Source organism: Pseudoxanthomonas sp., assembly GCF_027498035.1.
Taxonomy (GTDB): Bacteria; Pseudomonadota; Gammaproteobacteria; order Xanthomonadales; family Xanthomonadaceae; genus Pseudoxanthomonas_A.
The window spans coordinates 1,551,955-1,609,625 of sequence record NZ_CP114978.1; the positions used below are offsets into that span (position 1 = coordinate 1,551,955).

General features: G+C 66.4%; 46 protein-coding genes (1 of these 46 running past the window's edge). 18 read left to right on the forward strand and 28 right to left on the reverse strand.

The window, feature by feature from the left end; genetic code table 11:
• Window positions 1–83: 83 nt before the first annotated feature.
• A complete protein-coding gene (locus tag O8I58_RS06820; protein ID WP_298321672.1) occupies window positions 84–1,559 on the forward strand; it encodes a serine hydrolase domain-containing protein in 1,476 nt (491 codons plus the stop codon).
• Window positions 1,560–1,775: 216 nt separating this feature from the next.
• On the opposite strand, the gene O8I58_RS06825 is transcribed toward O8I58_RS06820, so the two are convergent.
• The 9 genes from O8I58_RS06825 to O8I58_RS06865 all read right to left on the reverse strand — a co-directional run bounded on the left by O8I58_RS06825 (window position 1,776) and on the right by O8I58_RS06865 (window position 8,825).
• Window positions 1,776–2,207: a hypothetical protein gene (locus O8I58_RS06825; RefSeq protein ID WP_298321673.1), complete on the reverse strand. Its 432-nt coding sequence runs from the start codon at window positions 2,205–2,207 to the stop codon at window positions 1,776–1,778.
• Window positions 2,208–3,075: 868 nt separating this feature from the next.
• On the reverse strand, window positions 3,076–3,471 hold the full coding sequence (gene gcvH, locus O8I58_RS06830; RefSeq protein ID WP_298321675.1) for a glycine cleavage system protein GcvH: 396 nt from the start codon (window positions 3,469–3,471) through the stop codon (window positions 3,076–3,078).
• 67 nt (window positions 3,472–3,538) lie between these two features.
• Window positions 3,539–3,829 (reverse strand): DsbA family protein, encoded by a 291-nt coding sequence (locus O8I58_RS06835; protein WP_298321676.1) that lies wholly within the window; start codon window positions 3,827–3,829, stop codon window positions 3,539–3,541.
• A gap of 353 nt (window positions 3,830–4,182) precedes the next feature.
• Complete coding sequence (gene gcvT / locus O8I58_RS06840; RefSeq protein WP_298321679.1) at window positions 4,183–5,289, reverse strand: glycine cleavage system aminomethyltransferase GcvT; 1,107 nt, start codon at window positions 5,287–5,289, stop codon at window positions 4,183–4,185.
• 81 nt (window positions 5,290–5,370) lie between these two features.
• A complete protein-coding gene (locus O8I58_RS06845) occupies window positions 5,371–5,802 on the reverse strand; it encodes an NfeD family protein (RefSeq protein ID WP_298321681.1) in 432 nt (143 codons plus the stop codon).
• A 3-nt stretch (window positions 5,803–5,805) separates the two neighbouring features.
• Window positions 5,806–6,771: an SPFH domain-containing protein gene (locus O8I58_RS06850; RefSeq protein ID WP_298321683.1), complete on the reverse strand. Its 966-nt coding sequence runs from the start codon at window positions 6,769–6,771 to the stop codon at window positions 5,806–5,808.
• Window positions 6,772–6,863: 92 nt separating this feature from the next.
• Window positions 6,864–7,814: a DUF6607 family protein gene (locus O8I58_RS06855; protein WP_298321685.1), complete on the reverse strand. Its 951-nt coding sequence runs from the start codon at window positions 7,812–7,814 to the stop codon at window positions 6,864–6,866.
• Window positions 7,811–8,440, reverse strand: a complete 630-nt coding sequence (locus tag O8I58_RS06860; RefSeq protein ID WP_298321687.1) for a Hemin transport protein — start codon at window positions 8,438–8,440, stop codon at window positions 7,811–7,813. Before O8I58_RS06860 ends, O8I58_RS06855 begins: the two co-directional genes overlap by 4 nt.
• A 190-nt stretch (window positions 8,441–8,630) precedes the next feature.
• Window positions 8,631–8,825, reverse strand: a complete 195-nt coding sequence (locus O8I58_RS06865) for a hemin uptake protein HemP (protein WP_298321689.1) — start codon at window positions 8,823–8,825, stop codon at window positions 8,631–8,633.
• Between the two features lie 174 nt (window positions 8,826–8,999).
• Between O8I58_RS06865 and O8I58_RS06870 the strand changes: the two genes are divergently transcribed.
• The 4 genes from O8I58_RS06870 (at window position 9,000) to dusB (ending at window position 13,531) form a co-directional block, all read left to right on the forward strand.
• Window positions 9,000–9,947: a hypothetical protein gene (locus O8I58_RS06870; RefSeq protein ID WP_298321691.1), complete on the forward strand. Its 948-nt coding sequence runs from the start codon at window positions 9,000–9,002 to the stop codon at window positions 9,945–9,947.
• Window positions 9,948–10,111: 164 nt separating this feature from the next.
• Window positions 10,112–11,410: a NupC/NupG family nucleoside CNT transporter gene (locus O8I58_RS06875; RefSeq protein WP_298321693.1), complete on the forward strand. Its 1,299-nt coding sequence runs from the start codon at window positions 10,112–10,114 to the stop codon at window positions 11,408–11,410.
• A 151-nt stretch (window positions 11,411–11,561) separates the two neighbouring features.
• Window positions 11,562–12,512 (forward strand): ribokinase, encoded by a 951-nt coding sequence (locus tag O8I58_RS06880; RefSeq protein ID WP_298321694.1) that lies wholly within the window; start codon window positions 11,562–11,564, stop codon window positions 12,510–12,512.
• 20 nt (window positions 12,513–12,532) lie between these two features.
• Window positions 12,533–13,531 (forward strand): tRNA dihydrouridine synthase DusB, encoded by a 999-nt coding sequence (gene dusB, locus O8I58_RS06885; RefSeq protein ID WP_298321695.1) that lies wholly within the window; start codon window positions 12,533–12,535, stop codon window positions 13,529–13,531.
• On the opposite strand, the gene O8I58_RS06890 is transcribed toward dusB, so the two are convergent.
• The 3 genes from O8I58_RS06890 to O8I58_RS06900 form a co-directional block, all read right to left on the reverse strand.
• On the reverse strand, window positions 13,477–14,592 hold the full coding sequence (locus tag O8I58_RS06890; RefSeq protein WP_298321696.1) for a metal-dependent hydrolase: 1,116 nt from the start codon (window positions 14,590–14,592) through the stop codon (window positions 13,477–13,479). The genes dusB and O8I58_RS06890 overlap by 55 nt on opposite strands.
• A gap of 123 nt (window positions 14,593–14,715) precedes the next feature.
• Window positions 14,716–15,510 (reverse strand): UDP-2,3-diacylglucosamine diphosphatase, encoded by a 795-nt coding sequence (locus tag O8I58_RS06895; RefSeq protein WP_298321698.1) that lies wholly within the window; start codon window positions 15,508–15,510, stop codon window positions 14,716–14,718.
• Complete coding sequence (locus O8I58_RS06900) at window positions 15,507–17,213, reverse strand: bifunctional ornithine lipid synthase OlsF (RefSeq protein WP_298321700.1); 1,707 nt, start codon at window positions 17,211–17,213, stop codon at window positions 15,507–15,509. Before O8I58_RS06900 ends, O8I58_RS06895 begins: the two co-directional genes overlap by 4 nt.
• Window positions 17,214–17,451: 238 nt before the next feature.
• On the opposite strand from O8I58_RS06900, the gene metK reads away from it, so the two are divergent.
• Window positions 17,452–18,663, forward strand: a complete 1,212-nt coding sequence (gene metK / locus O8I58_RS06905) for a methionine adenosyltransferase (protein ID WP_298321702.1) — start codon at window positions 17,452–17,454, stop codon at window positions 18,661–18,663.
• Between the two features lie 292 nt (window positions 18,664–18,955).
• Here the strand turns inward: metK and O8I58_RS06910 are convergent, their stop codons facing one another.
• Window positions 18,956–20,818, reverse strand: coding sequence for an ABC-F family ATP-binding cassette domain-containing protein (locus O8I58_RS06910; RefSeq protein WP_298321704.1), 1,863 nt, complete (start codon window positions 20,816–20,818; stop codon window positions 18,956–18,958).
• Between the two features lie 444 nt (window positions 20,819–21,262).
• Between O8I58_RS06910 and O8I58_RS06915 the strand changes: the two genes are divergently transcribed.
• Complete coding sequence (locus O8I58_RS06915; RefSeq protein ID WP_298321706.1) at window positions 21,263–23,650, forward strand: TonB-dependent receptor plug domain-containing protein; 2,388 nt, start codon at window positions 21,263–21,265, stop codon at window positions 23,648–23,650.
• Between the two features lie 238 nt (window positions 23,651–23,888).
• On the opposite strand, the gene O8I58_RS06920 is transcribed toward O8I58_RS06915, so the two are convergent.
• Entirely contained in the window at window positions 23,889–24,068 is a 180-nt protein-coding gene (locus O8I58_RS06920; protein ID WP_298321708.1) for a hypothetical protein, read from the reverse strand.
• Between O8I58_RS06920 and ybaL the strand changes: the two genes are divergently transcribed.
• From ybaL to O8I58_RS06940, 4 genes are all read left to right on the forward strand, one after another.
• The gene (gene ybaL, locus O8I58_RS06925; protein ID WP_298321711.1) at window positions 24,067–25,806 is read left to right on the forward strand and encodes a YbaL family putative K(+) efflux transporter; all 1,740 of its coding nucleotides are present in this window, start codon (window positions 24,067–24,069) and stop codon (window positions 25,804–25,806) included. The genes O8I58_RS06920 and ybaL overlap by 2 nt on opposite strands.
• Window positions 25,807–25,909: 103 nt before the next feature.
• Complete coding sequence (locus tag O8I58_RS06930; RefSeq protein ID WP_298321713.1) at window positions 25,910–27,028, forward strand: HDOD domain-containing protein; 1,119 nt, start codon at window positions 25,910–25,912, stop codon at window positions 27,026–27,028.
• Window positions 27,029–27,344: 316 nt separating this feature from the next.
• Window positions 27,345–27,572, forward strand: coding sequence for a hypothetical protein (locus O8I58_RS06935; protein ID WP_298321715.1), 228 nt, complete (start codon window positions 27,345–27,347; stop codon window positions 27,570–27,572).
• A gap of 115 nt (window positions 27,573–27,687) precedes the next feature.
• Window positions 27,688–30,714 carry a TonB-dependent receptor gene (locus tag O8I58_RS06940; protein WP_298321717.1) on the forward strand — a complete coding sequence of 1,009 codons (3,027 nt, stop codon included), beginning with the start codon at window positions 27,688–27,690 and terminating at the stop codon, window positions 30,712–30,714.
• A gap of 90 nt (window positions 30,715–30,804) precedes the next feature.
• Here O8I58_RS06940 and clpB read toward each other — a convergent pair whose 3' ends face one another.
• A complete protein-coding gene (gene clpB / locus O8I58_RS06945; RefSeq protein ID WP_298321719.1) occupies window positions 30,805–33,390 on the reverse strand; it encodes an ATP-dependent chaperone ClpB in 2,586 nt (861 codons plus the stop codon).
• A gap of 367 nt (window positions 33,391–33,757) precedes the next feature.
• Between clpB and mqo the strand changes: the two genes are divergently transcribed.
• The 3 genes from mqo to O8I58_RS06960 all read left to right on the forward strand — a co-directional run bounded on the left by mqo (window position 33,758) and on the right by O8I58_RS06960 (window position 36,745).
• The gene (gene mqo / locus O8I58_RS06950; protein WP_298321720.1) at window positions 33,758–35,467 is read left to right on the forward strand and encodes a malate dehydrogenase (quinone); all 1,710 of its coding nucleotides are present in this window, start codon (window positions 33,758–33,760) and stop codon (window positions 35,465–35,467) included.
• 207 nt (window positions 35,468–35,674) lie between these two features.
• Window positions 35,675–35,962 (forward strand): GIY-YIG nuclease family protein, encoded by a 288-nt coding sequence (locus O8I58_RS06955; RefSeq protein ID WP_298322815.1) that lies wholly within the window; start codon window positions 35,675–35,677, stop codon window positions 35,960–35,962.
• 75 nt (window positions 35,963–36,037) lie between these two features.
• Complete coding sequence (locus tag O8I58_RS06960) at window positions 36,038–36,745, forward strand: glutathione S-transferase (RefSeq protein WP_298321722.1); 708 nt, start codon at window positions 36,038–36,040, stop codon at window positions 36,743–36,745.
• A gap of 31 nt (window positions 36,746–36,776) precedes the next feature.
• On the opposite strand, the gene O8I58_RS06965 is transcribed toward O8I58_RS06960, so the two are convergent.
• The 3 genes from O8I58_RS06965 to O8I58_RS06975 form a co-directional block, all read right to left on the reverse strand.
• Window positions 36,777–37,610 (reverse strand): DUF3014 domain-containing protein, encoded by an 834-nt coding sequence (locus tag O8I58_RS06965; protein ID WP_298321724.1) that lies wholly within the window; start codon window positions 37,608–37,610, stop codon window positions 36,777–36,779.
• Between the two features lie 156 nt (window positions 37,611–37,766).
• Window positions 37,767–39,359, reverse strand: coding sequence for a SulP family inorganic anion transporter (locus O8I58_RS06970; protein WP_298321726.1), 1,593 nt, complete (start codon window positions 39,357–39,359; stop codon window positions 37,767–37,769).
• Window positions 39,360–39,427: 68 nt separating this feature from the next.
• Entirely contained in the window at window positions 39,428–40,345 is a 918-nt protein-coding gene (locus O8I58_RS06975; protein WP_298321728.1) for a LysR family transcriptional regulator, read from the reverse strand.
• A 108-nt stretch (window positions 40,346–40,453) separates the two neighbouring features.
• Between O8I58_RS06975 and O8I58_RS06980 the strand changes: the two genes are divergently transcribed.
• Window positions 40,454–41,371: a DMT family transporter gene (locus tag O8I58_RS06980; protein ID WP_298321730.1), complete on the forward strand. Its 918-nt coding sequence runs from the start codon at window positions 40,454–40,456 to the stop codon at window positions 41,369–41,371.
• A gap of 12 nt (window positions 41,372–41,383) precedes the next feature.
• On the opposite strand, the gene O8I58_RS06985 is transcribed toward O8I58_RS06980, so the two are convergent.
• Both O8I58_RS06985 and O8I58_RS06990 read right to left on the reverse strand, forming a co-directional pair.
• Entirely contained in the window at window positions 41,384–41,896 is a 513-nt protein-coding gene (locus O8I58_RS06985) for a GNAT family N-acetyltransferase (RefSeq protein ID WP_298321732.1), read from the reverse strand.
• Between the two features lie 38 nt (window positions 41,897–41,934).
• Complete coding sequence (locus O8I58_RS06990; protein ID WP_298321734.1) at window positions 41,935–42,408, reverse strand: DUF3574 domain-containing protein; 474 nt, start codon at window positions 42,406–42,408, stop codon at window positions 41,935–41,937.
• A 199-nt stretch (window positions 42,409–42,607) separates the two neighbouring features.
• On the opposite strand from O8I58_RS06990, the gene O8I58_RS06995 reads away from it, so the two are divergent.
• Both O8I58_RS06995 and O8I58_RS07000 read left to right on the forward strand, forming a co-directional pair.
• Complete coding sequence (locus O8I58_RS06995; protein WP_298321736.1) at window positions 42,608–45,031, forward strand: TonB-dependent receptor plug domain-containing protein; 2,424 nt, start codon at window positions 42,608–42,610, stop codon at window positions 45,029–45,031.
• A gap of 175 nt (window positions 45,032–45,206) precedes the next feature.
• Window positions 45,207–46,766 carry a sodium:solute symporter family transporter gene (locus O8I58_RS07000; protein WP_298321738.1) on the forward strand — a complete coding sequence of 520 codons (1,560 nt, stop codon included), beginning with the start codon at window positions 45,207–45,209 and terminating at the stop codon, window positions 46,764–46,766.
• 12 nt (window positions 46,767–46,778) lie between these two features.
• Here the strand turns inward: O8I58_RS07000 and O8I58_RS07005 are convergent, their stop codons facing one another.
• The 4 genes from O8I58_RS07005 to rluD are packed head-to-tail and all read right to left on the reverse strand — an operon-like array spanning window position 46,779 to window position 49,581.
• Window positions 46,779–47,204 (reverse strand): thiol-disulfide oxidoreductase DCC family protein, encoded by a 426-nt coding sequence (locus O8I58_RS07005; protein WP_298321740.1) that lies wholly within the window; start codon window positions 47,202–47,204, stop codon window positions 46,779–46,781.
• Window positions 47,197–47,775: a DUF4166 domain-containing protein gene (locus O8I58_RS07010; protein ID WP_298321742.1), complete on the reverse strand. Its 579-nt coding sequence runs from the start codon at window positions 47,773–47,775 to the stop codon at window positions 47,197–47,199. Before O8I58_RS07010 ends, O8I58_RS07005 begins: the two co-directional genes overlap by 8 nt.
• Before the next feature lie 23 nt (window positions 47,776–47,798).
• Window positions 47,799–48,602: a peptidoglycan editing factor PgeF gene (gene pgeF, locus O8I58_RS07015; protein ID WP_298321746.1), complete on the reverse strand. Its 804-nt coding sequence runs from the start codon at window positions 48,600–48,602 to the stop codon at window positions 47,799–47,801.
• Window positions 48,577–49,581, reverse strand: coding sequence for a 23S rRNA pseudouridine(1911/1915/1917) synthase RluD (gene rluD / locus O8I58_RS07020; protein ID WP_298321748.1), 1,005 nt, complete (start codon window positions 49,579–49,581; stop codon window positions 48,577–48,579). The genes pgeF and rluD overlap by 26 nt, the downstream gene beginning before the upstream one ends.
• A 106-nt stretch (window positions 49,582–49,687) precedes the next feature.
• On the opposite strand from rluD, the gene O8I58_RS07025 reads away from it, so the two are divergent.
• The gene (locus O8I58_RS07025; RefSeq protein WP_298321749.1) at window positions 49,688–50,566 is read left to right on the forward strand and encodes an outer membrane protein assembly factor BamD; all 879 of its coding nucleotides are present in this window, start codon (window positions 49,688–49,690) and stop codon (window positions 50,564–50,566) included.
• Between the two features lie 322 nt (window positions 50,567–50,888).
• Here the strand turns inward: O8I58_RS07025 and O8I58_RS07030 are convergent, their stop codons facing one another.
• From O8I58_RS07030 to mrcB, 4 genes are all read right to left on the reverse strand, one after another.
• The gene (locus O8I58_RS07030) at window positions 50,889–52,529 is read right to left on the reverse strand and encodes an NAD+ synthase (RefSeq protein WP_298321751.1); all 1,641 of its coding nucleotides are present in this window, start codon (window positions 52,527–52,529) and stop codon (window positions 50,889–50,891) included.
• Window positions 52,530–52,735: 206 nt separating this feature from the next.
• Complete coding sequence (locus O8I58_RS07035; RefSeq protein ID WP_298321753.1) at window positions 52,736–54,745, reverse strand: DNA repair helicase YoaA; 2,010 nt, start codon at window positions 54,743–54,745, stop codon at window positions 52,736–52,738.
• Window positions 54,746–54,812: 67 nt separating this feature from the next.
• Complete coding sequence (locus O8I58_RS07040; protein ID WP_298321755.1) at window positions 54,813–55,337, reverse strand: hypothetical protein; 525 nt, start codon at window positions 55,335–55,337, stop codon at window positions 54,813–54,815.
• On the reverse strand, window positions 55,334–57,671 hold the 3' portion of the coding sequence (gene mrcB, locus O8I58_RS07045) for a penicillin-binding protein 1B (RefSeq protein ID WP_298321757.1). It continues 95 nt past the right edge of the window; the window shows 2,338 of its 2,433 coding nt (coding positions 96–2,433); the start codon falls outside the window, past its right edge — the gene reads right to left on this strand; its stop codon occupies window positions 55,334–55,336. Before mrcB ends, O8I58_RS07040 begins: the two co-directional genes overlap by 4 nt.

The window sequence follows — 57,671 nt, forward strand, 5'->3', positions numbered from 1 at the left end:
CGTGGCTACCTCTTCCCGTTTGTGGATTACCGGAAAGCGGCGTTATGATCCCGTCAGGTCGAGATCAGGCGGGCGTTGGACACATGAAAGAACACAGTGGGCGGCGCCGTGGACGATCATTGCGATTGAGCTCCCTGGCGATGCTCCTGCCGCTTGCACTCTCGTCGACCGCCCAGACGCCGACGCTGACCGCCCCGCTGCCGACCGTGGTCGGTTCACTGGCCCAGTCCTCCAGTGCTGCCGCCGATGCCTGGCGCGCCGCGCCTGCACCGTATGAATCGCCGACCAAGCCGTTGCCCTATCGCACTGCGCTGAATCCCGCGCAGATCCGGCCGGTCGCGGCCGGGTTCGATGTCGCCGCATTTGAGGCGCTGGCCAATGACCTGACTGTCGGTGAGCGCATTCCCGGCCTGGCGATGGCCATCGTCCAGGACGGCCGTGTCATCAGCGCCCGCGGTTACGGCGTCACCGACGTTCGCCACCCGCAGCCGATCAATGCCCACACCGTGTTCCGCCTGGCATCGCTGTCCAAGGCGTTCGCCGGCACCATGACCGGCCTGCTGGTCAATGACGGCCTGCTGCGCTGGGACAGCAAGGTCTCTGACTATGTGCCACGCTTCCAGCTGATCGATCCGGTCGCCACCCGCCAGGTCACGGTGGCCGACGTGCTGAGCCACCGTACTGGCCTGCGTTGGCACAACGCCTTCGACCGCGACATCGAATCCAACGCCGACTACTACACCGTGTCGCAGAAGCTGGCGACCGCACCGCTGGGCTGCAAGCCGGGCGAATGCTACGAGTACCAGAACGTCGCCTTCAGCCTGATCGGCGACGTGGTCTTCGCCGCGACCGGCAGCTTCTACGACCAGGTCGTGGACCGGCGCATCTTCAAGCCACTGGGCATGAACGACGCCAGCATCGGCCTGGCCGGCATCGAGAACAGCGCCAGCTGGGCCCGCCCGCATGTGCGCGCGCGCAGCGGCTGGACCTCGATCGATCCCAAGCCCACCTATTACCGCCTGGCCCCCGCGGCAGGCGTCAATGCCAGTGCCAGCGACATGGCGCAATGGCTGCTGGCCCACCTGGGCCATCGCCCCGACGTCCTGCCCGCGCCGCTGCTGGCCACGCTGCACGCGCCGTTGATCAACACCCCCGGCGAAATGCGCGCCGGCTGGCGCGGCGCCCGCGTCGACTCGGCCAGCTACGCACTGGCCTGGCGCGTGCTGGACTATTCCGGCCAGCAGGTCGTATTCCATGCCGGCGCGGTCGAAGGCTATCGCGGCCTGGTCGCCATGGTTCCGGGGCGCGACTTCGGCGTGGCGATCCTGTGGAACAGCACCAGCCCATTGCCTTCAGGCCTGCTGCCGACGGTGTTGGACACCGCCCTGGGTCTGCCACCGCAGCAGTGGCTGAACACCGAGCTGGGCAAGCAACTGCTGCTAGCCCAGACCAACGGCCACCCATTGCCGCAGGCTTTGCACATGGCCGCCGGCGACGACGCCATTGATGACGACGAAGCCGGTGCATCGTCGGGCAAGGCCGTCGCCGCACCGCGCTGAGGGCTCGCACCCAGGCAGCGATGAAAAACGCCGGGCATGTCCCGGCGTTTTCTTTTGGCGCGACCCCGGGCGGAACCTCCATTCAGTGGACCGCTTCTCCCCTGCCATTGATCCAGCCGACCTCCGGAACACGGGCGAAAAAAAACCTCCTTCCCGCTGGGCACCGGGAAGGAGGTTTCATTGAGGTCTTGCGTGTCGCAGTTGCCGCGATCTTTTTTAGATCAGCGGAGCCGGCGTCGCGGGAAGCGCGACCGGGGCCGACTTCTTCTTGGCAACCTTCTTCTTGGCTACTTTCTTGGCAGGCGCTTTCTTGGCCGGCGCCTTCTTGGCAGCCTTCTTGACGACCTTCTTCGCTACTTTCTTGGCCGGCTTCTTGGCGACCTTCTTGGCAGCCTTCTTCACGACCTTCTTGGCGGCAGCTTTCTTGGCAACCTTCTTGGTGGCCTTCTTCGCTACTTTCTTGGCCGGCTTCTTGGCGACCTTCTTGGCAGCCTTCTTCACGACCTTCTTCACTGCCTTCTTGGCCTTGGCGACCTTCTTGGCAGCCTTCTTCACGACCTTTTTCACGGCCTTCTTGACGGCCGCTTTCTTGGCGACCTTCTTGGTGGCCTTCTTGGCCGTTTTCTTTACAGCTTTCTTCGTTGCCATGTGATGGCTCCTCGTCAGTGATTACTTTGGATGAAACATCCGGTACCAAGCCCAGTACTCAAAACGCCGCGGGAGTCGGACCCGCATGCAGCCGCCGACGCGCCATGCGCGCTGGGGCGGATCTTGTTCGACGCAGACCACAGCCCGCGTCGCACACCTGACCATGCAAAGACACCTGCGGCCGGGGTGGCGCAGGTGTCCTGGATCAGGTGCTGAATTTCTTCGGGGGAAGCGAAGCCTTCGACCATCCTCTTCGGGGTGCGGGCGGATGACCTTGTCGTTGTGCGTTTCGTCGCGATGACCGGCTCGCTTGCGTTGATGGTGCGTGAGATGCGTTGGGGCGAAACCTAATCACGGTTTTTATAGGTGTCAACTACTTTTCATAAAAACTTCCAAGCTTTTTTTCAGGCGTCGCCCCTTCCATCCGGGCATCCCCGCGATGCACACACTGCCAATGCACGCGATGAAAGCCGCGGGCAGCGACGCCATTTTTATCAGAGTGCTTTTTTTATGATGTTTCATGCATGCATGCCTGATGCATTTCGCGTGCAGGTGATCGCACCTCACCCGCAACGTCCACGCGAACCGGGCGCGTCGCGCAGTTGAATCGCGGCTGATCCCGCCTGTTTTTTCTTTCGGCTTTTCGCGCCGCACAAGCAACGTTGCGCGCGAACTGCGCAAACTTTTCGACGCGCGCCGACGTGGTGCAAGGCCGCTCCGCCACCTTTGCGCCGGTAGCGCACATCACCTTTCGTCATCATTCGATACCGACAGGTGATCGGAACGGGCAAACAAAAACGCCGCGTCCTTCGACGCGGCGTTGTTCGGTTCAAGCTGGCCGGCATGCCGGCCATCGGCAAGCGAAGACTCAGTCTTCCTCTTCGTCCATCTGCTCGGCGTACTCGTCCGGGTCCAGCAGGTCGCCGAGCTCGTCGGCGTTGCTGATCTCGACCACGTACAGCCAGCCCTCGCCGTAGGCGTCTTCGTTGATGGTTTCCGGCTTGTCGGCCAGCGCGTCGTTGACCTCCACCACCGTGCCCGACACCGGGCTATACACATCCGAGGCGGCCTTGACCGACTCGACCACGGCGCTGGCCGTCCCGACGGCGACGGTGTCGCCGACGCCCGGCAGTTCGACGTAGACCAGATCACCCAGCAGGCCCTGGGCGTGATCGGAAATGCCGACAGTGACGCGACCGTTTCCTTCGACGCGTGCCCACTCGTGGGACTTGAGAAATTTCAGATCGCCAGGGATCTCGCTCATGGGGTTGCTCCGGCCGAAGGCAGTGGTGGGAATGGAACCAAGTTTAGCGAAAGGCGCAGGCGACTTGTCAGCCGGCGCGGTACGGCGCCCTGCCGCTGGTCAGCGCAGCGTCAAGCAGGTCGATGCGGTCCTGGCCCCAGAACGGCTCGCCATCGCGCACGTAACCTGGCAGCCCCGGCAGGCCAGCGTCGATCGCCGCCTGGGTGTTGTCGCGGTAGATCGCTTCGACCCGTTCGTCGCACGCCAGGGCCAGCACCGCCTCAGCATCGAAGCCCTGCACCTGCAGCAGGCCAGCCAGCACATTGGCGTCGGCCAGGTCCTGGTCATGCACCCACAGCGCTTCGTATGCGGCAGACATATATATATATGTGGCGCGTGGCCCTGCTCGATCAGCGCGATGGCGATGCGATCGGCCAGCGCGATGTCGCAGGGATAGAACTTCGGCTTGAGGTTGAGCGGCAGGCCGCGCTGCTCACGCACGCGCTGCAGTTCGATCAGCCGGTACGACTGTCGCGCCGGCGGCCGCTGCGCCAACGGCAGCGCACCCACTTCGGCGAACAGGTCGAAGATCCGCACCGGCCGTACCCGCACCTGCGCACCGTGGCGCGCGGCCATGTCCAGGAACGCCTGGTGTCCCAGATAGGACCAGGGCGAATGCAGGGTGACGAAGTAGTCGAGGGTCGCGGCCATGATCGCTTGCGCGCTCGTCAGTCAGGCGAGCACACCAGGCTGGGCCTGGCCATCGCGCACGAACGGGAACTTGACCACGCGCACCGGCACTTCGCGACCGCGGATGTCCACGCGCACGTCGCCCGGTTCACCCGAGGGCACGCGCGCGAAGGCGATGGCCTTGCCCAGCGTCGGCGAGAAGGTGCCCGACAGGATCTCGCCGTCACCCTGGGCGGTAATGACCTTCTGGCCATGGCGCAGCACGCCCTTCTCATCCATCACCAGACCGATCAGCTGGCGCGGCGCGCCCTGCAGGTGTTGTGCCTCCAGCACGGGACGGCCTACGAACTCGCGACCGTCATCCAGGGTCACGGTCCAGCCCATCGCCGCCTCGTAGGGCGACACGGTTTCGTCCATGTCCTGGCCATAGAGGTTCATGCCCGCTTCCAGGCGCAGGGTGTCGCGCGCGCCCAGGCCAGCCGGCTTGACGCCCGCTTCCAGCAGCGCATCCCAGAAGGCCACCGCCGCATCGGTCGGCAGCACGATCTCGAAACCGTCTTCGCCGGTGTAGCCGGTGCGCGCGAGGAACAGCTCGGCACCCTGTGCGCTCCGCGCTTCCAAAGCGGCGAAGCGCAGCAGCTTGTCGGCCGCTTCGCGGTCGCCCTCACGCAGCAGGCCGATCACCTTGGCGCGGGCGTTGGGGCCCTGCACGGCGATCATCGACAGCTCCGGGCGCTCGCTCACCTGCACGCCGTAGGCGGCGGCCTGCTTGTTGATCCACGCCAGGTCCTTGTCGCGGGTGGCGGCGTTGACGACCAGGCGGAAGTAGGCGTCTTCCATGAAGTAGACGATCAGGTCGTCGATCACGCCGCCCTTTTCGTCCAGCATCGCGGTGTACAGCGCCTTGCCCGGCTTCTTGAGCTTGTCGACCGAATTGGCCACCAGGTAACGCAGGAATTCGCGCGTGCGCGGACCGCGCAGGTCGACCACGGTCATGTGGCTGACGTCGAACATGCCCGCGTCGGCGCGCACGGCGTGGTGTTCCTCGATCTGCGAGCCGTAGCTGATCGGCATGTCCCAGCCGCCGAAGTCCACCATCTTGGCGCCGAGCGCGCGGTGGCTGTCGTTGAGGATCGTCTTCTGGGTCATGGGCCTGGTCCTTCCAAAGAGGCCGGCATTATTCCAGATGGGCCGGCCCGCGGTAGCGTGACCGGCGCCACATGCACCGACTCAGGCGGCTTCCACCTGCAAGGTCATGCCATCGGTGGCGACGATCCGCACCGCCGCGCCGGCGGGCAGATCGGGGCCTTCCACGGTCCAGTAGGTGTCGGCCAGTTGGATACGGCCGCGGCCGCGCACGATGGCCTGGTCCAGCAGCGCGGTCTGGCCGACCAGCTGGTCGGCGCGACGATTGAGCAACGGCTTGTCGCTACGCTGCCCACGGGCACGGAACCAGCGCCGGTAGACCAGCACCGAGGCGATGGCGAAGACCGCGAACAATGCAGCCTGCGGCAGGATGCCCAACCCGGGCGCGACCAGCATCACCCCCATCATCGCCACGGCCGCCAGGCCCAGCCACATCAGCGAAGCGCCGGGCACCAGCGCTTCGGCTGCGAACAGCACCAGCGCCAGCACTGCCCAGAAGGCCAACCGCGTGGCCACGGCTCAGACGCCGCTGCGTGGCGCGCGCGGCGGGATCGCCGGCGGTCGGGGCGTGTCTTCGCCCAGCGCCTGCTTGGCCAGCTGGGCGATGCCGCCGAGCGAGCCGATCATGCCGCTGGCTTCCATCGGCATCAGCACGAATTTCTGGTTGGGCGCGCTGGCCAGTTCCTTGAACGCCTCGACGTATTTCTGTGCGACGAAATAATTGATCGCCTGCACGTTGCCATCGGAGATCGCCTGGGACACCAGCGTGGTGGCTTTTGCTTCGGCCTCGGCCAGGCGCTCGCGCGCCTCGGCTTCGCGATAGGCCGCTTCGCGCTTGCCTTCGGCGGCCAGGATCGCGCCCTGCTTCTCGCCTTCGGCGCGCAGGATTTCCGACTGACGCGCGCCCTCGGCTTCCAGGATCGAGGCACGCTTGTCGCGTTCGGCCTTCATCTGCCGGGCCATCGAATCGACCAGGTCGCGCGGCGGCTGGATGTCCTTGATCTCGATTCGGTTGACCTTGACGCCCCACGGGCTGGTGGCGTGGTCGACCACGCCCAGCAGGCGCGCATTGATCGCCTCGCGGTTGCTGAGCGACTCGTCCAGGTCCATCGAGCCGATCACGGTGCGGATGTTGGTCTGGATCAGCGCGACCATCGCCTGGTCCAGGTTGGACACTTCATAGGCGGCCTTGGCCGCATCGAGCACCTGGAAGAACACCACGCCGTCGACCTTCACCACGGCGTTGTCCTTGGTGATCACGTCCTGCGAAGGCACTTCGAACACCTGCTCCATCATGTTGACCTTGCGGCCAACACCCTGCATGTACGGAATCAGGATGTGCAGCCCTGGCGAGAGCGTGTTGGTGTACTTGCCGAACTGCTCGACCGTGTATTCGAAGCCTTGCGGCACCACGCGCACGCCCTTGAACAGCGTGACCACGACGAAGACCACGATCACCGCGGCCAGGATCATTCCAGTACCCATTGCACTCCCCTTCCCTTGCGTCGTCCTGCGCCAGGACGCTCCTGCGTCTTCGATTATAGGCCTGCGCCGGCGTTGCACCGGCGCGGCGACACTCAGGGCAGGCTGGGTGCGGCTTCGACCCACTGGGCGAACACCGCATCGGTGTCCCTAGCCTTGACCTTGCCACCGGCTTCCAGCGTGGCGGCCTGTTCGAACAGCGGCATGATCATGGTCATGCCATCCAGCTTGGTCTTCAGGTGTACGCCCGGCGGCTGGTCCAGGTACACCGCCCAGCGCTTGCGCACGCCAGCCCAGAACGCATGGGTCGCCTTCCAGTAGCTGTAGGCCGGGGCGAAGTCGACCTGGCTGTCGCGGTGGTAATCATCGAAGCCGGATTCGCGCGCGATTTCCACAAGACTGCCATCGGGCTTGCGCAGCACCTTGGTGTTGAACTGCTCGTGGGTCCAGCCATTGGGCGTGACGGTGTGGCGGTTGGTCACGCGTAGTGCGTTGTAGTCGCTGCGACGGGTGTATTCGCGGCGCGGAAGCGGTCGCCAGCTCTCGTCGCTGGTCCAGGTCGCCGAGGCATCGTTGTAGACCCAGCGCCCGGTGCCGCAGTAGCGCGGCGCATCGCTGACTTCGTACACGCACTGGGTCCAGGCGCCAGCCGTTTCCTGCGGCGAGAGCACGCGCACGGTCCAGGTCTGGTCGGAGGTGAACTCGAAACGCTGAGGTGCTTCGTACACCCAGTCCTCGCGCCAGTGCTTGGTCACATGGCCGCTCTTGCCATCCACCAGCAGGTGCTGCAGCACCACCTTGGTCGGCGTGTCCTCGATCACGATGATCGCTTCATCGCCACCGCTGCGCATGGCTGCTGCGCGTTCGTAACCCGGCTGCAGCAGCACGGTTTCGTCGAAGGCGAAATCCACGGCGTACTCGCCGGGGATCTTCATGATGGCGGCGTGGTCGCGCACCGGATCGGCAGCGGCGGGTTCAGCTGCGAACGCGTTGGCACTGGCCAGCAGCAATGCCGCCAACGAGGCGGCAGGGATAACAGGGTTCATCGACGCACATCCAACTCAGGTCTGAAAATGAAATCGGCCAGTTCACCCGCGCGCGGCGCGGCATTGACCGAGCGCAGCGCAGCCTGCGCACAACAGCAGTCGTCCCAGGCAGCCAGTTCGGCGCCTTCCGCACGCACGATCTCGCGCGTCGTGGCCGCGCCCAGCGCGGAAACGGTGGTCAGGCTGGCCGCCAGCACTGGCGACGCCGCAGCCTGCGGCATCGCGTGCAGGCGCACCGGACAGGCGCGCCACTGCTCGCCCGTGAGGCGGCGTGCGAGACGCTGCCAGAGCCGTTCGCCCACGCCGCGCCCGGCGTTGCCAATGGCATGACTGCTGGGAAGCTTGGTCCCCAGTTGGTCCCAGGCCAGGAAGTCGCTGTCCGGCAGCAGGCACAACCGCCAGCAGCAATTGTCGTCGCGGTCGAAGAACAACAAGCTTTCGCGCAGGCCGTCACTTTCAACGCCAACCTGGATCTGCGCGCGTACGGCCTGGTTCCAGCCGGCTAGCTCACTGCCCTGCTGCGGGCGGTAGAGACACAGCACCGTGCCCAGCGCCGCCAGTTGGCGCGGCTGCGGCAGGGCATCGTCTTCGAACCGGGATTCAAGAACAGCGGACTGGGTGAGCATGACGGCGGGCACTCCACTGGAAGATCGACTGCGGCGCGGTGCCTGGCATCGGCCCGTGGTCGGTGCGAACGACTGGCCGCGACGGCGCAGGGGCACCACGGTTTCACCAGCCATGCGTATCGGAACCAGACCCGATACGCCCGCCTGGCCGGCAAACCTGCCGCAGCCGCGTCCAGGGACTGCGCGGGGATTACTTGGTGAGGATCAGCTTGTCGTTGCTGGTGTGGCGCAGGCGATAGGTGCGGTCGCCGTGCTGGATCAGGATTTCGCGGCGTCCCTTGAGCAGGGCTTCGCTGCTGAGCGTCTCGGCTGGCGGCACCACCCGGGGGGTGCGGTCGACGGTGCGCAGATCGTTCTGGGGGAAGACGACGGTGTGGACATTCATGGCGGAACTCCGTGGACGATTCGAGAGTGATGATAATCATTCTCATTCAAGAGTCAAATAACTCCGATCGCTTCCGCCAATGAAGATGCGGCATGAGCAAAGGCCCTCCCGACCCGCGGCCCTGCCTTCACGCCGTGGCAGACTGCCCGCCATGCAACGACCAAGGAAAGTGCCGTGACCCCGCGCGGCCGGTTCAACCTGATGATGGGACTGCTGGTCCTGGCCGCCGTGGCACTGGGCACTTGGCGCTGGCGCCAACAGGCCCACGACGCGTCGGCGATGTCGTCGCAGATCGCCGCACATGCCGCGCAGACGGCCAAGGGCAATGAAGAGATGAATCGTTTTGGTGGCGCCCGCGAGGAACGCGCGCCGCCCTTCAGCGCGCCCGCTTCCACCGCGCCGATGCCACCCTGGGGCGAGCCGCTCGGTCCAAACCTGGATGCGGTGCGGCGACGTGCCGATGCCGGCGATGCGCGTGCCGCCTGCCGGATCGGTGCAGAAGCAAGCCTGTGCAACCTGGCGCGGGCACCCACCGCAGCCACCACGCCGGGCCACGACAGCGCCACGGGTCAATCCCGGCCAGGCAATGCCGACCTGTCCAACTACTGCGAAGGCATTGACGACGACCTGCGTGGCCGCGCCGCCGCATACCTGCGCAAGGCCGCCATGGCCGGCAACACCGACGCGATGCTGCGCTATGCCAGCGGTCCGTTTTATCCAGCCTCGCCACAACCGCCGGACGCGCCGGGCTACCTGCACGACCCCGCTTTCAGCGACTGGTACGCGGACGCGTTGCCGATGGCACTGCGCGCACTGCATGCAGGCAACCCGCTGGCCGCCCAACTGCTGGCCTCCGCCTATGCCGATGACCTGGGCCTGTTCGACGCACGGGTCGCCGATGATCCGGTACAGGCCTATGCCTACAACCTGCTGCTGTCCTATCTGCGTGCGGGCGCGCCGCCCTCGCCCGGCGTATTGGATGCACGCCAGCGGGCCCAGGCCGAACAGCAGGCGCAGAAGCTCTATCGCGAATCCTTCGGCAGCCAGCCGGTCAAGGGCGGCGTGCCGGCAAGCTTCATCCTGTCGCCAGCGCCTGACAGCAGCCCCCGTCCCTGCGAATAACCTGCGCGCACCGGCATGCAGCGGGACACCCCGCACCTGCGCAAATCCGGGGAAATCCAGGCCCCGCAAGCCTTCCAGGTTGAATCCCGGCGCCTGCCTTGCCGCGAATCGCGCCCTCCACTAGGCTGCCGGATTCGAAGTCGCGCGTTCTTTTGGGGAAGCAAATGCTGGAAGGTGTATCGCGGGCCGCGTTTGGCCTGTTCGGTCTGGTCGTGCTGCTCGGCATCACCTGGCTGTTTTCCAACAACAAGCGCGCCGTGGACTGGAAGCTGGTCATCACCGGCGTGATCCTGCAAATCGGTTTCGCCGCGCTGGTGCTGCTGGTGCCAGGTGGCCGCGATGTCTTCGACTGGCTGGGCAAGGTCTTCGTGAAGGTCCTGAGCTTCGTGGCCGAAGGCTCGAACTTCATCTTCGGCGGCCTGATGGACGTGCCGAAAATGGGCTTCATCTTCGCCTTCCAGGTGCTGCCGACCATCATTTTCTTCTCTGCGCTGATGGGCGTGCTGTATCACCTGGGCGTGATGCAGGCCGTGGTGCGGGTGATGGCCTGGGCGATCACCAAGGTGATGCGCGTGTCGGGCGCCGAAACCACCAGCGTCTGCGCCAGCGTGTTCATCGGCCAGACCGAGGCGCCGCTGACCGTGCGCCCGTACATCCCCAAGATGACCGAGTCCGAGCTGATCACCATGATGATCGGCGGCATGGCCCACATCGCTGGCGGCGTGCTGGCCGCCTACGTCGGCATGCTCGGCGGCGGCGACCCGGCGCAGCAGCAGTTCTATGCCAAGCACCTGCTGGCCGCCTCGATCATGGCCGCACCGGCCACCCTGGTGATCGCCAAGATCCTGATCCCGGAAACCGGCACGCCGCTGACCCGCGGCACGGTCAAGATGGAAGTGGAAAAGACCACCAGCAACATCATCGATGCCGCAGCCGCGGGCGCCGGCGATGGCCTGCGCCTGGCCCTGAACATCGGCGCGATGCTGCTGGCCTTCATCGCGCTGATCGCGCTGATCAATGCGCCGCTGACCTGGCTGGGCGAGGTGACCGGCCTGGCCGCGATGATCGGCCACCCGACCAACCTGGCCACCATCTTCGGCTACGTGCTGGCGCCGATCGCCTGGGTGATCGGCACGCCGTGGGCCGATGCGACCACGGTCGGCGCCTTGATCGGCCAGAAGGTGGTGATCAATGAATTCGTCGCCTACTCCGAGCTGGCCCAGATCGTGAACGGCCAGGTGCCGGGCATGTCGCTGAGCAGCGAAGGCCGGCTGATCGCGACCTACGCCCTGTGCGGCTTCGCCAATTTCAGCTCGATCGCGATCCAGATCGGCGGCATCGGCGGCCTGGCCCCGGAGCGGCGCGCCGATCTGGCCCGCTTCGGCCTGCGCGCAGTGCTGGGTGGTTCCATGGCCACGTTCATGACCGCGACCATCGCCGGCGTGCTGACCCACTTCAGCTGAAGCCCCGGCGCGACGGGCCTTTCCGCCCGATCCGCCGATTTTCATTCAGCAAACCGGGATCGCGTGCGGCGGCCACACGGCCGCCTGCGGCATACTTGCGCCCCCCAACGCGGCAGCGCAAGCGGCCGTTACTATCGAAGAAGAGATGCACATGAGTTCTGTCGTTGTCGTCGGCTCGTTCAATGTCGACCACGTCTGGCGCTGCGATGCGCTGCCCGCCGCGGGCGCCACCATCGCCGGTCGCTACAGCTCCGGCCCGGGTGGCAAGGGCTTCAACCAGGCCATTGCGGCTGCGCGCGCAGGCGCGTCGACGGCGTTCGTGTGTTCGCTCGGCCATGATCCAGGCGGCGCGATGGCGCGTGAGCTGGCCGCACAGGACGGCGTGCAGGTCATCGCCGAGGAGAGCGTCGAGCCCACCGGCACCGGCGGTATCTACGTGGACAGCCACGGCCGCAACACCATCGTGATCGGCCCGGGCGCCAACTTCACCCTGAGCACGGCCTTCATCGCCGGGCAGCAGGCCGTGCTGGCCGGCGCGAAAGTCGTGCTGGCGCAGCTGGAGTCACCGCTGGAAAGCATCGAGGCGGCCATCACCGCCGCACGCGCCGCCGGCGTCGTGACCATCCTCAATGCCGCGCCCGCCAATGCCGTGGCCAGCATTTCGCTGCTGCGCCAGAGCGACATCCTGACCCCCAACGAGACCGAGTTCGCCAGCCTGCTGGGCCGCCACGTCGGCCATCGCATGGAAGGCGACGACGTCGCCGCGCTGGACGGCAACACCCTGCATGGCCTGTGCCGCCAGCTGCTGCCCGGTGGCACCGTGGTGGTGACGCTGGGCGCGGTCGGCGTGTTCGTCTCGCATGAAGACGAGCAGCTGCGCGGCGACACCCAGCCCTACTACCGCGTCGCGGCCGAAAGCGCGCAGACCGTGGACACCACCGGCGCCGGCGATGCCTTCAATGGCGCATTGGCTGCGTCGCTGGCGCATGCGCCGCAGGCCGCGTTCAACGTACACGTGCGCTTCGCCAATCGTTTCGCCGCGCGCTCGACCGAAAGCGAAGGTGCCGCCGTGTCGATGCCGAAGCTGACCCCGGAAGCCTGAGGAACGCGGCGGACCCACGCATGCGCATCGGCCCCTACTCGATCGATCCGCCGCTGATCCTGGCGCCGATGGCCGGGGTCACCGACAAGCCGTTCCGGCAGCTGTGCAAACAGCTCGGCGCGGGGCTGGCGGTGTCGGAAATGACCACCAGCGACCCGCGTTTCTGGAAGACCGACAAGTCACTGCGGCGCATGGACCACGCCGGCGAGCCGGCCCCGGTCAGCGTGCAGATCGCCGGCACCGAGCCGCAGCAGCTGGCCGAGGCCGCGCGTTACAACGTCGACCACGGCGCGCAGATCATCGATATCAACATGGGCTGCCCGGCCAAGAAGGTCTGCAACGCCTGGGCCGGTTCGGCGCTGATGCGCGACGAAGCGCTGGTGGGCCGCATCGTCGATGCAGTCGTCCGCGCCGTGGACGTGCCGGTAACGCTGAAGATCCGTACCGGCTGGGATGCCGAACATCGCAATGCGCCGGTGATCGCGCGCATCGCCCAAGACGCCGGCATCGCCGCGCTGGCCGTGCACGGCCGCACCCGTGACCAGCACTACACCGGCACGGCCGAGTACGACACCATCGCCGCGATCAAGGCGGCGCTGACGATTCCAGTGTTCGCCAATGGCGATGTGGATTCACCACACAAGGCCGCGCAGGTGCTGCGTGCCACCGGCGCCGACGCGGTTCTGGTCGGCCGCGCCGCGCAGGGCCGTCCGTGGATCTTCCGCGAGATCGCCCACTTCCTGGCCACCGGCGAGGAACTCCCGCCACCGCCGATTGCAGAGGTCCGCACCATCCTGCTCGGCCACCTGCGCGCGCTGCATGCCTTCTATGGCGAATTGCAGGGCGTGCGCATCGCACGCAAGCACCTGGGCTGGTACGCGAAGGACCGGCCCGAGAACGCGGCCTTCCGCGCGGTGGTCAACCGCGCCAACGACGCGGAAGAACAGCTGCGCCTGACCGCCGATTACTTCGACGCGCTGGAAGCCGGCGTGCCGTCCGGATTCGCAGCCGCCGCCTGAGTGTCCGGCGCGATAATCGCGTCGCGCAACGGCATGTCCCCGGGATGCCAGGTGCGGGACCAGACCGCGCCGATCAGCCGCTTGAATCCCGACACACCTGAGATCGGCAGCGGCGGGTGGAGCTGTTCCGGCATGATCGCCTGCCAGCCGCCATCGTGCTGTGTGGCCACCGCGAAGTTGAAGGTGTAGTCCGGGTCCAGCCCCATGCGCAGATCCGACAGCACCAGTCGCTGGTCCTGCACCTGTGCGCGCATGAACCCATGGTTGAACCAGTCCAGGCGCGTGACCGCGGGAATGCCGGTCGCCTTGGCCTGGGCCAGCGCCTGGGTATTGGACGGATGCCCCTGGAACACCATTGGACCGTCATCGAACACCGAACGCTCGCCATCCACATAGCCGTCGGGCGTCATCGCCACCACCCGCCACAGCAAGGTGCTGAACGGCATCGGCGTGGAAAAGCGCGGCGCATGCGCCAGCCCCATCGCAGCCAGCGCGCGGCCAGCCTCACGATCCACCAGCGCCTTGGACACCAGCGAACCGGCCAGCACGCATGCGGCCAGGCCCAGGCCGATGATGGCGCCACGTCGCCCCCAGCGCTTGTCCGGCACGCACCAGGCAACGATGCAGCCCAGCAGCAGCCACAGGGCGAAAGACGGCTCGATGATGAAGAAGGTGGACCACATCGCCGGTCGTACATCGAGCGGCCACAGCAGCGAGGTGCCGTAGACGGTGCAGGCATCCATCAACGGATGGCTGAGCAGGCAGGCCTGGATCAGCCAGAACCAGCGCACCGGTGCTGCATTCACGCGCTTGCCGCGCACCCGGCATATCCACCAGACGAGCCAGCCAATCAGCGGCAGCAGGAAGACCGAATGCAGGAAGCTGCGGTGCCAGGTCATCAACTGCACCGGGTCGTGGGTGAACAGCGGCAGCAGGAGCACGTCGAAGTCCGGCACGGTATTGAGCGCCGCGCCGGCCAGGATGGCGGCACGGCGCTGGCCGGCAGGTGCGAGCGCGGCGCCGATGGCGCCACCGAGAACCAGATGTGTCAGGGAATCCATGGGTGCCGATGCTAGCAGCGGCCGCGCCCGGCCCGGCCATGCAGGACATCAGCACCACCTACGCGGCATGGCAGGCGCGTCAACGGATATGGAATCCCGTCGACCCGCCGGCCGGGCATCGCCTCACGCCGCGCGAGGCAGGTTCGTGTCCGGCACCAGCTGCAGGCGTGCCGGCAACTCGCTCAGCACCTGGCCGGTATGCGAGAGCAATTGCAGCGATCCATCGGCTGCCTCGCACAACGCGGTCAGGCTTTCGACCCAGTCGCCATCGTTGGCATAGATCAGCCCGTCCTGGCGGATCAGCGCGGCACGATGGATATGCCCGCAGACGATGCCGTCCAACCCGCGCGTGCGCACATCGTCCAACCCGGCATGCACGAAGCGGGCGATATAACGCTCGGCCGCGGTGCTCTTGCGCTTGAGGTATTCGGCCAGCGACCAGTAGCGCAGGCCGAAGCGACGGCGCAGGCGATTGACCAGCTTGTTGCCGGTGAGGATGCGGTAATACAGCCAATCGCCGAACTGCTCCTGCAGCCCGCCGAAATGGGTCACCGCATCGTATTCGTCGCCGTGCACCACCAGCAGGCGACGGCCATCGGCGGTGCTGTGGATCACCCGGCGACGCACCTGCATCGCCGGCAGCATCAACCCGCAGAAACGGCGCGCGGCGCGGTCATGGTTGCCCGGCACGTAGATCAGCTCGGTGCCATTGCGTGCGAGCGCATGCAGCGCCTCGACCACCCGCTGGTGCGCGGCGTCCCAGCGCGCGCGACGCTGCGACATCCACCACAGGTCGACGATGTCGCCCACCAGGTACAGCTGCCGGCACTTCACCCGGCCCAGGAAATCGGCGAACTCCGCCGCGTGGCAATGCGTGGAGCCCAGATGCACATCCGAAACGAAGATCGCGCGGTTCATGCTGCCTCCTGCTGGTGGATGCCCAGGTAACGCTCACGCTTGCGCGCGTGCATGCGCGCGAGGTCCAGTTCGATCAGGCCATCGACGCAGCCGGCGAAATCCGCATCGACGCCGAAGGCCAGGAAGCGCGCACCGCCCGGTTCGCAAAGATCCGTGTACTGGCGGAATAGCATCGGCAGTTGCGCGCCCAGCGCATCCAGGTTGCCGCGCAACACCGCGAACGCAGTGGCCGCGTCCATCGCCTCGAACTGCGGCGGCGCATCGGTGAAACCGAATGGCTTGCGCGCCGTCGCATTCGCACCGTCCTGTCCGTGAAACTGCTGGTAGTAGGCGACGATCTGTTCGCGCGCCGCGCATGGCAACGCCGCGCTGATCGACACCGCGCCAAACAGGTAGCGCACCTGCGGATGGCGGGCGAGATACGCGCCGATGCCCTGCCACAGCTGGTCGATGCTGCGGCTGTTCCAGTAGGCCGGCGTCACGAAACTGCGGCCCAGCTCCATGCCTTGCGCGATGCGCGGCAGCGCGCCTTCGGACCAGTCGAACAGCGATGCGGTGTACAGCCCTGGCAGGCCGCGCTCGGCCAGCACCTGCGCGCCGCGCGCGACGCGATACGCACCAGCGACCGCACCGGCGGGCGCGTCCCACAGCACGATGTGGTCGTACCAGGTGTCGTAGTCGTCCAGGTCCAGCGCGCGCCCGGTGCCCTCGCCCACCTGGCGGAAGGTGAGTTCGCGCAGCCGCCCGATCTCGCGCAACAGGGGCGAGTCGGCGTCCAGCCGTCCGGCGATGATCGTGCGGCCGTCGCGCGTGCTGCCCAACGTCGGCAGCTTCGCGACCGCAGCCCGTAACGCGGCCTCTGGAACGGCATCGATCAGCGGCGTGGCCGCGCGGCCCTGCGCATCCGCACGCCGCCCCAGCGCATACAGCGCACGGCGCAGTTGGCGGATCGCAGTGGCATCGTTCTCGCTGGCGTCGAGTACGCGCGCGTGGCCGACATGCAGCCTCAGCGGCTGCTGGCGGCGGGCGAACATCTCGCGCGGCAGCAGCGCGGTGCCGACCGGCTTGAACACTGCCGAGGCGCCGTAGAACAAGGCCGAATTGCGTGCTTCCACGCGCACCGGCAGCACCGGAGCACCAGCGGCGCGGGCGAACCGGGCAAAGCCGGCACGCCAGCGTCCATCGCGCACGCCCAATGGGTGCAGTCGCGACACTTCGCCTGCCGGGAATACGATCACGCACTCACCCGCCGCCAGCGCGGTACGTACCGCGCGCAGGCTGCCAGCGTCAGCCTGGCCGCCCAGCACGCGCACCGGCAGCAGCAGTGGCTTGAGCGGTTCGATATGGGCCAGCAGGTGGTTGGCGATGATGCGCACGTCGCGCCGGACCTGGCCGATCAACCCCAGCAGGGCGATGGCATCGCGTGCGCCGGACGGATGGTTGGCCACCACCAGTAGCGATCCAGTCGCAGGGATCCGGGCCAAGGCCTGCGGGCTCCCCTGCCGATCCAGTTGCAGGAAACCATGCGAGGCCGAAACGAAATCCCAGGGCCCCATGCCCATGCTTTCACGGACGAAGGCCTGGGCCTGGTCGATCCCCGACCAGGCCCCCCAGCGCCGCAGCAATGGGCGCGTCAGCGCGCCGCGGCGCCCGCCGAACCAGCGCGGGTAACGTTCGATGAGGGTGTCTTCCAGAGGTCGCATGGCGGGCCTGACAAGGCAGCGGCTGTCTGGAACGCCAGTCTTGGCATCGGCCGCGACAGCCACGTGTCACTGCCACGGCAGCGCGATGACAGCGCGGCCAAGGCGGGTTCGCCGTCCTGTCACGGAAACGACCCAAAGTGACGCCACGACAACGGTCGGCGCGCCACCATGCGCCGACCGGCCCACGCGTGTATCATGCGCGGCCATCTTTTCATCCGCATCAAGGGATATAAGCCTGATGTCCAACTACCTCTTCACTTCCGAATCGGTCTCAGAAGGCCATCCGGACAAAATCGCCGACCAGATTTCCGACGCCGTCCTCGACGCGATCCTCGCGCAGGACAAGCGCGCCCGCGTGGCCTGCGAAACCCTGGTCAAGACCGGCGTGGCCATCGTCGCCGGCGAAGTGACCACCAGCGCCTGGATCGACCTGGAAGCGCTGACCCGCAAGGTCATCCTGGACATCGGCTACAACAGCTCCGACGTCGGTTTCGACGGCGAGACCTGCGGCGTGCTGAACCTGATCGGCAAGCAGTCCCCCGACATCAACCAGGGCGTGGACCGCAAGAAGCCCGAAGAACAGGGCGCCGGCGACCAGGGCCTGATGTTCGGCTATGCCACCAACGAGACCGACAGCTACATGCCGGCCGCGATCCACCTGTCGCACCGCCTGGTCGAGCGCCAGGCCCTGGTGCGCAAGAAGAAGAACTCCGCGCTGCCGTGGCTGCGTCCGGACGCCAAGTCGCAGGTCACCCTGCGTTATGAAGACGGCAAGGCCACCGCCATCGATGCGGTGGTGCTGTCGACCCAGCACGATCCGGGCATCAAGCAGAAGGACCTGATCGAAGCGGTCCGCGAAGAAATCATCAAACCGGTGCTGCCGGCCAAGTGGCTGCACAAGGGCACCAAGTTCCACATCAACCCGACCGGCAAGTTCATCATCGGCGGGCCGGTGGGCGACTGTGGCCTGACCGGCCGCAAGATCATCGTCGACACCTACGGCGGCTGGGCCCGTCACGGTGGCGGCGCGTTCTCGGGCAAGGATCCGTCCAAGGTCGATCGTTCGGCTGCCTATGCCGCCCGTTATGTCGCCAAGAACGTCGTAGCCGCCGGCCTGGCCGACCGTTGCGAAGTGCAGGTCTCCTACGCCATCGGCGTGGCCGAGCCGACCTCGATCTCGGTCACCACCTTCGGTACCGGCAAGATCGCCGACGAGAAGATCGAGAAGCTGATCCGCAAGCATTTCGACCTGCGCCCGTACGGCATCATCCAGATGCTCGACCTGATCCACCCGATGTACCAGCAGACCGCTGCCTACGGCCACTTCGGCCGCAAGGCCAAGGACTTCACCTACACCGACGGTGCCGGCAAGTCGCACACCGCCACCGCGTTCTCGTGGGAAAAGACCGACCGCGCCGACGCACTGCGTGCGGATGCCAAGCTGAAGTAAATCGCTCCAGCTGCGGGTCGCATCAACAGAAAGGCCGCTGAAAAGCGGCCTTTCTGCATCCTGGGTTGCCGCTCGCAAGCGAGGGCCTGTGCGGAGCCTGGGAAGCGCCATTCCCGCGAACGCGGGAACCGCGCGGCCTTCAGTATGAGCGCAGCCAAGTCGCTGGGCTCCCGCATTCGCGGGAGTGACGGCGACCAATTGATCGGCGATGTGTCACGTCCGGCGGCAGCCAGCCGGAAACGGATCAGCCACGTCGCCCGGGCGCGCTTCGCTGACCCGGGCTACAGCCAACTCAGGCCGCGTCGTCGTACAGCGCCATCCACGCGGCCTCGGCCTTGGCCAGGTCGGCAGCGGTCATGTCGCGCTGGCGCCCCAGGTCGATCAGCGCACTGCCCTTGGCGGCATTGGCCGGGTCGGCCAGCTGCGCGTCGATCCCGGCCAGCGCGGCTTCCAGCTCGGCCATCTTTTCCTCGGCGGCCTTGAGCTTGTGCGGATTCGGCGGTTTCTTCTGCGTAATCGGCTTGGTCGGCGGCGGCGGTGTGGGCGCGGCGGCCGCCATCTTCTGCTTGGTGCCCTGCGCATTGGGACGACTGCGCAACCACGCGGCGTATTCGTCCAGGTCACCCGCGAACGGCTCGACCACGCCATCGGCCACGCGCCAGAAGGTGTCGCAGACCAGGCCAATCAGATGGCGGTCATGGCTGACCATCACGATCGCGCCTTCGAAGATGCTCAGCGCTTCGGCCAGCGCCTCGCGCATTTCCAGGTCAAGGTGGTTGGTCGGTTCGTCGAGCAGCAGCACGTTGGGCTGCTGCCAGGCGATCAATGCCAGCGCCAGGCGCGCGCGCTCGCCGCCGGAGAAACCGTCGACCACTTCAAACGCGCGGTCGCCCGGGAAATTCCACTTGCCCAGGAAATCGCGGAACGATTGCGTGGACGCATCCGGCGAGATCTCGCGGAAATGGTCGATCGGCGACTGGCCTTCATGCAGCGATTCCACCGTGTGCTGGGCGAAGTAACCGATGCGCAGGTCCGGGTGCGCACTGCGCTCGCCCTTCACCGGCTGCAGCTCGCCAACCAGCGTTTTCACCAGCGTCGACTTACCCGCGCCGTTCGGACCAAGCAGGCCGATGCGGTCGCCCGCCTCCAGGCCGAAGCCGACGTCGTGCAGGATCACCGCGTCATCGCCGTAACCGCAATCGGCATGGTTCAGGCGGATCAGCGAATACGGCAGGCGGGCCGGCTCGGAGAACTCGATGCGGAACTCGCGCTCGGCGCGCACCGCCTCGGTGCCCGCCATCTTGGCCAGGCGCTTGATCCGGCTCTGGGCCTGGCTGGCCTTGCTGGCCTGCGCCTTGAAGCGATCAATGAAGGACTGCAGATGCGCGCGTTCGGCCTCGGCCTTCTCGTGCTGGATCTGCTGCTGGCGCAGGTGCTCGGTGCGCTGGCGTTCGAAGTCGGTGTAACCGCCGACGTAGAGCTTCGCGCCGCCGCCGTGCAGGTGCAGCGTATGGGTGGCGACGTTGTCCAGGAACTCGCGGTCATGCGAGATCAGCAGCAACGTACCCGGGTATTTCAGCAACCACTGTTCCAGCCAGAACACCGCATCCAGGTCCAAGTGGTTGGTCGGTTCGTCAAGCAGCAGCAGGTCGCTGGGCATCATCAGCGCGCGCGCGAGGTTCAGGCGCACGCGCCAGCCGCCGGAGAAATCCTTGACCGCGCGGCTGTGGGTTTCGGGTGGGAAGCCCAGGCCGTGCAGCAGCTTGCCGGCACGCGCCTGGGCGTCGTAACCACCAACCTCTTCCATGCGGATATGCACGGCAGCCACCGCTTCCCAGTCCTCGCGTGCAACCGCATCGGCTTCGGCAGCCAGCACTTCGGCCACTTCGGTATCGCCACCCAGGACGAAATCCAGGGCTGGGTCGGGTAGCGCCGGGGTTTCCTGCGCCACGCTGGCGGTGCGCACCTTGCCCGGCAGCTCGACATCGCCCTTGTCGGCTTCCAGCTCGCCTTTCACGGCCGCGAACAGGCTGGATTTACCGGTGCCGTTGCGGCCCACCACACCGACGCGGTAGCCGGCGTGCATGGTCAGGTCGACGTTGGACAACAGGAGGCGTTCGCCGCGGCGAAGGGCGAAGTTACGGAGCGAAATCACGGGAAGGTCCGATGCAACGAGGGGTGGCTGGCGCCAGGCCGCGCAGTGTACCAGCGCGATCCAAATCCACCTGGTGCGGGCTGGTGGTGGACCGGATGCACGGCGCGGCCATTCCAGGGAATCTGCACTCTCACTCAGCCGCGGGAAGCACGGTGCGAGGGCAACCAATGACGGCAGCCCGCGCATCGGCAAGACAAGCGCCCTGCCCCGCACGCCCCATTGAAGGGAACTGCAAACGTTTCACGCAACTCCGCGACACCATCGCATGGCGCCACAGCCACCGCGCGTCATAACGGAATGTCATGATGACACGTCAATAGTTATAACTGAAAGTAATGACAAGCGCCTTTGCCTTAACGAATACTTGACGAACACCTCGGCCAGGGCGTGCGTACAAGCCCATCCTGCCGGCCAGGTGCCCCACCGTTGCCGGAGTCCGCTTCCATGATTCGCTCGCAGTCCCAGCTCGCCATTGCCATCGTCCTCGCGCTGTCCACCAGCGCCGTCCACGCACAGGACGCTACTTCTTCGCAGAAAACAGCCAGCACGCTCGATACGGTGATCGTCACCGGCACCCATGTTGCCAATCGCACCGTGGCCGAATCGCAGTCGGCGATCGACATCATCACGCCCGAGACCCTGCAGGCCACCGGGACGACCGAGCTGGCGACGGCGCTGTCGCGCGCCCTGCCCTCACTGAACTTCCCGCGTCCGGCGCTGGTGGACGGCACCAGCGGTGTGCGCCCGGCGCAGCTGCGTGGCCTGTCGCCCGACCAGGTGCTGGTGCTGGTCAACGGCAAGCGCTATCACCCTTCGGCGGCGATCAACCTCAACGGCAGCATCGGCCGTGGCTCCTCTGCGGTGGATCTCAACAGCATCCCGGTCGCCGCCATCGAGCGCGTGGAAGTGCTGCGTGATGGCGCATCAGCCCAGTACGGCTCCGATGCCATCGCCGGTGTGATCAACATCGTGCTCAAGGGTTCGGGCAAGGGCGGCAGCCTGGCCGTGAACTACGGTGGATATTCCGCGGGCGATGGCGAGCAGTTCCAGCTCTCCGGCGACACGGGCGTTGAATTCGGCAACGGCCGAGGCAGCCTGCACGTGGCCGGACAGGTCGGCAACCAGGATGCGACCAACCGGTCCGGCGCCTATGCGGGCACCACGCCCAATACTGGCAATTACCCGGCCGTCGGCGAGAAAGCCTTCATCATCGGCGACCCCAAGGTGGATGCAGGCGCGGTCTCGGCCAACGCCAGCTTTGACTTCACCAACAACATCACCGGCTACGCCACGGCGATCCTCAGCAACCGCGACATCGATTCGTACGCGTTCTACCGTTCGCCCAACCACAACAGCCAGACCGCGCTGCTGGCGCAGTTCTATCCGGACGGCTACGTTCCGGTGATCAACCAGTATTCCAAGGACCGCTCATTCCTGGCTGGCGTGAAGGGTTCCACCGACGGCGGCTTCACCTGGGATGTCAGCTACAACTACGGCTACAACAAGATCGATTACTACACCCGCAACTCGATCAACTACTCACTGGGCACTGACAGCCCGACCAGCTTCTACGATGGTGCACTGGAGTACACCCAGAACATCTTCAACGCCGATTTCACCCAGTCGCTGGACTGGGGCTTGGCCTATCCGGTGACCTGGTCCTTCGGCACCGAATACCGCCAGGAAAAATGGAACCAATCGCCTGGCGAGGTAGCGTCCTATACCGGTAGCGGTGCGCAGGGCTTCATCGGCTTCACCGCGGCCAACGCCGTGCACGCCGACCGCCACAATTACGCGTTCTACACTGGCCTGGAAGCTGACATCACCGACAAGTTCTCCGCAGGCCTGACCGGCCGCTTCGAGGATTATTCGGACTTCGGCAGCAAGGTCTCGGGCAAGTTGTCGGCGCGCTATGCCTTCACCGACCGGATCGCGCTGCGCGCCACCGCGTCCAACGGCTTCCGTGCACCGTCGCTGGCCCAGCAGAGCTTCCAGGCCATTTCCAGCACGGTGACCAATGGCATCTTCTACCAGAGCGGCACGTTCCCGGCCAACAGCGCCGTGGCGCAGGCCCTGGGGGCCACGCCGCTCAAGGCCGAAACCTCCATCAACTACAGCGTGGGCCTGGTCCTGCAGCCGACCGACCAGTTCTCGCTGACGGTGGACGCCTACCAGATCAAGATCGATGATCGCATCCTGCTGTCTTCCAACATCACCACCACCACCGCCGCGCAGGCGTTGCTGGCCAGCCTGGGCCAGGACCAGGTGACCCAGTTCCGGTATTTCACCAACGCTGCAGATACACGCACCCGCGGCGTGGACGTCGTGGGCACGTACGCGATCCCGTTCGCCGCCAGCGGCCTGGACCTGACCGCCAGCTACAGCTATGGCAAGACCGAGGTGACCAGCCTGGACGCTTCGCCGAGCGTGCTGACCGACCTGGGCATCACCACCAGCCTGATCGGCCGTGACGAAATCGGCCGCCTGGAAGACAGCTTCCCCAAGAGCAAGGCGATCCTTGGCGGCACCTGGCATTCGGATCACTGGAGCCTGGGCCTGACTGGCACCCGCTACGGCAGCGTCACCGTGCGTAGTTCGACCACGCCAGCCAACGACCAGACCTACGCGGCCAAGTGGCTGGTCGACCTGACTGCCAGCTACAAGCCGACCAGCCAGTGGACGCTGACCCTGGGTGTGGACAATGTGTTCGACACGTATCCGGACAAGAACTGGTACGTGAACTCCACCAGCGGCGTATTCCCTTACAGCAACTACTCGCCGTTCGGCTTCAACGGCGCCTATGCCTACGGCAAGGTGGCCTACACCTGGTAAGCCGTCGCCACATGCTCCACCTACAGAACCCCGGCCCCTTGCCGGGGTTCTGCTTTGTGGGGAAGGCCCCATCGCAACGACGGTTGTCGGATGGATCTTGTGTAGAGCGGAGCTTGTGGCAATCCCCTTTTTGGGACTCCGCTGCCTTTCGGACAGATCCTCGGGAAGGCCACAGCAGAGCCCCAAGACGGAATTGCCACAAGCTCCGCTCTACATCTGCCAGATACACATCGACACCTCAGTACCACACGCACATCAGCCTCCATTGCAAAGGCGTAAGGTCGCCGATGTCCTGCCTGTCATCGATGTCATCTTTGATAGACGGCATGAACCGATCAGTCACTTTCGATTTGCCCTGCCTGTCCTTGCTGAGCGACACTGCAATGAACGGGATACGGACATAACGGGGAAATGCCATGCACCACGACACCAGCCTGATTGACATCATCGCCGTCGGCCTGGCGGTGGCCTTCGTGTTCGGCGCCCTGGCCAACAAACTCAAACTCTCGCCGCTGGTGGGCTACCTGGTGGCGGGCATGGTGGTCGGTCCATTCACCCCGGGCTTCGTTGCCGACCAGCACCTGGCCACGCAGCTGTCCGAACTGGGCGTGATGCTGCTGATGTTCGGCGTGGGCCTGCATTTCTCGCTGGCCGACCTGATGTCGGTCAAGAAGATCGCCATCCCCGGCGCGGTCGTGCAGATCGCGGTGGCCACCCTGCTCGGCTGGGGGCTGGCGTGGTGGATGGACTGGAATCCGCTGCAGGGCTTCGTGTTCGGCCTGGCACTGTCGGTGGCCAGCACCGTGGTGCTGCTGCGGGCGATGGAAGACCGCCGCATGCTGGACACCAATAAAGGCCGCATCGCGATCGGCTGGCTGATCGTGGAGGACCTGGCCATGGTCCTGGCGCTGGTGTTGCTGCCGGCCCTGGCCGGCGCGCTAGGCGACGGCGGCACGGCGCAGGCCGCAGTTGAAGCCGGCGGCGGTGCAGCGGTCAACGCCGCCCAGGCTGAGCCCAGCGCCTGGCTGGCCATTGCCAAGGCCATCGGCATCACCCTGCTGCAGGTCGCCGCGTTCGTCGCGGTCATGCTGATCGTCGGCAAGCGCGTGATCCCGTGGACGCTGGAAAAAGTCGCCGCCACCGGCTCGCGCGAACTGTTCACCCTGTCGGTGCTGGCCATCGCCCTGGGCGTGGCATTCGGTTCGGCCAAGCTGTTCGGCGTGTCCTTCGCGCTGGGCGCGTTCTTCGCCGGCATGCTGCTCAACGAATCCGAACTCAGCCACAAGGCGGCCAATGATTCGCTGCCGCTGCGCGATGCGTTCGCGGTGCTGTTCTTCGTCTCGGTCGGCATGTTGTTCGACCCGACCATCATCGTGAAGTACCCGCTGCAGGTGCTGGCGACCTTCCTGATCATCGTGGTCGGCAAGTCGGTGGCGGCCTACGCCATCGTGCGCGCGTTCGGCCATCCCAAGGGCACCGCGCTGACCATTTCGGCCAGCCTGGCGCAGATCGGCGAGTTCTCCTTCATCCTGGCAGGCCTGGGCCTGACCTTGAAGATCCTGCCGCAGGAAGGCCACGACATGATCCTGGCCGGTGCGCTGCTGTCGATCGTGGCCAATCCATTCCTGTTCACCGCGCTGGACTGGTGGAACAAGCGCAACGAACAGGAGTCCCCCACCGTCGCCGAACCCGAACCGCTGCCCGGCCCGCCGCTGGAGGCCTTTGACCACGCCATCGTGATCGGCTACGGCCGCGTCGGCAGCAACCTGGCCCGCGTGCTGCGCGAGCGTGGCGTGCCGCTGGTGGTGATCGACGACAACCGCGACAACGTCGAGAAGGCGCACGCCGCCGGCATTCCCGCGATCCGTGGCAGCGCCGCCGCCGATGCGGTGCTGGCCGAAGCGCAGCCGGGCAAAGCCAAGATCGCCGTGCTGGCGATCCCGCAGCCGCTGGAAGCTGGCGAAGCCATCGCCAAGCTACGTGCGCTCAATCCGGAACTGACGGTGCTGGCGCGTGCGCATAGCGAGGCCGAAGTCACACATCTGCTCGGACACGGCGCCGACGGCGCGGTGCTGGCCGAACGCGAGCTGGCCCACTCCCTGGCCGAAATGATCCTGGCCACGCCGCCCTATCGCGCACTGCGTGCGCACGCTTGACCGTGGTGCCACGCGTTTAGCGGTGACCCCCGGCCACGGATTAGGTAAAGTCTCCGGCTCACGCCTGGCCGGGACCGCGCCCGGCTTTTTCAGGGGAAATGTCTTGCGCATCTTGTTTGTTGGCGACCCATCAACGTTTTCATTGGAACTGTCCGCTTACATCAGCGAACTGGGCGACGACTGGCAGATCCTGGTCGCCGCCAACGGTGAAGCCGCCATCGCCGAGGTTGCCCAATCGTCGATCGACGTGGTGATCGTCGCGCCCGTGCTTTCAGATCTGAGTGCGACAACGCTGCTCGGACAGATCAGGACCCTGCGCCCGGAAACCAGTCGGATCGCGCTGGTCGATGTCCAGGAGGCCCAGCGCGCCCCGGCGGCACGCATCATCGGCGTGGCACATCGTCTCCTTCCGGTCCCGCTGACGCCGGAAGCCTTGCTCGAAGCCGTCACCAGCCTGGAGGAACTGCGCGAGCTGCTGGACAACCCCAAGCTCCGCACTTCGATCGGGCGCATCGAAAAGCTGCCTTCACCGCCGCATCTGTACCTCAGCCTGATGCAGGCGCTCGAGGAAGACGAGCAGACCGATGCCAACGACATCGCCAAGCTGGTCTCCGGCGACCCGGCGATTGCCGCCAAGGTCCTGCAACTCTGCAACTCGGCATTCTTTTCCGGTGGCCGCAGCATTGCCGACCTGCGCACGGCGGTCACCCGCCTTGGGATCTCGACGCTGCGCGACCTGGTCCTGGCCAGCGAGGTGTTCTCGATCCCATCGCTCCCCCAGGCAGAACGCACGGCCATGCAGCAGCGCGCGCTGCTGTCCTCGAGGCTCGCCGCCAAGATCCTGCCCGCATCCAGCGCCGAGCTGGGATCCACCGCAGCGTTGCTGGCTGACATCGGGCTGCTGCTTCCCGGCGTTCGCAACGAACACACGCCCCCGACCGACGCGCACGACGACCGCCCGGGCCATAGCGAGGCCGGCGCTTATCTGCTCGGACTGTGGGGCCTGCCGATGCCGATCATCGAGGCGGTGGCATTCCAGCTTCACCCCCAGCGTTCCAGCCTGCGCAGCTTCTGGGTGACCGGGGCGGTGCATGTCGCCACCGCGCTGGTCAGCGGCAATCCCGTCGACGAGGAATACCTGCGCAAGGTCGGCGTGCTGCCGAAGCTCCCCGGTTGGCGCGAGCAGGCCGAAAAGCTCCTGGGCCGGGCAGAAGACGTCTAGAACCCGCATAGCCCGCCGCCGATCGCCACCGTTCTCCACGGCCGGCGACCGGTGCGCCGACCCGATCCGCATTGCGCAGCATCATCGAGACGACGCAAGCACATGCCGCCGCGCGGGTGATCCCGTGGCCCCAAGCTGATGACCGATGGGTAGCCCTGCGATCTGCAGGGATTCAAGGCCCACCCCACCGCCGCCATCTCGTGCCGGCTTCCCCGGGTGATGCCGGACGGGCCGTTCAACCGGCCAGGGAATGATCCCGCCCGTCCCACTCAAATCGGTCGCGCCCGACCCGGGCCAGACACAGACAGACCGGTCCGTGCAGGACATCACCGCGGCAACAATCACCGGGATCGCCCGGCACATTCTGCTGGAAGAACAGCTGACAGGCCTTAACTATTGGCGCGATGTGACTGCGGCGCAGCAAATTCTCACGATTGCAATTTTTCCGTTGTGTAACCGTTTTCTTGTTGATAGAAAACACCAAGAGAACGCGCGCTCCGTCTCCGAAAAGCATTTGCAGTCCTGTCAGCACAGTCCCGGTTGAACCGCGTGTCGGTCCTTGGCCCGCGGTTCGCCTTCCGCCCAATGCCATCCGCTTGCCTCTCGCACCGGGCTGACCGCGCCGGATGGGGAGGTCATGCCCAGATCCGGAGAGCCCCATGTCCCGCCAGTCCACTCGCCTGCCCCTGTGCCAAGCGCTGCTCGTCGCGCTTGGCATGGCCTGTAGTGCCCCGCTGCTTGCCCAATCGACCACCGGCACCCTGTTCGGCCAGGCGCCGGGCCAGGCGGTAAGCGTCCGCATCGAAAGCGCCACCGGCGCGGTCCGCGATGTGCCCGTGGATGCCGATGGCCGCTACAAATCGCCGCCACTGGCGGTGGGCGAATACACGGTCGAGCTGATCCAGCAGGGCGCCGTGGTCCAGACCCAGCACGTGCTGGTCAAGGTGGGCGCAGCCAGTGAAGTGTCCTTCGTCGCCGATACCGGCACGTCCAGCAGCGCAACCAATCTGTCCGCGGTCAAGGTCAGCGCCAGTGCCGCGCCGGCCATCGACGTCTCGTCGACCGATTCGCGCACCGTCATCGTCGCCGATCAGCTGCGCAAGCTGCCGCTGGGCCGCAGCGCCGAGGACATCGCCAAACTGGCGCCGGGCGCAGTCAACAACAGCGGCGGCTTCACCAGCACCACGGGCCGTTCGCTGGTGAGCTTCGGCGGGTCTTCGCCGACCGAGAACGCCTACTACGTCAACGGCTTCAACACGACCGATCCGCTCAACGCCGCCGGCGGCCTGAGCCTGCCCTATGGCGCGATCTCGCAACAGGAAACCTATACCGGTGGCTACAGCGCCCAGTACGGGCGCTCGGATGGCGGCGTCATCAACGTCATCGGCAAGCGCGGCACCAACCAGTGGCATTACGGTTTCCAGATGGTGTGGGAGCCCAACTGGGCGCGCTCCACCTCCGACAACAGCTACTACGCCAATGGCCTGCCCAATTCGCCGGTCGAAGGCGATCCCTACCTGTACAGCTACAAGGGCGATGACAGCAAGGACGACTGGAGCACGGCGCTCTACGCCGGCGGTCCGCTGATCAGGGACAAGCTGTTCTTCTTCGCCAGCGTCGAGCTGGAACGCAGCAGCGGCACCACCGTCAACTCGGTCGATACCAACCCGAGCAACGCGCTGCTGGACTACAACAACCAGATGCCCAAGGGCTACGCGAAGATCGACTGGAACATCACCGACAGCCAGATGCTGGAACTGACCGGCGTGTCCGACCGCTACAAGACCTGGGGCTCGTACTACACCTACGACTACAGCGACAAGAAGCGTGGCGACTACGTCAACTCGGCCAACAAGACCGAAACCGGCGGCAACCTGTGGGTGGCCAAGTACACCAACTACATCACCGACAACCTGACCTTCAGCGGCACCTACGGCAAGATGCGCACGCGCAACTATTCGGTGCCGGGCAACTACGACGCCACCACGCCCTACATCTACGACGCCAATAACCAGAACCCGGCGCTCAACGGCGGCACGCCGATCACCAACGGCCAGACCGTGGACAGCATTTCCGATCCCGGCCAGGGCAACCAGACCAGCAACCTGCGCCTGGACCTGAGCTGGGTGCTGGGCAACCACACGATCAGCGCCGGCATCGACAACCTGAAGTCCATCGCCGCCAGCCAGGGCGCGCGTTCCAGTGGTCCCGGTTACAACTGGAGCTACCAGTACACCAGCTCGCCGACCTCGCCCATCAATGCCGATGCCGGCATCGGTGCGGTCGCCGATTACGCCAACGGCGCAGGCGGCTATTACGTGCAGAAGAACGTCTACAGCCAGTCGGCCACAATCAGTTCCTCGCAGAAGGCGCAGTACATCGAGGACCGCTGGCAGGTCACGCCGAACCTGCTGCTCAGCATGGGCCTGCGCAACGACCAGTTCATCAACTATGACGCCGGTGGCCAGCCGTACATCCGCCAGGAGAAGCCGCAGTGGGCACCGCGCCTGGGCGTGGCCTGGGACGTGCACGGCGATTCCAGCCTGAAGCTCTACGGCAACGCCGGCCGCTACTACCTGGGCCTGCCGCTCAACCCGGCGCTGGTGGCGGCGTCCAACGCGATCAACACCGCCCAGTACTTCACCTACAGCGGCATCGCCGCCGATGGCACGCCGACCGGCCTGACCCAGATTTCCGAACCGTATTCCTCGCTCAACCAGTACGGCCAGGACCCCGATCCCAAGACCGCCAGCGCCGCCAACATCGAGCCCGAATACCAGGACGAATTCATCCTGGGCTTCGACAAGACCCTGGGCAGCAGCTGGGCCTACGGCGTCAAGGGCACCTTCCGCAACCTGCGCAACGCGATCGACGATTTCTGTTCGATGAGCCAGGTGGTCGCCAAGGCCCAGAGCCTGGGATACGACGTGGAGAACTACAACAGCTGCTACCTGTTCAACCCGGGTCGCGCCAATACCTTCCTGCTCAAGGACACCAGCGGCAACTACGTCAGCGTGCCGATGACCAATGACGAACTGGGCTTCCCCCAGCTCAAGCGCCGCTACTACAGCATCGAAACCGTGCTGGAGCATCCGCTGGAAAACAACTGGTACGGCAAGTTCAGCTACGTGTGGTCGCGCAGCTACGGCAACACCGAAGGCCAGGTGCGCTCCGATGCCAGCCAGTCCGGCACCTCGACCAGTTACGACTGGGACAACGAAGCGATCATGGCCTACACCAACGGCCCGCAGAACAACGACCACACCCACCAGATCAAGCTCTACGGCTACTACCAGTTCTCGCCCGAATGGCTGGCCTCGGCCAGCGTCAGCGCGATTTCCGGCACGCCGCGCCACTGCCTGAGCTACTACGGCGCCGACCAGACCGATCCGCTGGGCTATGGCAGCGTCTACCACTTCTGCAACGGCGAACCGGCCCCTCCGGGCAGCCAGGGCCGCATGCCATGGGTCAAGCAGCTGGACCTGGGCGTGAGCTACAGCCCGGCCTTCGCCGAACATCGCCTGACCTTCGGCGTGGACGTGTTCAACGTGCTCAACGCGCAGACGCCGCTGCAGCGCTACGCCTTCAGCGAAAACGCGCCGTTCTCGCCCAATCCGCAGTTCAACACGGTGACCATCCGCCAGGAACCGCGCTACGCCCGCCTGAGCCTGAGCTACGACTTCTAGACAGCCCCACCTCTGACGCGCCCTACGAAGAAGCCCCGCATCCGCGGGGCTTCTTTGTTTACCGAATCACCGCCATGCCGGCGCCAGCGATCAGCCCTTGGTGAAACTCAGCTGGCCGCCGTCGGCATCGACCTTGACGGTGTCGCCGTTGCTGAATGCGCCGGAGAGGATTTTCTGCGCCAGCGGGTTTTCCAGCTGCTGCTGGATCGCACGCTTGAGCGGACGCGCGCCATACACCGGGTCGAAGCCGATATCGCCCAGCACGTCGAACGCGGCATCCGACACGTCCAGCCCGATCCCGCGTTCGCGCAGGCGTGCCTCCAGCCCACGTAGCTGGATCCTGGCAATCTGGCGGATCTGCGCCTTGTCCAGCGGATGGAACACGACGATATCGTCCAGCCGGTTGATGAACTCCGGGCGGAAATGCGCCTGGACTACGCCCATCACCGAGGACTTCATCTGCAGGTAGGCCTCCGGTGAATCGTCGCCGCTCATCTCCTGGATCAGGTTGCTGCCTAGGTTGGAGGTCATCACGATGGCGGTGTTGCGGAAGTCCACCGTGCGGCCCTGGCCGTCGGTCAGGCGGCCATCGTCCAGCACCTGTAGCAGGATGTTGAACACATCGCTGTGGGCCTTCTCGACCTCGTCCAGCAGGATCAGCGAATACGGACGACGACGCACGGCCTCGGTCAGGTAACCGCCTTCCTCGTAGCCCACGTAGCCCGGGGGCGCACCGATCAGGCGCGCGACCGAATGCTTCTCCATGAACTCGCTCATGTCGATGCGGATCATCGCGTCGGAGCTGTCGAACAGGAACTCGGCCAACGCCTTGCATAGCTCGGTCTTGCCCACGCCGGTCGGGCCCAGGAACAGGAACGAACCGCTCGGACGATTGGGATCGGACAGGCCGGCGCGCGAACGACGCACCGCGTCGGACACGACCTTGATCGCCTCTTCCTGGCCGACCACGCGCGTATGCAGCTGTTGCTCCATCTGCAGCAGTTTCTCGCGCTCGCCTTCCAGCATCTTGTTGACCGGGATGCCGGTCCAGCGCGACACGACTTCAGCGATTTCCTCTGCGGTCACGCGGTCCTGGACCAGCTTGAATTCCTGCTGCTCGGCCGCCTGCGCGGCGGCGAGCTGCTGCTCCAGTTGCGGCAGCTGGCCATACTGGATCTCGCTCATGCGCGCGTAATCCTGGCGGCGCTGTGCGGCTTCCAGTTCGATGCGAGCCGCTTCGATCTGTTCCTTGATCTTGGTCGCACCCTGCAGCGCGGCCTTCTCGGATTTCCAGATTTCGTTGAGATCGGAGAACTCGCGTTCCAGCGTGTCGATGTCCGCTTCCAGGTCAGCCAGCCGCTTCTGCGACTCGCTGTCCTTTTCCTTCTTCAACATCTCGCGCTGGATCTTGAGCTGGATCAGGCGGCGCTCCTTGCGGTCCAGTTCTTCCGGCTTGGAGTCGATCTCCATGCGGATGCGCGATGCAGCTTCGTCCATCAGGTCGATAGCCTTGTCCGGCAACTGGCGGTCAGCGATATAGCGGTTGGACAGCGTGGCCGCAGCGACGATGGCCGGGTCGGTGATTTCCACGCCGTGATGCACCGCATAGCGCTCCTTCAGGCCACGCAGGATGGCGATGGTGTCCTCCACCGTCGGCTCGCCCACGAACACCTTCTGGAAGCGACGCTCCAGCGCGGCGTCCTTCTCCACGTACTTGCGGTACTCGTCCAGTGTGGTGGCACCGATGCAGTGCAGCTCGCCGCGGGCCAGCGCGGGCTTGAGCATGTTGCCCGCATCCATCGCCCCATCGGCCTTGCCGGCGCCGACCATGGTGTGCAGCTCATCGATGAACAGGATGATCTGGCCTTCGCTCTTGGACAGGTCGTTGAGCACGCCCTTCAGCCGCTCCTCGAACTCACCGCGGAACTTGGCACCGGCGATCAATGCGCCCATGTCCAACGACAGCACGCGCTTGTTCTTCAGGTTCTCCGGCACCTCGCCGTTGACGATGCGCTGGGCCAGGCCTTCAACGATCGCGGTCTTGCCCACGCCGGGTTCGCCGATCAGCACCGGGTTGTTTTTGGTGCGGCGCTGCAGGACCTGGATGGTCCGGCGTACTTCCTCGTCGCGGCCGATCACCGGGTCCAGCTTGCCGCTCTCGGCGCGTTCGGTCAGGTCGATGGTGTATTTCTCCAGCGCCTGGCGCTGGTCTTCGGCACTCTCGCTCTGCACGGTCTCGCCGCCGCGGATCTTGTCGATGGCCGCGTCAATCTTCTTCTTGTCGGCACCGGCCGCGCGCAGGGCCAGGCCCAGCGGACCACTATCGTCCACCGCCGCGCGCACGAACCACTCGCTGGCGATGAAGGCATCGCCATGCTGCTGAGCCAGCTTGTCGGTCTGGTTGAGCAGGCGGTTGAGGTCGTTGCCGACCGACAGGTTGCCGGCCTGGCCGGTGACCTTGGGCAGCGCTTCCAGCGATTCGCCCAGGCGCTCGCGCAGCACCGGCACGTTGACGCCAGCCTGCGACAGCAAGGGCCGGGTGCTGCCGCCGGACTGGTCCAGCAGCGCCACCAGCAGGTGCACCGGTTCGATGATGGTGTGGTCGCGGCCCACGGCCAGCGACTGCGCGTCGGCCAGGGCCTGCTGGAAGCGCGAAGTGAGTTTGTCCATCCGCATTGAGAGCAATCCTCGGGTCAGGTGGCGGGCGCCGGGCGGCGCCAATGCCCGTGAAATGTGGATAAGCGCCTGAAATTCAAGCAGGATCAGGGTTGGCGGGGCGTCACGGCATGTTCCACCAGTCGGGCCACACCGGCACAGGACGTTTTTCCGTCCGACCGGTGCCGACGGTGGAGCCGGTACAATCCCGCTCAGGCCGAAAAAGCATCACGTGATGCTTTTTCTCACCCAGCTGCCCCCGATCCACCCTGCGGGAAAGGAACGGGCCGCCTGCACCAGTTGCTTCCCGCCTGCCGTATCCCGGCGCGACAGTTGAACGCACTCTGGAAGAAACCCCATCCACCTTGTCGACGATGCAACCATTCCTATGAAGAAATTCCTCAAAATCCTGATTGGGCTGGTCCTGATCGTGGCCGTGGCAGGACTCGCGTTCCTGTACTGGCCGATCAGCAACGACGCCAATACCAAGGCCGACAACGACAAGCCGGTGGATGCCGTGCTGATCGGTGGCGGCATCATGAGCGTCACGCTCGCCACCTACCTGCAGGAACTGCAGCCAGACTGGAACGTGCAGCTGTTCGAACGCCTGGACGGCGTGGCCCTGGAAAGCTCCAACGGCTGGAACAACGCCGGCACCGGGCATTCGGCCTACGCCGAACTCAACTACACCCCGGAACTGCCGGATGGCTCGGTCGAGACCAAGCGCGCGGTCGGCATCGTCGAACAGTTCGAGGTGTCGCGTCAGTTCTGGGCGCATGAGGTCAAGGAAGGCCGCCTGGGCCAGCCGTCGGACTTCATCAACCCGACCCCGCACATGAGCTTCGTCTGGGGCGCCGACCGGGTCGAATACCTGCGCAAGCGCCACGATGCGATGGTCAAGAACCCGATGTTCTACGGCATGCAGTACTCCACCGACCCGGAGCAGATCCGCAAGTGGGCGCCGCTGGTGATGGAAGGCCGCGACCCCAAGCAGCAGGTCGCCGCGACCTACATGCCGCTGGGCACCGACGTGAACTTCGGCGTGATCACCAACCAGCTGACCGATTCGCTCAAGCGCAATCCCAACTTCCACCTGCAGTTGCAGCATGAGGTCGTCGGCCTGCACCAGAACGACGACAAGACCTGGAACGTCACCACCAAGGACCTGAAGGACGGCACGACCAGCACGGTCAAGACGCGCTTCGTGTTCATCGGTGCCGGCGGTGCGGCACTGAAGCTGCTGCAGATGTCGGGCATTCCGGAGTCGAAGAACTACGCCGGCTTCCCGGTGGGCGGCCAGTTCCTGGCCATCCAGAACCCGGCCATCGCCGAGCGCCACAAGGTCAAGGTCTACGGCATGGCCGATACCGGCTCGCCGCCGATGTCGGTCCCGCACATCGACGCGCGCAAGCTGGAAGGCAAGCCGGTCGTGCTGTTCGGGCCGTTCGCGCTGTACAGCACCAAGTTCCTCAAGGAAGGCTCGCAGTGGGACCTGTATTCCTCGGTCAACCACAACAACGTGGCCGGCATGATGAAGGTGGGCGAGGAGAACCTGGACCTGGTGAAGTACCTGATGGAACAGGCGAAGCTGACCGACGCCGACCGCCAGGAACAGCTGCTGCGTTATTTCCCCGAAGCCAAGCGCGAGGACTGGAAGCTGATCACCGCTGGCCAGCGCGTGCAGATCATCAAGCGTGACGAGAAGACCGGCGAGACCAGCCTGCAGTTCGGCACCGAGATCGTGGCCGACAAGGACGGCACCATCGCCGCGCTGTTGGGCGCATCGCCGGGTGCTTCGACCTCGCCGCCGATCATGCTCAAGGTGCTGGCCAAGGCCTTCCCGAAGGAGATGGCCGCTGGCTGGGAAACCCGCCTGAAGGAGATCATTCCTTCCTACGGCGAGCAGATCAACGACAGCGCCGCGCGCACCAACCAGATCCGCCGCATGACCAGCGAAGCACTGCATCTGCCGTACCTGGAAGTGCCGGAGCATCCGGATGCCAGCAGCCCGGCACCGGCCGTGATCGATCCGACCCAGCCGGAAGCGGCCCCGGTCGAAAAGAAGGACACCAGCAACGTCGAGATGCAGGCGCTCTGATCGCGCACTGCTGATCGCAACAACGCCGCTTCCCGTGCAGTCCGCAGGGAAGCGGCCATGCAGACCGGAAAGCCTGTCGCGCAAGCGGCAGGCTTTTTCCTTGGTCGACGGGCTTGGCTGCCATCCATCGACTGGCACAGTCGTGAGGTCAAGCCAGCCGCGCGCCAGATTTCTCTCCGATCAGATCGGCACGGCATACTGCACGCGATGCCCGACCCCGCCCGCCCCTGGCTGCTGTACCTGCTGGAATGCCGCAACGGCAGCTGGTATGCAGGCATCACCAACGATCTCGATCGCCGCTTCCAGGCCCATCTGCGCGGCACTGGCGCGCGTTACACGCGTGCCAATCCGCCAGTGCGCATCCTGGCCAGCCGCGCGTATCCAGACCGGGCCAGCGCCTCGCGCGCGGAATGGCAGCTCAAGCAACTGCCAAGAGGCCGCAAACTGGACTGGCTACTGCAGGACGTCGACCACACTCACATCAGCCCGACCTGATCCACATGCACGGATCACGCCGCGCTTGCCGGCGATTACCTAGCCTTGCCCTTTTCCCATGGCACGGAGTTGGCGATGCATTACCAGCTGTACTACTGGACCGGGATTCAAGGCCGCGGCGAGTTCGTGCGCCTGGCCCTGGAAGACGCCGGTGCCGACTACACCGAGGTGGCCCGCGTGGAAGGCGACGCGGTGATGTACGCATTTCTCGAGGGCAGCAAGGAAGGCCCGCGGCCGTTCGCACCACCATTCCTCAAGGCCGGGCGCCTGGTGATCGCCCAGGTCGCCAACATCCTGCATTACCTGGGTCCGCGGCTGGCACTGGTGCCGGAAACCGAATCCCGCCGCCTGCAGGCGCTGCAGCTGCAACTGACCATCACCGACCTGGTGGCCGAAGTGCATGACACCCACCACCCCATCGCGTCTTCGCGCTACTACGAAGACCAGCGGCCCGAAGCCGCACGCCGCGCGGAAGACCTGCGCAGCAACCGGCTGCCGAAATTCCTGGGCTATTTCGAAGACGTGCTGGAACAGGGCGGCGGCAGGCACCTGTTGCGCCAACATTCGTACGTGGACCTGTCGCTGTTCCAGGTCCTGAGCGGGCTGGATTACATGTTCCCCAAGCGCATGTCGACGCTGGCGCCAACGCTTCCCCTGCTGCAGGGTTTGAAGGGACGCGTTGCCCAGCGGCCGAACATCGCGACCTATCTGGCATCGGAGCGACGCGTGGCGTTCAACACCAACGGCATCTTCCGCCACTACCCGGAACTCGACGCCGCCTGATTGCGGCATGCGAGTCCCGGTGCCCCAGCGATCACATGCGCGTGAGCGCGGTGCGGATGGCCTTGAGCTGGGTCTTCACCGCGGCTTCCTGCTCCAGGCCCAGGCGCACCAGCGCCTTCTGGCCGACCGACAGCGATTCCAGCGACGGATCGGTATAGCGGAAATGGCCTTTGCCGTCAGGCTCGACCGCGACGGGGGCGGCTGGCGCGGGTGCATTGAGCAGGTGATCGATCACTTCCACCAGCCGGTCATTGAAGTAGCCATTGGGCTTGCCCAACTCCGCGTACGCCTGCTGGAACAGCGGATAGAAGCGCTTGTACGCACCCACCAGCGCTTCGGCATCGGCATGGGTGAAGGCCTGCACGTACGGCGCGTAGCGTTGTGGATTGGCCGGCGCGATCACCATGCCCGCGTCACTTTCCTGCACCTGCAGGCTGCCATCCACCGGTTTCACCGCCATCGCGTTACGGGTGAGGCTGGGCAGCGTGAGGTTGTCGACCATCACCACGATGCGCTGTATCAGATGTTCGCGCAGCAACAGGCCCAGGGCTCCGTCATTGCCCGCGGCCTGCGCCAACGCTTCCCATGCGGGCGCATCGCTGTCGGCCAGCGCCGGCAGGGCCGGTGCAGCGGCATCGGCCGAGGCGCTGGTATCGATGGGGTGCGCGATGGCCGGCGCCTCGGGCGCAGGTGGCGCCGATGGCAGAACGGGCTGGGCCTGCGCCCCGGCCTGCGGCGCAGGCGCTGCGCCATCACCAATGCCCTGCAGGTTCTGGCGGAACAACCACCAGCCCGCACCGGCGACGACAAGGACGACCACGAGCCACGGCCAACGTGATGCTGCTGAAGGCGATCTGGACTGCATGTTGCGGATTTCCTGACATGAACACGCAAGGTCTGACCACGCCTGTTCCGCCAGGTTCCATCACGCCCGGAAAGCCCACGTTCCCCTGTAGCGCGGAGCTTGCTCCGCGGCACATGCCCGACGACCTGACCGAAAGGCAGCGGAGCGAGCTCCGCGCTACAAGGCGCTCTTCTTCTGCAGCGACAGCAATCCCGTCATCACCGCCAGGGCGAGATAGGCGCCGGTGAACTGCCAACTCATCGTGCGGGCCAGGCCTTCCAGCTGCCACGGCAAGGTCAGCGCGCCGTTGGGTGCAACCGAATGAATCACGCCGAACAGCGTCAGCACCGCCGACACCAGCCAGAACACCGCGGCACGCCGCAGCGCGCCATCGACCATCGCCGCCACCGCGCTGGTCCACAGCATCGCGGTGATGATGAAACCATTGCCCAGCAGCAGGATCACCGCCATTTCCGGCAGGCCGTGGCCGTCGAGCGTGGTGGTCATCGCACCGAACTGTTCGAACGGAATCCAGCCATGCGCCTTGATCAGCAGCAGGTAGGCCACCGACGGCAGGAAGCCCAGCACCATCGCGCCGGCGTGCTTCTGCGGGGTGGCCTGGAAGGCCTGGGTGGTGATGTCGATCGCCACGTACACGATGATCGGCGACAGCACCGCCAGCGGCAGCCACTGCACCAGCATCGACACCACGCCGAGCATGCCGCCGATGCCGATGAACAACCCGGTCAGCAGCGTGTAACCGCTGCGCGCGCCCATGTGCTTGTACGCGGGTTGGCCGATGTACGGCGTGGTCTGGGCGACGCCGCCACAGATGCCGGCGACCAGCGTGGCAATGGCTTCCACCAGCAGGATGTCGCGGGTGCGGTAGTCGTCACCGGCGGCGCGCGCGCTCTCCGAGACGTTGATGCCACCGACCACCATCAGCAGGCCGAACGGCAGCAGCAGCGGCAGGTAAGGCATCGCGTATGGCAGGCCGGTGATGAAGCCCAGCGACGGCAACGGCAGCGCGATGTGCGGGGCGACCAGTTCGGGCAGCTTGAAGCCCGGTGCGCCCAGCCCTGCCAGGCCCAGCGCGTAGTACAGCGCCGTACCGATGATGAAAGCCACCAGCACGCCCGGCAGCTTCACCGGCAAGCGGCCCTTGGCGATCAGCACGTACAGCAGCAGGCCCAGGGTGAGCAGGCCGACCACTGGCGACTTCAGGGTTTCCAGCAGCGGCAGGAAGCCCATCAGCACCAGCGCGATGCCGGCAATCGAGCCCAGCAGCGCCGCACGCGGCAAGGCGCGCGTGATCGCTTCGCCGAAGAACGACAGCACCACCTTGAACACCCCCATGATCACCAGCGAGGCCATGCCCAGCTGCCAGGTCGCGATGGCCGCCGCATCGGGCGCCATGCCGCCGGCCTTGAACGCGGCGAATGCCGGGCCCAGCACCAGCAGCGCCATGCCGATGCTGGTTGGCGCGTCCAGGCCCAGCGGCATCGCAGCGACATCGTCGCGCCCGCTGCGCTGCGCCAGACGGCGCGCCATCCACGTATAGGCTAGGTTGCCGACCAGCACGCCGAACGCGGTGCCGGGGAACATGCGCCCGAACACGACCTCGGCCGGGAACTGGAAGATCCCCACCAGCGCCATCGCGATGAAGCCCAGGATCGACAGGTTGTCGACCACCAGGCCGAAGAAACCGTTGAGGTCGCCGGGGACGATCCAGCGCGGACGCGCCGAAGACTGCGGGGAAGAAGCGGACATGCGGGGAAAGGCCGGCGCGTGGGGAAAGCGATCCTAGGCGCGCGGGACCATGCCCGGCAACGGCATGGCTAGGACACAGCCAGCCGCTGCACCAGGAAATCGACCAGCACGCGCGCTTTCGGCGGCAGGTAACGGTTCGGCGGATACATCAGCCAGGCCGTGCCGGCATAGGAAGGCGGCTGGAAGCGCCAGTCCGCCAGCACCGGCTGCAGGCGCCCGTCTTCGATCCACGGCCTGGCCACGAAATCCGGCAGCGAAGCGATGCCCAGCCCGGCCGCCGCGGCATCGGCGCGCACCGCACTGTGGTTGGCCGGATAGCGGCCACGCACGTTGACCAGTGCGCGCTCGGTGCCGCGAACGAAGCGCCAGCGCTGGTCCTCGCGCGATTCGCCCAGATGCAGGCACTGGTGCTGCGCCAGTTCACGCGGATGCTGCGGCACGCCGTGCGCCTGCAGGTACCCGGACGCGGCGCACAGCACGTGGCCCACCGGATGCAGCGGGCGCGCGGCCCAGCCTTCGAACGGATGGTCGGTCACCCGCACCACCAGATCCACACCTTCGGCGATGGGATCGACCAGCCGATCCAGCAGCAACAGCTGCAGGTCCACCTGCGGATACAAGGCCAGGAACGCGGGCACGTGCGGATGGATCAAGTGCCGGGCGTAGGCCACCGGCGCGCTCAACCGCACCAGCCCCTGCGGCGCGGCCTGCAACTGGCCAGCGGCTTCCACGGCCGAGGCGGCGGCCTGGGTCATCTCGCGGCAGCGCTCGCACACCGCTTCACCGGCTTCGGTGACACGCAGGCGGCGGGTGGAACGCTCGATCAAACGCGTGGCCAGGGCCTGTTCCAGCCGCTGCACCTGGCGACTGACCGCAGAGGGCGTCACCCCCAGGCGCCGGGCCGCGGCGGAAAAACTGCCGGCATCCACGACCTGCACGAAGGCCGCCATGTCCGGCAGCAGGGGGATCAGGTCGATGTCGTCCAAGCCGGCTCCATTGATGCGCAACAGGCACAAGTGATGTGTATCGGCGCCAGATTATCGAAATCCGGGCGACGAATCAGACTGCACGCCCTTGCCCGCTCTGGAGTCGCCATGTCTCAGCCCCGCTCCACGTTCGGCTGGCCCGATCTGCTGCTGGTGCTGTCGGCCCTGGTCTGGGCGACCAGCTATGGCGTCGGCCAGTCCGCACTGCACTGGGTGCCGGTCCCCACGCTGCTGACGCTGCGCTTTGGCCTGGCCTGGCTGCTGCTGGCACCCGCATGGCTGCGCCTACGCCTGACGCGCGCGGACTGGCTGCGCGTTTTTCGCCTGGGTGGACTGATGCTGCTGACCCTGGCCCTGGAATGCTGGGGCCTGCTGCACACCAGCGCCTCGCACGCCGCACTGCTGATCAGCCTGTGCCTGGTATTCACGCCGCTGGCCGAATGGGCCTGGCTGGGCCGCCGCCCGCGTAGCGCCGAAGCCATCGCCTGCGCACTGTCGCTATGCGGCGTGGTGATGCTCACCGCTGGTGGTGGCCTGCACCTGCAGCTGGGCGATGGCCTGCTGCTGGCCGCCGCCATGAGCCGCAGCGCCCTGGGCGTGCTGACCCGCCAGCAGATGCTGCGCCGTCCAGTGCCGGCGCTGGCGCTCACCGGCGTGCAGTCGGGTGTGGTCGCCTTCGGCGCGCTACTCGCCGTATTGTTGATTCCCGCACAGTCGGCCACCCTGCCCACGCTCAGCGCAGGCGCAGGCTTCTGGACCGCCATCGCCTGGCTGGTCATCGCCTGCACCCTGTTCGCCACCGGCGCGCAGAACCTGGGCGCGCGTTACCGCAGCGCCACGCGCGTCGCCTTGCTCAGCGGCTGCGAACCGGCTTTCGGTGCCGTGTTCGCTGCGCTCTGGCTGGATGACCGTCTGGGCAGCTGGGGCTGGAGCGGCGCAGCCCTGATCATCGGCGCTGCGCTGCTAGCGGTGCTGCCTTCCCCGCGGCAGTCCGCCCTTCCACCAGCCCAGCCCGGAACCGCGTGACAAACGCCACGCTCAAAGCACTGCGTCGGACGTGCCCAACTGCAGATGCAGAAACTGGTTGAACACGCTCGCGGTGTAGTCGCCGAACGCTTCGCCATTGCGGAATCCGCGCTTGCGATACAGCGCCAGCGCCGGCTCGAAGGCCTCACCGCTGCCGGTTTCCAGGCTCAGCCGTGACAGTCCGCGCGCATGCGCCACATCGATGATGTGTTCGAGCACGGCCGCGGCGGCGCCCTGGCGCAGGTGGTCGGGATGGGTGCGCATGGACTTGAGTTCGCCGGTGCCGTCGCCCCAATCCTTGAGCGCGCCAACGGCGACCAGCGTCTGCCCGCGCCAGGCGCTCCACACCGTCATGCCCGGCGCCTGCAGCCCGGACAGGTCCAGGGCGAACACGCTGCCGGGCGGCGAGTTCGCATGCATCTGGCGCAGGTGGTAGTCGAGCAGCGCGCGGATCTGCGCACCGCTCAAGTCGTCCTGACGCAGTTCGAAGCGGATGGCGGGTGCGGCGAAATCAGTCGATGACATGGCAGGCAGGCGTGTGGGGGCCCGCCATCAAGCCACGCTCAGAACGAGACTTCCACCGGCTGGCGCGACCACAACACCGACTGGTGGCCGGTGGCCTGCTTCCAGGCCAGGCGGATGGCTTCGATGTCGGCGCGGCGCTGGGGGGTGTCTTCGTGCAGCACCACCAGCACCTTGGTCTTGAGCCGATTGGGCTGCGCATCGCCGCGGAACAGCCACTGGCCGTAGGCATCGAACACGGTCAGGCCGTCGGGGAAACGCGGGGTGACTTCCTTGTCCAGGAACGCACGCCATTTTTCCTCGCTGATCGGCTCGGCCTGCGGACGATCAGCCGGGCCACTCTCTTCGCCCACGCCGAAATACAGCTCGCTGCGAACCCAGCCGGTGGCCGCGGACGGCCGCGCGGCATCGCCCTGCATCGCAGCCGTGGTCGACGGCGCCGGGGCAGTGCCAGGCAAGGTGGCACAGGCGCTCAGGGCCAGCAGGGAGACAAGCAGGAGGGGGCGGAACAACATGGAGTTCTCCAAAAACGGGGCAGTGTGAAGGGTGCCGGCACGAACGCCATATCACCCGATGGCATGTGCCCATGCGATGGCCGCATCAACACAGCGTGGCAATCGCCTTAACGCAGATATAATATATCGCTCTATCCGGATAGATGTAATGGATTAGATCGCCCGGCCCCACTTTCCTGATCGACCGGAGTTCCGTCCCATGTCCTTCCCCGCCGCCGCGCCGCTTGGCCTGGCCATCGCCCTGGCCCTGTCCGCCACCGCCTCCGCGCAGACCACCGAGACCGCGACCAACCTGGATACGGTGATCGTCACCGGCACCCGCGCCAGCAACCGCACGGTGCTCGAATCCACCTCGCCGGTGGACGTGCTGAGTGCCGATGACATCCGCAAGGCCGGTGTGGTCAATGGCGAACTGGGCAGCGCGCTGCAGGCGCTGCTGCCCTCGTTCAACTTCCCGCGCCAGTCCAACTCCGGCGGCGCCGACCACGTCCGCGCCGCGCAGCTGCGCGGTCTGTCGCCGGACCAGGTGCTGGTGCTGATCAACGGCAAGCGCCGCCACACCTCGGCGCTGGTCAACACCGACAGCAAGATCGGCAAGGGCACCACCCCGGTCGACTTCAACTCGATCCCGATCAGCGCGATCAAGCGCATCGAAGTGCTGCGCGATGGCGCCGGCGCGCAGTACGGTTCCGACGCGATTGCCGGGGTGATCAACGTGATCCTGGACGACGACCCGAACAGTGGCACGATCGAAGCCAGCTTCGGCGCCAACCACACCAACCTGGAGCCGATCCACCAGGAAATCACCGACGGCCAGACCGGCTACCTCAGCGCCAAGGCCGGGACCCGGCTGGGCGAAGATGGCTTCATCAAGGCCGGCCTGGAATACAAGCGGCGCTCGGCCACCAACCGCGCCGGCTATGACCAGATCCCGGACTGGCAGCAGAACGACACCAACCTGGCGCTGCAGGGCAAGCGCAACTACGCGCTGGGCGATGGCGCCTCGCGCGACATCAACGCCTGGTTCAACGGCGAACTGCCGTTCGGCCAGACCAGCAAGCTCTATGCGTTCGGCACCTACAGCCATCGCGATACCCAGGGCGACAACTACTTCCGCTATCCGGACGACACCGACGGCGCCAACTGGCAGGAGATCTATCCGAACGGCTATCGCCCGGTGTCGCTGGGCTACAACCGCGACTACCAGGGCGTGTTCGGCGCGCGCGGCCAATGGGGCGACTGGGACTACGACGCCAGCCTCGACTACGGCCGCAACGACTTCACCTACAAGCTGCGCGATTCGCTCAACGCCTCGCTTGGCCCGACCAGCCCGACTTCGTTCAAGGTCGGTCGTTATGTGTTCGAACAGAGCGTGGCCAACCTCGACCTGAGTCGTGGCTTCGACGCCATCGGCGCCAGCCATACCTTCGGCACCGGGGTCGAGCTGCGCCGCGAGGACTACAACACCTACGCCGGTGATCCGGCCAGCTATGCCGCCGGCACGTACACCGACCGTCCGACCGGCGCCCAGGCCGGTGGCGGGCTGACCCCGGAGGACGCCGCGGACCTGTCACGCAACGTCGCCAGTGCCTACGCCAGCGTCTCCAGCCAGTTCGGCGACAAGTTCTCGACCGACCTGGCCGGCCGCTATGAGCATTACCAGGACTTCGGCAGCCAGTGGACCGGCAAGCTCGCCGCGCGCTACGCGTTCACCCCGGCATTCGCGCTGCGTGGTGCGATCTCCAACAACTTCCGCGCACCGTCGCTGAGCCAGATCGGCTTTGAATCCACTTCCACCGGCTATGGCTCGGACGGCCAGCTGGTGCAGAGCCGGGTGCTGTCGGTGAACAACCCGATTGCCCAAGCCTTGGGCGCCACCGACCTCAAGCCGGAGAAGTCGGTCAACTACAGCCTGGGCTTCACCAGCCGCATCGGCGAGCACTTCGACCTGTCGCTGGACTTCTTCCAGATCGACATCGACGACCGCATCGCGCTGTCGGAAAGCATCACCGGCGATGCGCTGACCGAGTACGTGTCCGGCACCTTCGGCGTATCCGGCCTGCAGAGCGCCAGCTTCTTCGTCAATGCCGCCGATACCCGCACCCGCGGCGCCGAGCTGGTGGCGAACTGGCGCAGCGAGCTGTTCGGCGGCGACCTGCTGCTGACCGGTACCTACAGCTACGCCAAGACCACGCTGAAGAACGTCGTCGATACGCCGACGCAGCTGCTGGCGCTGGATTCGAGCTACGTGCTGTTCGGCGACGAGGAAAGCAACACGCTGACCACCGCCACGCCCAAGACCCGCGCCGGCCTGGCCGCGACCTGGAGCGACGACAACTGGACCCTGTCCTCGCGCCTGAGCCGCTATGGCAGCGTCACCCGCGTCTTCAGCTGGGCCTCGGCACCGCAGACCTACGGCGCCGAGTGGCAGCTCGACCTGGAGGCCGAATACCGCATCACCCCGCAGTGGAGCGTGGCGATCGGCGGCCAGAACGTCACCGACAGCTATCCCGACCTGTCCAACAGCGAAACCAACTACTACGGCAACCTGCCGTACGACGTGCTTTCGCCAGTCGGCAGCAACGGCGCGTACTGGTACGGCCGCGTGCGTTTCACGTTCTGATCCATCACCCGGTGCGGCGCGGAAAGTGCGCCGCACCGGTGGTTTCCGGGATGTCACGCGACATGGATTCCGATGAAAAACAGGCTGTTTTCAGCCTCCGCGTGAAGACCGGCGATTTGCATCCGCGCGACGGATCATGTTTCCCTGAAACACGGTTCACCCACCGTCCGGGGCAATGCAGCATCTCTCCACACTCGACTACTGGGTCATCGCGGGCTACTTCCTGCTGACCGCCATCATCGGCTTCTCCGCCACGCGCAGGAAAGCCTCCTCCGACGAACTGTTCCTGGCAGGCCGCAGTCTTGGCCCCATTGCCGTGGGCGTGTCGCTGTTCGCTTCCAACGTATCGTCGGACACGCTGGTCGGGCTTCCCGGCGCGGCCTACACCACGGGCATCTCCGCGGCCAACTACGAATGGATGGCGGGCATCGTGCTGATCTTCGCCACCCTCTTCGTGATGCCGGTGTTGCTGCGCGCACGCGTATCGACCATGCCGGAGCTGATGGAGCGACGTTTCGATCCGCGCCTGCGCAAATACCTGTCGGTGGTGACGCTGTTCCTGTCGATCGTGCTGGACACGGCCGGCACGCTGTACGCGGGTGGCCTGATCGTGACCACGTTCCTGCCGATGTTCGACCTGTGGAGCGTGTGCATCACCATCGCGTTCTTCACCGCGATCTACACCGCCTGCGGCGGGTTGCGCGCAGTGGTCTACACCGACGTGATGCAGGGCTTCGTGCTGCTGCTGGGCTCGGCGTGCCTGGCCTTCATCGTGTTCGGCAAGTTCGACTACAGCTGGGCCAATGTCGTGTCACAGGTCGATGCGCACAAGCTCTCGCTGATCCGCCCGCTGGACGACCCCGGCGTGCCGTGGCTGGGCCTGGTCACCGGCGTGCCGATCGTGGGTTTCTACTACTGGACGATGAACCAGTACGTGATCCAGCGCGTGCTGGGCGCGCGCGACATCCAGACCGCCAGCCGCGGCGCGGTGATCGCTTCGCTGCTCAAGCTGCTGCCGATCTTCCTGATGACCATTCCCGGTGCGATGGCCAGCGTGCTGCTGCCGGGACTGGAGCATCCGGACCAGGTGTTCCCGACCATGGTGTCCACGTTCACGCCTGCCGGCATCACCGGCCTGATCCTGGCCGGGTTGATCGCCGCATTGATGTCGACCGTGTCGGCCACGCTGAACTCGGCCGCGACGCTGATCACCCTGGATTTCGTGCAGCCGAAGCGGCCACACCTGACATCGACGCAACTGGCCTGGACCGGCCGCGTCACCACGATGGTGATTGCGATCATCGCCGCGCTGTGGGCACCGATGATCCAGCACTTCTCGGGACTGTGGGCCTACCTGCAGCAGGTGTTCGCGTTCGTCGCCTCGCCGCTGGTGGCCGTGTTCCTGATGGGCCTGTGGATCAAGCGCCTGGGTGCATCGGCGGCGTTGCGCGGACTGGTCTGTGGCCATGCGCTGAGCGCGCTGCTGTTCGTCCTGCGCGAGACCGATGTCATCACCCTGCACTTCACCATCATGGGGGGCGTGCTGTGCGTGGCCACCGCGCTGATGACCTGGTGCTGGATGTGGAAGCTGGGCGCGTCCGATACCCCCGATGCGCAGGGTCGCCAGATTCTGGCCGATGCACGCCCGTCCCTGGCGCATATTCCCAGGGACGTGCTGCTGGGCATCGTGCTGGTCCTCTCGCTGACCGCCGTGATCCTGATCGCGCTGCACTGAGTCGCGCCGTTTTCAGTCCAGGAATCTGGCCCGCTGGGCCGGCGTGGGGACCGTGCAGGAGGTGGTCCCGAACCAGCGATAGCGCCGGCGCGCCACGGCTCGGTACAGCGTGTCGCGCAGCGCGCGCGGCACGACCTTCGTCAACGCCGCAAGCTTCCACCCGCCACCCAGGCCGGTCAGCACGCGCACGATGGCGTCGCTGTCGGTGTGCATGCCGTGCGCGTCGACCAACAGGAAGGAGCTGGGATCATCCGGGTCCAGCCCGTGCGCCTGCAGCAACGCACGACCGCTGGCGCCCTGCATCGCCGCGAAGCGATAGCACCCGGCATGGTCATGCCGCAGCAGGAACTTCACCCAGCCGTTGCACAGCACGCAGATGCCGTCGAACACGATCACCGCCTGCCCTGACGGAATCCTCGGCACGCTCGACTCATTCATCGCTGGCCGCCGGACACAACCAACCGGTGTAACGGATCAACAGGCCGATCCACGGCAGCGCCACATCGACGGCGAAGGTGTAACGCCCACCTTCGGCCGATTCACGCGCCTGGGCGCCGGCGAACCAGCGTGCGGGCAGCGGCAGGCCCAGCACGCGCACCCGCCGGACCTGCCATGCCAGGGCCTGGCCCTGCTGGACAAGCGCGAAGCCGAACGTGACCAGTCCCAGTCGTTCGCACAGCAGGTCGCCCTGCTGCCAGAGCGTGGAAGCCATGACGTGGCGGCCGAACGTGCGGCGCCAGTGCTCCCGATCCTGTTGCCGGCCAAAGGTCACCGCGACCGGCACTGCACCGGCGGGCGGCAATCGCGTCGCCCAGGCCATCAATCGGGCCAGCGGATGGTGCCCGCGCAGCACGGTCCCCTGCCCGCGCCAGCACTGCTGGTCCGCGCTGGCATGCAGCGCCTGCACCGGTTCGGGCAGCGCATCGAAAGCCACATCACCCAAGACGCGCTTGAACAGCGGTACGGCGACCTCTGGCACAGCGGTCAGGTTGAAGTGGCTGGCATCCATGGCCGAAGGCGTGCGCGTCGCGCTCAGGCGCTACGCCACACCAGCGTCGCCAGGCGTCCGGTGCGTGCATCGCGCCGGTGCGAGTAGAAGCGCTGCGGATCGCTGATCGTGCACAGGCCGCCACCGTGGACATCGTCCACGCCGACCGCCGCCAGCCGGCGCCGCGCCAGCGCGTACAGATCCACCCGCCAATGGCCCGGCCGGGTTGCCGTGAACGCGGCCGTCGCGCCGGGATCGGCCACGGTGAAGGCGTCGAACACCTCCTGCCCGATTTCGTAGGCCTGCGGCCCCGCCGCCGGGCCCAACCAGGCGCGGAGGCGTGCGGCCGGTGTGTCCATCGCGGCAACCGTGGCTTCCAGCACGCCATCGGCCAGCCCGCGCCAGCCGGCGTGGGCGGCCGCCACTTCACTGCCATCAGCAGCGGCGAACACCACCGGCAGGCAGTCGGCGGTCAGGATCGCCAGGACCACGTTGGCCTCGGACGTCCGTGACGCATCGGCTTGTGGCTCATCGGCCAGCGAACGTGGCTGGCCCAGCAGCGCATCGAAGCGCTCCACGCCGGTGCCGTGGACCTGGCGCAACCAGTGCGGCAGCGATGGCAGGCCGGCCAGCGCGACCAGTGCGGCGCGGTTGGCCTCCACCTGCGCTGGCACATCGCCGTTGGCCGCGCTGCGGTTGCCCAGGTTGAACTGGTCGAACGGTGCCTGCGAGCCACCCGCGCCGAAGCGCAGCGTGGTGAAGGCCTGCACGCCCGGCGGCGCCGGCCAGTCCGCGGGCAGGAGCGCGCTCACCAGGGCAGGCTCACTTACCCTTGTGCGCGGCCGCATCGGCACGCAGCGCGGCCATCAGGGCCAGCATGTCGGCCGGGACCGGGGCACTGGTGCGGACCGGCTCGCCGGTGGTCGGGTGCTTGAACTCCAGCGTTTCGGCATGCAGCGCCTGGCGACGGAAGCCACGCAGCTGGGCCGTCAGTTCCTCATCGGCGCCGCGCGGCAGGCGCAGCGGACCGCCGTACAGCGGGTCGCCCACGATGGGGAAGCGCAGGTGCGCCATGTGCACGCGGATCTGGTGGGTGCGGCCGGTTTCCAGGCGGCACTCGACCGCGGTATGGCCGCGGAAGCGTTCGCGCAGGCGCACATGGGTGACCGCGTCGCGGCCGTCCTCGCGCACCGCCATCTTCAGGCGATCACGCGGATGGCGGTCGATGGCCGCATCGACCGTGGCGCCCGAGACCATCGCCCCCACCGCCACGGCCAGGTACTGGCGGTGCACTTCACGCGCCGACAGCTGGGCCACCAGCGAGGTATGGGCCGGCAGGCTGCGGGCCACCACCATGACGCCGGAAGTGTCCTTGTCCAGGCGGTGCACGATGCCCGCGCGCGGCAGCGCCGACAGCGACGGGTCAAAATGCAGCAGGCCGTTGACCAGGGTGCCGCTCGGATTGCCCGCACCCGGATGGACGACCAGTCCGGCCGGCTTGTTCAGGACGATGACCTCGCTGTCCTGGTACAGGATCTCCAGCGGGATGTCCTCGGGCAGCGCGTGGGTCTGGGTGTCCAGCACAGCGGTCAGGCTGGCGACCTGTCCGGGGGTGACCAGATCGCGCGGACGCACGCTCTGGCCATCCAGCAGGGCGTCGCCGGACTTGACCCATTCGGCCAGGCGCGAGCGCGAGAATTCAGGGAACAGCTCGGCCAGGACCGCGTCGAAACGGCGTCCGGCTGCGTGCGCGGGCACCTGGGCGGTGCGCGGACCCTCGGTGTTGGAGGAGTCCAGCAAGGTGTCGTCGTCGGGGGCAGCAGTCATTTCGTCAAGGGTTCTTCGATATCGGTTGGCCGGACATTCATGGCCCGGCAGCCGCCTAGGCTATCATCGCCCCCTCGTTTCCCCGATGCGGTCCAGCCGCCTGCCCATGTCCCAGCGCTTCGCAGCCCAGTACACCCGCCCCACCGTCCGCATCATGTTCCTGCTCCTGGTGGTGGCCGTCGCGGCCACTGGCTGCGGCCGCAACAAGAAGGACAGGGCCCAGGAATCCCGCCCGGTCGAGACCATCTACAGCGAAGCGCACACCGATATGACGCGCGCCAACTGGAGCGGTGCAGAAAAGCAGTTCCAGGCGCTGACCGCCCAGTATCCCTACGGCCCGTATACCGAGCAGGCCCAGATGGAAATGGCCTACGCCCAGTACAAGGCCGGCAAGATGGACGATGCGGTGTCCAGCATCGACCGTTACCTGCGCACCTACCCCACCCAGCGCAACGTGCCCTACATGTACTACCTGCGCGGCCTGGCCAACTCCAGCCGTGACACGGTGTTCCTGCAGAAGGTCTGGCGCCTGGATTCCAGCCGCCGCGACCTGTCCACGCCGCTGCAGGGTTACAGCGACTTCAACACCGTCTCCGAGCGCTACCCCAACAGCCGCTACGCCAACGATGCGCGCCTGCGCATGATCAAGCTGCGCAACACGTTCGCCCGCCACGAAATGGACAGCGCCCTGTACTACCTGCACCGCGGCGCCTACACCGCTGCCGTCGGCCGCGCCAAGTACATCCTGGAAACCTACCCGCAGAGCGAGTACCAGTACGACGCGGTCGCCGCCCTGGGCGCGGCCTACACCAAGCTGGGCAACAAGACCCTGGCCGACGACGCCCGCCGCGTGCTGGAAATGAACGACCCGCAGCATCCGTGGTTGACCGGCCACTGGCCCGACTACCCGTGGACCATCCGCAAGCTCAACCCGTTCGCCGGCGAGAAATCCGCGCTGGACAACGAGGACGTGCGCAAGAACTGATCTGCTTCCACGGATCAAAAGAAGGGGCCGCAAGGCCCCTTTTTCTTTGGCTGCACGCACGATCCGCTTTGGCCTTAGCCAAGACCCCAGAACGCGTCCAGGCAGAGCCGTAACCAGCGCCTGAAGCCGCGCCAGGCCGCGGCTTGCACCTGACCAGCGCAATGCCCAGCCAAGCTGTCGCACCGACCATCATCGCCAATCCAATCGCGCCCCATTGCCAACCACCGCCGCACGCTGCATCAAGCAAGGCAAAGCGCATCGGCACGATTGAAATCAAGCCGAGGAAGATGCGTCCTTGCATCGCAGCGCTCCGGTGTCCCGGTCAGGCCGGATAACGGTTGCTGATCGGATAGCGACGTTCGCGGCCGAAGGCACGCTGGGAGACCTTGGGGCCGGGCGCGGCCTGCTGGCGCTTCCATTCGTTGACGCGCACCAGCCGCAGCATGCGTTTGACCACTTCGGCGTCGAAGCCGGCGGCGATGATCTCGGCCTGCGACTGCTCCAGGTCCACGTAACGGAACAGGATCGCATCCAGCACGTCGTAGGGCGGCAGCGAATCCTGGTCCAGCTGGTTCTCGCGCAACTCGGCCGAGGGTGGACGGTCGATCACCGCCTGCGGGATCACCGGCGCGCCACCGACGGTGTTGCGCCAGCGCGCCAATGCGAACACCTCGGTCTTGTACAGATCCTTGATCGGCGCATAGCCACCGCACATGTCGCCGTAGATGGTGGCGTAGCCGACCGCGTACTCGCTCTTGTTGCCGGTGGTCAGCAGCAGGCCGCCGAACTTGTTGGACAGCGCCATCATGATCGCGCCACGCACACGCGACTGCAGGTTCTCTTCGGTGGTGTCGACCCCGCGCCCTTCGAACAACGGCGACAACGCCTCCAGGAAACCGGTGAACGCACCTTCGATGGCGATGGTCTCCATGCGCACGCCCAGTGCCTTGCACTGTTCCTCCGCCAGGGAATTGGAAAGGCCCGCGGTGTAGCGCGACGGCAGGCGCACGGCGGTGACGTTGTCCGCGCCCAGTGCATCGACGGCCATGGCCAGCACGATGGACGAATCGATGCCGCCGGACAAACCCACCCAGGTCTTGCTGAAGCCGTTCTTGCCGCAGTAGTCGGCAATGCCACGCACCACCGCGCGCCAGGCCAGTGCGTCGCGGCTCTCGTCGCCTTCGTCCTGCCATTGCACCGGGGTGAACGCGCGTGACTGCGCGTCGTAGTCCACCACCAGCCATTGCTCGGTGAACGCAGAAGCGGCCGGCGAAATTTCGCCGTTGCCGCTGGCCACCACCGATGCACCATCGAACACCAGCGCATCCTGCCCGCCGACCACGTTGAGGTAGGCCAGGGCCACGCCGGTTTCACCCACGCGCTGGGCCAGCAGCGCATCGCGCTGGGCATGCTTGTTGTGCTCGAACGGCGAGGCGTTGGGCACCAGCACCAGCTGCGCGCCCTGCTTGGCCGTATCGGCCAGAGGTTCTGCGAACCACAGGTCCTCGCAGATCACCACGCCGACCGGCACGCCCTTGACCTCAAACACGCACGACCCGCCATCCGGATCGACGTGGAAGTAACGGCGCTCGTCGAAGACGTTGTAGTTGGGCAGCTCGCGCTTGCGGTAGTTGGCAAGGATCGCGCCATCGCGCAGCACGCAGGCCGCGTTGTAGAGGACGCTACCGGCACTTTCCGGCCAGCCGACCACCGCGGTGATGCCACCGGTGGCGGCCCTGGCCACTTCCTCCATCGCGGCATGGCAGTCGGCCAGGAACGAGGGCCGCATCAGCAGGTCTTCCGGCGGGTAACCGCTCAGCGCCAACTCCGGGAACAGCACCAGGTCGGCGCCGTATTCGTCACGCGCCACCGCGATCTGCTCGATGATGCGCCTGGTATTTCCGGCCAGGTCACCGACCGGGAAATCGAACTGCGCCATCGCGATGCGGAGCGTTGCGGACATGGGTCACCTGGAGCGAAGGAAGCGGGAAGACCCCTGCATTATTTCAGAATGCCGCATCGTGACCACGGCGGCGCCCTGTAGGGTGAAGCTTGTGGCAGTCCCATCTTGGGGACTCCTCTGCTCTTCGTTCAGATCATCGGGAAAGCTCCCAGCGGAGCAAGCTCCGCTCTACAGGGGACCGTTGCCAGGAATAGGCCTCCCATGGGTCACGGAACGCCGCCGAAGAACGCCTGCACGTCAGCCACCTCGCGGGTGCGGGAAAACGGCGGCAACGATTGCATGAAGGTGCGGCCATAGGCTTTGGTCGACAGGCGCGGGTCGCACAGCACCAGCACACCGCGATCCGACTCGCTGCGGATCAAGCGGCCCACGCCCTGCTTGAGCGCGATCACCGCCTGCGGCAGTTGTTCATCGCGGAATGGATTACCGCCGGCGTTGCGGATGGCTTCCAGCTTGGCTTCGAACACCGGATCGTCCGGCGCGGCGAAGGGCAGCTTGTCGATCACCACCACGCTGAGCGCCTCGCCGACCACGTCGACGCCTTCGCGAAAACTGGCCGAACCCAGCAGCACGCCGTTGCCCGACTCGCGGAATCGCTGCAGCAGCGTCGCGCGCGGCGCCTGGCCCTGCACGAACAGCGGCCATGGCGCATCGCGCAGGGCTTCGGCCGCTTCGCGCAGCGCACGGTGCGAGGCGAACAACAGGAACGCGCGCCCGTTCGAAGCATGCAGCACCGGCAGCAGCGCAGCGATCAAGGCGGTGCCGTAGCCGCGTGCATTCGGATCCGGCAGTCCGGGCGGCTGGTAGCACAGCGCCTGGCGCGGCCAGTCGAACGGGCTGGGTTGCAGCAGCGTGTGCGGATCATCCAGGCCCAGGCGCGTGGCGATGTGGTCGAAGCCATCACCAATGGTCAGAGTGGCCGAGGTGAAGATCCAGGCCGCGTGCGAATCCTGCCGGTGCTGGCGCAACGGCCCGGATACATCCAGCGGCGTGCGCTGGCAACGGAACGCGCGCGGCGTGAGTTCGTACCAGAACACATCGGTGGACGGCATGCGCAGGCCGCCGTCCATGTCATCCAGCGGGAAATCATCGTTGGCATCGGCCTGCGCCGCAGGCAACGGCAGTTCATCGGCCGACGGCTCGCCCAGCCAACGTTGCAGGCGGCCGGTGATGTCGCGCGCGCGCGCATACGCGGCGTCCAGCCCGGGCGCAGCCTGCGCCAACGGGCCCAGCACACGCCCGAGATCCTGCAGCGCGATCACCAGTGTGTCGAAGCCGTCGCGCACCGCGGGGCTACCCAGCGCGCGCTGGCGCGTGCCGCGTGGCGGCAACACTTCCATCGCCGCGCGCAGTTCGCGCAGTGAAAAATCCAGTGCGCGTGCCCATGGTTCGACCTGCGCCAGCGCGCCGGGGACCGCACGGCTTTCGGTGATGGCGTCGCGCACCAGTTCCTGCAACGGACGCAGGCCGAAGCCCTCGCCGAAGAAGTTGGCCGCCAGTTCCGGCAGCTGATGTGCTTCGTCGATGACGAAGGCCTGCGCGCCCGGCAGGATTTCGCCGAAGCCCTCCTGCTTGAGCGCCAGGTCGGCCAGCAGCAGGTGGTGGTTGACCACCACGATGTCGGCGGCCTGCGCGCGCTGGCGCGCCTGGACGACGAAACAGTCGTCCCAGAACGGGCATTCGGTGCCCAGGCAGTTGTCCACGGTGGAGGTGACCATGGGCAGCAGCGGCGAATCGTCCGGCAGGGATTCCAGCTCAGCCATGTCACCGTAACGGGTGCGGCCGCTCCAGACCACGATCCGCTGGAACTGATCGACCTGGTCGCGGTTGGCGAACTGCGGCTCGCCGCGCGCCTGGCTCAGCCGGTAGCGGCACAGATAGTTGGATCGGCCCTTCAACAGCGCCGCGCTATGGCCCACGCCGAGCGCGGCACGCACCCGCGGCAGGTCGCGGTGGTAGAGCTGGTCCTGCAGCGCGCGGGTGCCGGTGGACAGGATCGCCTTCATCCCCGACAACAGCACGGGCACCAGGTAAGCGAAGGTCTTGCCGGTGCCGGTGCCGGCTTCGGCCAGCAGTGTGTCGCGGGCGTCGAGCGCATCGGCAATCGCGCCGGTCAGGTTGAGCTGGGCATCCCGCGGGACGAACTGCTCCAGCCGGATCGCCAGCGCACCACCTTCGCCCAGCGCCTCGCGGCTGGCGTGCGACAGCTGCGACATCAGTACGTGTCGGCCCACGCCGCCGTGCGGCGCGGAGCCAGCGGCGGCGCGATCGACATGGTGCGGATCACATCCGGTCGAAGCCGGCGACCGTGCAGCTGGCGATCTGCGCATGGGCCGAGGCCGCGTTCTGGTCTTCATTGCGGGCCAGCTGTGACTGCTCGATGGTGGCCCAGTGGCGACGGCACAGCGGGCCGGTCTTCGACCCCAGCGCCAGCGCCTTGCGCGACAGGGTTTCGGCACGGTCCCATTCGGCCAATGCCAGGGCGACCTCGGCACGTTCCTGCAGTACGGCCGGATCTTCCGGGCTCAGCAGCAGCGCCTGGTTGAGCGCATCGGCAGAAGCCTTCCAGTCACCGCGACGCTGGGCAGCGACGGATGCCTCGCGCAGGTCTTCGACCTCCGGGTCGCGCACCGGCTGGATCGCCAGTTCGCGGTCGTCGGCCTTGGCCACGGCCAGCACCGCATTGAGCGCCTGGGTCGGGGTGACCCGCGCCGGCGCGGGGGCGGGCGCCGGTGGCGGCTCGGTCACGCAGGCGGCCAGTGGCAAAAGCAGCGCGGCAGTCAGTACAAGACGGGTGGCGGCGTTCATAGCGGACTCGTGGAAGGCGCCGGCGGCGCCGGTGCGGGGATTTCACGGGCCGGCGCGTCCGGCTCCTTGGGCGGCAGGCCGAACCAGCGGCGCCAGCCGCCGCCGCTGTTTTCATCGCCAGTGTCGTACTGCTGGCAGTCCTGGCGTGCCGGCGCGTAGCCAGCCACGAACGGGAAGCGGCGCGCCCCCGGACAGCTGGCGTCGACCGCGGCCGAGTCGGCTACCCACTGCCAGTCCAGGCCTTCGCTGGAGACCTGCAGCGGCGCGCTGGGCAGGCGCGTGAAGATGCCGGACCAGACCCGCATCGCAGCAGTCGCGCCATACAGGCCGGCTTCCTTGTTCTGGTCGTTGCCCATCCACACCACGGCCAGGTGGTCGCCGGTATAGCCGGCGAACCAGCTGTCGCGGCCATCGTTGCTGGTGCCGGTCTTGCCGGCCGGGGACAACCGGCCCAGGCCATCTGCCAGCAGCTGGTGACCGGTGCCTTCCGTGACGACGCTCTGCAGCGCGACGCTGACCAGATGCGCGGCGATGGAATCGCCCTTCTGCGCTGCGGCCGGGGTCTTGTCGTAACGATTGAGCACCCGCCCCTGTGCGTCGATCACCCCACGCACGGCGTGCAGTGGCTGGATCTGTCCGCCCGAAGCCAAGAACTGGTAAAGCTGTGCCATCGCGTAAGGACTTTGCTCGGTCGCCCCCAGGATCAACGCGGGATTGGGATCAGCATCGATGCCGGCCAGCACCTTGAGCAGGTCGGCCACGCGCTGCGGATCGACCTTCATGCCCACCCGCACGGTGGCCTGATTGTAGGAGTGCGCCAGCGCGTCGATCACCCGCACCCGCCCGTGGCTGCGGTTGTCCGCATTGCCCGGATTCCAGGTCTTGCCGCGGCCCAGCGGCACGCTGATCGGCGCATCATCGACCCAGCTGGCCAGCGACCAGGTGTCCGGCTGGGACAGCGCCAGCAGATAGACGAACGGCTTGAGCAGCGAGCCCAGTTGGCGCCGCGCCTCGACCGCACGGTTGAAGCCGGGCGCGGTCACGTCACGGCTGCCGACCACCGCCAGCACGTCGCCGTTGTGCACGTCGGTCATGACCAGGCCGGCCTGCAGCGGCGGACGCTTGCCCTTTTCCAGCTGGGTGATGGTGCGGGTCACCGCGCCTTCGGCATAGGCCTGGGCCGAAGGCGACATGCCGGTCATCACGGTCAGGCCGGCGCCTTGCAGCGCGTCTTCCGGGTAGTCGTGCGCCAGCTGGCGACGGACCAGGTCCACGTAGGCCGGGAAGCGGTTGGCCGCGGTGATGCCCGGGTCCTTGGTCACGCCCAGCGGCGCATCGATGGCGCGGTTGAATTCCTTCTGGTCGATCAGCTTGGTTGCCAGCATCCGGCGCAGGGCCAGGTCGCGGCGTTCCTTTGCGCGTTCCGGATGGCGGCGCGGATCGTAGTAGGACGGCCCCTTCACGATGCCGATCAGCAACGCCATCTGTTCAGTGGACAGGCTGTCCAGGTCGCGGCCAAACCAGAATTCGGAGGCCGCCGAGACGCCGTGGATCGCCTGGCTGCCACGCTGGCCCCAGTACACCTGGTTGAAGTAGGCCTCCAGGATGGTGCGCTTGTCGTAGCGCGCCTCCAGGATCACCGCATACAGGATCTCGTTGAACTTGCGGCTGACCGTCTGCTCGCGGCCGATGCCGAGCAGGCCGCTGCGGGCCAGCTGCTGGGTCAGCGTACTGGCGCCCTGGCGGGTTTCGCCGGCACTGGACACGAACTCCCAGCCCGCACGCACGATGCCCGACAGGTCGATACCGTGGTGGGTGGCGAAATCACGGTCCTCCACCGCCTGCAGGCCGGTGACCAGCAGCTCAGGCACATCTTCCAGGCGGACCAGGCGACGCTCTTCCTGCTGCTTGCCGTACAGGGTGGCGATGCGGGCCGGGTCCAGGCGCGAGGACTTGATGTTGCGGCCGCGGGTCAGGTCGCGCAGGCCCAACACTTCGCCGTTGGACAGGGTCACCTGCACACGGGTCGCGGGGATGATGTGGTCCACGTCGGTGAAGCCGCGGCTGGCGATGGTGAAGCGGTTGCCGCTGCGTGCGTAGGTGCCCGGCACCTGGCCGCTGTCGTCTTCCTGGTAGGACGCCGCATCCAGCTCGGTCTTCAGCGTGGCCGCATCCAGCGCCTCGCCCGGCCCCAGCGGCAGCGGACGCGCATAGACCCGGGTGGGGATCTGCCACTGCAGCGCACCGAAACGCTGCCCCACCTGATGGTTCAGATAGGCCACGTAGGGAATCATGAAGCCAAGGCCCAGTCCCAGCAGGGCCAAAGCAATGGTG

Bases quoted from the DNA above. Each gene is read 5' to 3' on its own strand.
- gcvH (WP_298321675.1), bottom strand. From the start codon at position 3,471: ATGAGCGAGATCCCTGGCGATCTGAAATTTCTCAAGTCCCACGAGTGG.
- O8I58_RS07000 (WP_298321738.1), top strand. From the start codon at position 45,207: ATGCAGCATCTCTCCACACTCGACTACTGGGTCATCGCGGGCTACTTC.
- mqo (WP_298321720.1), top strand. From the start codon at position 33,758: ATGAAGAAATTCCTCAAAATCCTGATTGGGCTGGTCCTGATCGTGGCC.
- O8I58_RS06955 (WP_298322815.1), top strand. From the start codon at position 35,675: ATGCCCGACCCCGCCCGCCCCTGGCTGCTGTACCTGCTGGAATGCCGC.
- O8I58_RS06940 (WP_298321717.1), top strand. From the start codon at position 27,688: ATGTCCCGCCAGTCCACTCGCCTGCCCCTGTGCCAAGCGCTGCTCGTC.
- O8I58_RS06880 (WP_298321694.1), top strand. From the start codon at position 11,562: ATGAGTTCTGTCGTTGTCGTCGGCTCGTTCAATGTCGACCACGTCTGG.
- O8I58_RS07040 (WP_298321755.1), bottom strand. From the start codon at position 55,337: ATGAACGCCGCCACCCGTCTTGTACTGACTGCCGCGCTGCTTTTGCCA.
- O8I58_RS06820 (WP_298321672.1), top strand. From the start codon at position 84: ATGAAAGAACACAGTGGGCGGCGCCGTGGACGATCATTGCGATTGAGC.
- dusB (WP_298321695.1), top strand. From the start codon at position 12,533: ATGCGCATCGGCCCCTACTCGATCGATCCGCCGCTGATCCTGGCGCCG.
- O8I58_RS07025 (WP_298321749.1), top strand. From the start codon at position 49,688: ATGTCCCAGCGCTTCGCAGCCCAGTACACCCGCCCCACCGTCCGCATC.
- O8I58_RS06920 (WP_298321708.1), bottom strand. From the start codon at position 24,068: ATGGCATTTCCCCGTTATGTCCGTATCCCGTTCATTGCAGTGTCGCTC.
- O8I58_RS06850 (WP_298321683.1), bottom strand. From the start codon at position 6,771: ATGGGTACTGGAATGATCCTGGCCGCGGTGATCGTGGTCTTCGTCGTG.
- O8I58_RS07030 (WP_298321751.1), bottom strand. From the start codon at position 52,529: ATGTCCGCAACGCTCCGCATCGCGATGGCGCAGTTCGATTTCCCGGTC.
- O8I58_RS06995 (WP_298321736.1), top strand. From the start codon at position 42,608: ATGTCCTTCCCCGCCGCCGCGCCGCTTGGCCTGGCCATCGCCCTGGCC.
- gcvT (WP_298321679.1), bottom strand. From the start codon at position 5,289: ATGACCCAGAAGACGATCCTCAACGACAGCCACCGCGCGCTCGGCGCC.
- O8I58_RS06835 (WP_298321676.1), bottom strand. From the start codon at position 3,829: ATGTCTGCCGCATACGAAGCGCTGTGGGTGCATGACCAGGACCTGGCC.
- O8I58_RS06915 (WP_298321706.1), top strand. From the start codon at position 21,263: ATGATTCGCTCGCAGTCCCAGCTCGCCATTGCCATCGTCCTCGCGCTG.
- O8I58_RS06990 (WP_298321734.1), bottom strand. From the start codon at position 42,408: ATGTTGTTCCGCCCCCTCCTGCTTGTCTCCCTGCTGGCCCTGAGCGCC.
- O8I58_RS06860 (WP_298321687.1), bottom strand. From the start codon at position 8,440: ATGCTCACCCAGTCCGCTGTTCTTGAATCCCGGTTCGAAGACGATGCC.
- O8I58_RS07035 (WP_298321753.1), bottom strand. From the start codon at position 54,745: ATGTCGCAGCTGTCGCACGCCAGCCGCGAGGCGCTGGGCGAAGGTGGT.
- O8I58_RS06895 (WP_298321698.1), bottom strand. From the start codon at position 15,510: ATGAACCGCGCGATCTTCGTTTCGGATGTGCATCTGGGCTCCACGCAT.
- O8I58_RS07010 (WP_298321742.1), bottom strand. From the start codon at position 47,775: ATGGATGCCAGCCACTTCAACCTGACCGCTGTGCCAGAGGTCGCCGTA.
- ybaL (WP_298321711.1), top strand. From the start codon at position 24,067: ATGCACCACGACACCAGCCTGATTGACATCATCGCCGTCGGCCTGGCG.
- O8I58_RS06875 (WP_298321693.1), top strand. From the start codon at position 10,112: ATGCTGGAAGGTGTATCGCGGGCCGCGTTTGGCCTGTTCGGTCTGGTC.
- O8I58_RS07005 (WP_298321740.1), bottom strand. From the start codon at position 47,204: ATGAATGAGTCGAGCGTGCCGAGGATTCCGTCAGGGCAGGCGGTGATC.
- O8I58_RS06960 (WP_298321722.1), top strand. From the start codon at position 36,038: ATGCATTACCAGCTGTACTACTGGACCGGGATTCAAGGCCGCGGCGAG.
- O8I58_RS06890 (WP_298321696.1), bottom strand. From the start codon at position 14,592: ATGGATTCCCTGACACATCTGGTTCTCGGTGGCGCCATCGGCGCCGCG.
- O8I58_RS06900 (WP_298321700.1), bottom strand. From the start codon at position 17,213: ATGCGACCTCTGGAAGACACCCTCATCGAACGTTACCCGCGCTGGTTC.
- O8I58_RS06865 (WP_298321689.1), bottom strand. From the start codon at position 8,825: ATGAATGTCCACACCGTCGTCTTCCCCCAGAACGATCTGCGCACCGTC.
- clpB (WP_298321719.1), bottom strand. From the start codon at position 33,390: ATGCGGATGGACAAACTCACTTCGCGCTTCCAGCAGGCCCTGGCCGAC.
- O8I58_RS06980 (WP_298321730.1), top strand. From the start codon at position 40,454: ATGTCTCAGCCCCGCTCCACGTTCGGCTGGCCCGATCTGCTGCTGGTG.
- O8I58_RS06855 (WP_298321685.1), bottom strand. From the start codon at position 7,814: ATGAACCCTGTTATCCCTGCCGCCTCGTTGGCGGCATTGCTGCTGGCC.
- O8I58_RS06985 (WP_298321732.1), bottom strand. From the start codon at position 41,896: ATGTCATCGACTGATTTCGCCGCACCCGCCATCCGCTTCGAACTGCGT.
- O8I58_RS06825 (WP_298321673.1), bottom strand. From the start codon at position 2,207: ATGGCAACGAAGAAAGCTGTAAAGAAAACGGCCAAGAAGGCCACCAAG.
- metK (WP_298321702.1), top strand. From the start codon at position 17,452: ATGTCCAACTACCTCTTCACTTCCGAATCGGTCTCAGAAGGCCATCCG.
- O8I58_RS06970 (WP_298321726.1), bottom strand. From the start codon at position 39,359: ATGTCCGCTTCTTCCCCGCAGTCTTCGGCGCGTCCGCGCTGGATCGTC.
- pgeF (WP_298321746.1), bottom strand. From the start codon at position 48,602: ATGCGGCCGCGCACAAGGGTAAGTGAGCCTGCCCTGGTGAGCGCGCTC.
- rluD (WP_298321748.1), bottom strand. From the start codon at position 49,581: ATGACTGCTGCCCCCGACGACGACACCTTGCTGGACTCCTCCAACACC.
- O8I58_RS06965 (WP_298321724.1), bottom strand. From the start codon at position 37,610: ATGCAGTCCAGATCGCCTTCAGCAGCATCACGTTGGCCGTGGCTCGTG.